The organism is Variovorax sp. RTB1 (assembly GCF_035018765.1).
Lineage (GTDB): Bacteria > Pseudomonadota > Gammaproteobacteria > Burkholderiales > Burkholderiaceae_C > Variovorax.
The window spans coordinates 1-57,671 of sequence record NZ_JASJXG010000014.1 but is presented as its reverse complement, the minus strand read 5'-3'; the positions used below and the strand labels follow the sequence as shown (position 1 = coordinate 57,671).

Below are 57,671 nucleotides of genomic sequence, written 5' to 3'. Positions count from 1 at the left end.
TGCAAGGGCCGTTCGTGCCGAGCTCGCCGCTCTTCGGCTACCAGGGAAAGATGCTGCCGCGCGAGGTCTATCGCGCCGGAATCGCCGCGACCGATGCCTGGTGCAAGGCGCAGAAGGGCGGCAAGACTTTCGCGCAACTCGATGCCGCGCAGCAGGACGAAGTGCTCAAGGGGCTCGACACCGAGACGATCAAGTTCGACAACGTCGGTGCCAAGGATTTCTTCACCTTCCTGTTGCAGAACACCAAGGAAGGCTACTTCAGCGACCCGATCCACGGCGGCAACAAGAACGCCGCTGCCTGGAAGATGATCGGCTTTCCCGGAGCCCGCGCCGACTATCTCGACTGGGTCGACAAGCCCGGCGTTCATTACACGCTGCCGCCCGTCAGCATCAGCGGCCCGCAAGGCTGAGGGGCGCGACATGGCAAACATCAAGAAGCCGAGCGTCGATGCGGTGCTCGTCGGCTTCGGCTGGACCGGCGCCATCATGGGCATGGAACTCACCGCCGCCGGCCTCAAGGTGCTGGCGCTCGAACGCGGTGAAGGCCGCGACACGGTGCCCGACTTCGCGTACCCGCGCATCACCGACGAGCTGAGCTACGGCATCCGCGGCAAGCTGTTCCAGAACCTGTCAAAAGAGACGGTGACGATCCGTCATATGCCCGCGGATACGGCGGTTCCGTATCGCCAGCACGGCTCGTTCTTGCTGGGCGATGGCGTCGGTGGCGCCGGCGTTCACTGGAACGGCCATCACTGGCGCGCACTGCCGGCGGACCTTCGTTTGCGCAGCACCTACGAAGAGCGCTACGGCAAGAAGTTCATCCCCGAAGGCATGAACCTGCAGGACTTCGGCGTGACCTACGAAGAGCTGGAGCCGCACTTCGACCAGTTCGAAAAGATCTGCGGCACCTCGGGCAAGGCCGGCAACATCCGCGGCCAGATCCAGGCGGGCGGCAACATCTTCGAAGGTGCGCGCGCCAACGAATATCCGCTGCCGCCATTGGCCTCGCCGAACAGCGCGGTGCTGTTCGAGAAGGCGGCGCGCGAGCTGGGCTTCCATCCATTCCCACAGGCTGCGGCCAATGCATCGCGGGCGTATACGAACCCACACGGCGCACAGCTCGGCCCGTGCAACTTCTGCGGCTTCTGCGAACGCTATGGCTGCTACATGTACGCCAAGGCCGCGCCGCAAACGACCTTGCTGCCGACCTTGATGAAGCGGCCCAACTTCGAACTGCGCACGCGCTCGCATGTGCTGCGCGTCAACATGTCGCCCGACGGCAAACGCGCCACCGGCGTGACCTACGTCGACGCGCAAGGCAACGAGGTCGAGCAGCCCGCCGACATGGTCGTGCTGTGCGCCTACCAGATGCACAACGTGCGTTTGTTGCTGCTGTCGAACATCGGCAAGAAGTACGACCCGGCCACCGGCGAAGGCGTGGTCGGCCGCAACTATGCGTACCAGTTGAACGGCGGCGCTGCGCTGCACTTCGACAAGGAGCAGCCGATGAATCCTTTCGTCGGCTCGGGCGCCAGCGGCCACGCGATGGACGACTTCGACGGCGACAACTTCGACCATGGGCCACTCGGCTTCATCGGTGGTTCCAGCATCAACTGCATCAACACGGGCGGACGGCCGATCCAGCAGCTGAGCCTGCCCGCCGGCACGCCGACGTGGGGCGCAGGATGGAAGAAGGCCGCCAAGGAAAACTACATCTACCAGACCAGCCTCGGCGCACAGGGCTCGGTGATGTCTTACCGCGACAACTTCCTCGACCTCGATCCGACCTACAAGGACCAGTTCGGCCAGCCGCTGTTGCGAATGACCTTCGACTGGAAAGACAACGACATGGCGATGACCGAGTTCATCGGCGGTAAGGTCGAGCAGATCGCCAGGGCGATGAACCCCAAGCACATCAGCATGGGCTTCAAGAAGAAGGGCCAGCACTACGACGTGCGGCCGTACCAGTCGACGCACAACACGGGCGGCGCGGTGATGGGCACCGACCCTGCGACCAGCGCGATCAATCGCTACCTGCAGGTGTGGGACGTGCCCAATGTGTTCGTGATGGGCGCCAGCGCGTTCCCGCAGAACTTCGGCTACAACCCGACCGGCGTCGTCGCCGCGCTGGCCTACTGGTCGGCCAAGGCGATCCGCGAGCGCTACCTTAAGAACCCGGGAGCCCTGGCATGAGCGGCGCGCCCAGTGACGAGTCGAAGCCGATGTCGACTACCACGCGGCTGCGCATCACGGGCGTCGGCATGGTCATCGCTGCGGCGTTGACGACATGGGCCTTCGGGCAGAAGGCGGAGCCGTCGACCGGCACGCGGCCGGCTGCGGAGTCAAAGGCGGCGGCTGCCGTGACTGCACCCGCTGTAATGTCGCCCGCTGCTTCGCCGACACCCTCGGCCGATCCATCCGTCGAGCGCGGCCGTTATCTCGCCAAGGCCGGCGACTGCATCAGCTGCCACACCGGCCCCGGCGCTGCGCCCTTCGCCGGGGGCCTGCCGATGAAGACGCCTTTCGGCACCATCGTGTCGAGCAACATCACGCCCGACAAGAGCGCCGGCATCGGCGACTACACCGAAGCCGACTTCGCCCGCGCCTTGCGCGAAGGCGTGCGGCGCGACGGCAAGCACCTATACCCGGCCATGCCGTACCCGTCGTTCGCCAAGCTGAACGATGCCGACATGCACGACCTGTATGCGTACTTTCAGCAGGGCGTGGCACCTTCCGCCGTCAAGCCGCCGCCGACCGATCTGCCATGGCCTTTCAGCATGCGCTTCCTGATGATCGGCTGGAACCTGTTGTACCTTGACAAGGGCGTGTACCAGGCCGACTCGTCGCGCAGCGCCGAATGGAACCGCGGTGCCTACCTGGCGCAAGGGCTCGGCCATTGCGGCGACTGCCACACGCCGCGCTCGATGCTCGGCGGCGTCAAGGCCAACAGCGAGCGCAAGGGCGACAGTTATCTTGCAGGCGCATTGATCGATGGTTGGCTCGCGCAGCCGCTGCGCCACATGGACCAGCCGACTGCCGCGCAATGGTCGACCGACGACATGGTGGCCTACCTGAAGACCGGCCGCACGGCGCACACCGCGGCCTTCGGCCCGATGACGCAAGTGGTCGAGAACAGCACGCAGTACATGACGAAAGAGGATCTGGCGTCGATCGCGGCATATTTGCAATCGATCGGTGCGCCGGCCGGCACGCTGGCCGTCGCCGTGACGCCGCAAGTCGCGGTGGTCGCTGCGGCCGAGAAGCAGCCCGCGACGCAACAGCTTCGGTCCGGCACCGTCGCCGGAGCAGGAGCGATGGTCTATCTGAACAACTGCAATGCCTGCCATCGGTCGAACGCGACCGGTGCAGACAACACCTTCCCGGCGCTGGCCGGCAACACCGTCGTGAACGCGAAAGATCCGACCTCGCTGATCCGCATCGTGCTCGAAGGGTCGGCCCGTCCGGGCACCGTCGAATCGCCGTCGGCGCTGGCGATGCCCGGCTTCGGCTGGCGCCTGACCGATGCCAACGTAGCCGACATGCTGAGCTTCGTCCGGGCCAGTTGGGGCAACAAGGCGGATGCGGTGACGCCAGCGCAGGTGGCGACCGTGCGCAAGACGGTGACACCGATAGTCGGTCAGCGGTAGCCGTACTCAACAACCAGCCCGTCACGGCTAAGAAACATATAGATACATTTCGGTTACGATCCTGAAGTCAGGCTTCGGTCAGTTTTTGACTCGACGACGCCTGCATAACAACAGGAAGATCGCAATGAAATGGTTCGGGTTTGTGCTGGCGGCCAGTGCCGTGGCGGTGGCGGGTTGTTTGGTCGGTTGCGGCGGAGGCGGTGGAAGTAGCGGTGGCGGCGGATTCTTGCCCATTGCGCCAGCTGCGCCCGTTGCAGCATTGACGGTCAACGTCTCGATCAATGGCACGGCTGCGACGAGTGGCGGCAATGGCCAGTTCAGCGTCAAGCCCGGCGACACGGTCGAGATCACGCCCAGCCAGTCGGCCGACTGGACAACGAGCGATGCGGCGGCAAGCACCGCCGGGCTGCGCAATCCGAATGTGACTGCCACCAAATGGTCGGCTCAGATCGTCAACTCGACGACGGTCGCGACGACCTACACGATCACCGCCAAGGCGAGTGCCAATGCGGCGCTGACCAAAGACACAGTGCTCAACGTTGCCGCCGGCGACACGCGCAACGGTACGTACAAGGTCTTTGCAACCAACAGCGCCAAGCCGACGCTCGCACTCGACTTCGACGCCATGTCGTATGCCTTCACCGATGCCGACGGCGTCGTGTCGACGGATGTCTTCAGCGTCGATACCACGACGGCGGGTACCTACATGTTCAAGAGCGCCCGCAATACGGTAGCCACGAACAACGCGCGCTTTCGTCTGGCGACCGACACCATCGTCGGCGCGTTCCCGTTCGAGGTTGCCCAAGTCGCCGGGTCGTATGCCGTGCAGCCGTTCGTGGCGTCGCGCGCATTGGTCACCGCGCAAAACCAGCTCGACGGCATCTACACACGATTCGGCCTGACCATGACGGCCGCGACGCGCAACTCGGACATTCGCAAGACCAAGATTTCCGGCGGCGGCACGTTGCTCTTCAACTGCAATGAAGTGGCGATCACCGCAGTGGATGCATGTCCGGCCGCTTCGCTGGTGACCTACAACATCACGCCGGGCGCAACGCCCGATGCGTGGCGCGTCGTCAACGCAGCGGACCCTGCCGATGTGGGTGCTTTCTCGGTAGCCAAGGTGGCGGGTCAGAACGTGTACCTGTCAGCCGGCGTCATTGCCAGCACGCCAACCTCGTCGGCCATTTCGGTGTTTCGCATCGGCTTGTCATCCACAGCGGTCTGGCCGAGTACGGCTGCGATCGCTGCCGACACCAATGGCACATGGGGCTCTTTGAATTTCGATGCGACGACTTATGGTTCGACGGTGAAAAAGGGTGACGGCACTTCAGCGAGTGTCGGCTACGCACTGAGCTTTTCCGGGATCCCGGAAGGACTGGCCATCGCCAATCCGACAGGCCCCAACATCTACTTCGGCATGCAGAACGGCGCGCTGTCCGCGGTCGTCGGCGCGCGGGGCGGTCCGGTGGCGGGCTATCTGCAGATCGGGTTGATGAATTGAACGCAAGCTTCAACGCGTTGCAACGTTGCGCGCTGGCAACCGGGCTGCTTGTTTGCGCGTTCCTCTGTGGCTGCGCGTCGGTGACGCAGGGCCTCGAACAGTCGGTGAAGATCGAAACGCTGACGCCAGCCGGAGCTGTTCTTGACGGTGCCGAATGCAGGTTGTCCAACGACAAGGGCTCGTTCGTCGCGATGTCGGGGGCGAGCACCTTGGTGCGCCGTTCTGGCTCGAACCTGCTTGTGAATTGCCTGCTGGTCGGCCAACCCTCAGCGCAAGGCCAGGCGGTTTCCCGGGCCAATGCCGGAATGATGGGGAACGTACTGATTGGCGGTGCTATCGGTGCAGTGATCGATGCGGGCACGGGTGCCGGCTACACCTATCCAGCCTGGATGCAACTCGTGTTCGGCGAGGAGCGTCGCTTCGATCGCGGTGACAACCGTACGGATGCGGTCACGGTCGGTAGCGTCGTGGGACCCGCGCCAAATGCTGTGTCTGTCGCCGTGTCTGCGGAAACTGTGCCCTCAGCATTGCCATCAGTACCTTCAATAGCGCCAGCCGCGCAGCCCATCGCGGCTGTGGTTGCAGCCTCCGCGCCAACGACGGCGCTGCGACGCGGAGATGCGCTGGAATACGTGCTCGTGGATGAATTGACCGGACGGCGAAGCACCGTGATGTACCAGGTCGATCGCATCGATGGCGGTCGGGTCCTTTTCAATCAGGGTTCACGGATAGAGAAGATCGATGGCGAGGTGATCTCCATTTTTTCGGCCACAGGTGGGCTGTTCGACACCGCTTCGCCGCCGGGTGGTTGGGGCCGTCGCGATCTGAAGTCGGGGATGCGCTGGCAAGCCGACTTCGTCTCTGCGGTCGGTGAAAAAGGGCGCCACGACTTGACTGCGGTGGCAGTCGGTACGGGTACGGCGCGCATCGACGGCCGGGATCTGGTTGTCAGTCGTGTCGAGTACGAAGGCTGGATCTACCCGGGCTCTGCCGTCGTGTCGTTGACGACGATGCAGCCGGCGGCATTCAAGAGCACGGTGCTGTACTCGGCAGAACTCGGTCGCGTCGTGCGTTTCGACGCGGTTTTCAATCAAAGAGGCGCCCCTGTCAAAGAATCGCTTCAGCTGATCCGTGTCCTTCAGTGAACGAACCTCGGCCGCGCCACACGTTCTGATTGCGGCCCCGTCTAGCTTCGCAGTGCCTTGGGCGTTTCGCCCGACTCCAGCACCGCAAGATCGCTCTCGTCCTTCAACTCGACGCCCGTCAGGCCACGGCGCAAGGACTCGCGCATCAGCCATGCAAGCTTGAAGGCGGCGACGTCGTAGGCCAGGCCTTCGGGTCGTACGTTCGAGATGCAGTTGCGCTCCGCGTCGTGCCGGCCACGCCTTGGCGAATGCGTCAAGTAGATGCCGAGGCTGTCGGGCGAACTCAGACCCGGTCGCTCGCCGATGAGCATGACCGACAGCGCTGCGCCGAACACGTCGCCGGCCTCGTCGGCCAATGCGACGCGGGCTTGCGATGCGATGACCACCGGCGCGAATCGCGTGTCGGATGGCAAGTGTTTGCGCAACGCGGCGAGCAGCGGCACGGCATGGCGTTCGATCGCCAGTGACGACAGGCCATCGCCGATGACGATACACACCTCTGCACGTTGCGCCTCCGCGATCTGTGCGGCATCGGCACGCAACCTGGCCGCGTCTTCGGCATCGAGCTGACGGCCCAGGTCGGGGCGGCGCAGGTATTCGGTGCGGTCGGTCGCGCGACTGCGCACGCGCTCGACGGTCCAGCCATCGGCCTGCAACTCGGCCTCGAGCTTGTCGAGATCGAGCGCCGCATGAATGGCGTCGCGCGCCATCGCGTGGGCCCAGCCGAAGCGCAAGGTTTCGTCGGTCGGCATGCCGGAGCCGGCGCGGCCCAGCGCGAGGCGAGCCGGCGTGCGGGCACGCCATTCGTGCCAGGGGTTGGGCGTGACCGGCGAGGCTTGCGGCCCTGCAGCGGCGGCGTCGGCGGCGTCAGCAGAGGCGACAGCGGGAATGGCAACGGGCATGGCACCAGGCATTTTCGCGTCGGTCATGTGCCCAGCGCCTTCAGTCCGCCCATGCCCTCGAGCAGGCGATTGGATCGGTTGGAAGAGGGCGCAGCAAGACGCCCGCCGTCGTCCGTGATCTGCATCTTCTGCAACCACGCCTCGAACTCCGGCGCACGCTTCAAGCCCAGTGTTTCGCGCAGGAACAGCGCGTCGTGGAACGAGGTGCTCTGGTAGTTGAGCATCACGTCGTCGGCCCCCGGCACACCCATGATGAAGTTGATGCCCGCCGTGCCCAGCAGCACAAGCAGCGTGTCCATGTCGTCCTGGTCGGCTTCGGCATGGTTGGTGTAGCAGATGTCGCAACCGATGGGCAGGCCGAGCAGCTTGCCGCAGAAGTGGTCTTCGAGCCCTGCGCGAATGATCTGCTTGCCGTCGAACAGATACTCCGGTCCGATGAAGCCGACCACCGTGTTGATGAGAAACGGTTTGTACCGTCGCGCCAGCGCATAGGCGCGCACCTCGCAGGTCTGCTGGTCGACGCCGAAGTTGGCATTGGCCGACAGCGCGCTGCCTTGCCCGGTCTCGAAGTACATGACGTTGTCGCCGACCGTGCCGCGCTTGAGCGACAACGCCGCCGCATACGCTTCGTCGAGCAGTTCGGGCGTGACGCCGAAAGACAGGTTGGCTTTTTCGGTGCCGGCGATCGACTGGAACACCAGGTCGACCGGGGCCCCGGCTTCCACCAGCTTCAACGTGTTGGTCACGTGGGTCAGCACGCAGCTCTGCGTTGGAATTTCGAAGCGCTGGATCACCTCGTCGAGCATGTGCAGCAAGTTGCCGAGCACCGGCATGCTGTCCGATGCGGGGTTGAGTCCGATGACCGCATCGCCAGCACCGTAGAGCAGGCCGTCGAGCGTCGATGCCGCTACACCGCGCAGATCGTCGGTCGGATGGTTGGGTTGGAGTCGCACCGACAGATGGCCGGGCAGGCCGACGGTGTCTCTGAACCGCGTGACGACGCTGCATTTCTTGGCGACCGAAACCAGGTCCTGGTTGCGCATGAGCTTGGAAACCGCGGCGACCATTTCGGGTGTGAGGCCGGGTGCCAACGCTGTGAGCGTGACAGTGGTCGCCTGTTCCGACAGCAGCCAGTTGCGGAAGTCGCCGACCGTCAGATGCGAGACAGGCGCGAAGGCAGCGACGTCGTGGCTGTCGAAGATGAGGCGCGTGATGTTGTCGGTTTCGTAAGGCACCAACGCTTCGTTTAAAAATTGCTTGAGTGGTGTGTCGGCCAGGACATATCGGGCAGCCATGCGTTGTTGCGAAGTGGCCGCGCCGATGCCGGCCAGATAGTCGCCTGAACGCGCCGGACTCGCGAACGCCATGACCTGTTTGAGGTCATCGAACGTGAAGACTTGGCCTTCTATGGTGGTGCTGTATCGCATGTTCCTGGCGTGTCGATCTGGTAGCGGGTACTTCCCGTTCAGGTGGAAAGCATCGCATCCGGTGCAGCAGCCAGGCGCTGTTTGGCCGTCGCCAAAAAGTAACCGTAGCCCAACGCCATCAGCACGACGAAGAACAGCGTCAGCATCGCATTGAACCAGACCATGGCCCCCAGGCATACCAGCCCCAGGCCGAACGCGATGGCGGGAAACACGGGGTAGAAGGGCGCGCGATAGGTGCGCAACAAATCCGGCTCGGACTTGCGCAGCTTGAACAGTGCCGCCATCGAAATCAGGTACATCACGATCGCGCCGAGCACGGCCATCGTCACGATGTTGGCGGTCAGGGTCTGGCCGCCGAACTGGACCAGCTCGTCGCTGAAGATGGCGACGACACCGATCACGCCACCGGCCAACAGCGCGCGGTGCGGCGTGTTGAATCGGGGGCTCAGAGCGGCGAAGTACTTGGGCAAATAGCCGGCGCGGGCCAGCGCGAAGATCTGACGCGAGTAGCCCATGATGATTCCGTGGAAGGAGGCGATGAGGCCGAACAGGCCGATCCACACCAGCATGTGCAGCCAGCCGCTGTTCTCGCCGACCACCACCTTCATCGCCTGCGGCAACGGGTCGTTGATGTTGGCCAGCTTGCGCCAGTCGCCCACGCCGCCCGCGAAGATCATCACGCCGAAGGCGAGGATCACCAGCGTGACGATGCCGGTCGTGTAGGCGATGGGAATAGTCCGGTGCGGATCGCGCGCTTCTTCAGCCGCCATGGCCGCGCCTTCGATGGCGAGGAAGAACCAGATCGCAAACGGGATCGACGCGAAGATGCCGGAGACTGCCGCGCCGTTGAGCACGTCGCCGCCCGCCCATCCATTGGCGACGAAGTTGGCCAGCGACCAGCCCGGCGTGACCACGCCCATGAACATCAGCAGCTCGAAGATGGCGAGCAGCGTCACGAAGAGTTCGAAGGCCGCCGCGATGCCGACGCCGGCCCAATTGAGCGCGATGAAGATGACGTACGCGCCGAGCGCGAACCACTTCGGGTTGACGCCTGGAAACTGCACGTTGAGGTAAGCACCGATCGCCAGCGCGATGGCCGGCGGCGCGAAGACGAACTCGATCAGCGTGGCGAAGCCGGCCACGAAGCCGCCCGTCGGTCCGAAGGCGCGCCGCGCATAGGCGAAGGGTCCTCCGGCGTGCGGAATGGCGGTCGACAACTCGGTGAAGCTGAAGATGAAGGTCGTGTACATCGTCGCGACCAGCACGGTGGCGACCAGGAAGCCGAGCGTCCCGGCGGTGTTCCAGCCGTAGCTCCAGCCGAAGTATTCGCCCGAGATGACGAGGCCGACCGCGATGCCCCACAGCTGGAACGGACCAAGCACTTTTCGAAGACCCGAAGACATGGGGTTTTTCCTTCCAGGTTGCAGATGGCCATTGCACAGCAAGACCAATGCCACCGCGTGTCGGCCGTGGCGCTGCGGCTTCGCAATAATGGACCTTTTCCATGGGCGGCTTCATGGACCGCTCTCAACCTGCAAGGACTTCCCGTGCGATCTCTTCTTCTCTCTGTTTCCTTCGGTATCTCTGCCCTGTGCCTGTCCACTGCGAGCTTCGCGCAAAGCGCAGCCGTCACCACGCCGAGCGGGCTGGTTTACCAATCGCTGAAAGACGGCACCGGCGCCTCGCCGGCCGCGACCGACGTCGTCAAGGTCCACTACAAGGGCACCTTCCCCGACAGCGGCAAGGAATTCGATAGCTCGTACTCGCGCGGCGAGCCGACCGAATTTCCGCTGAACGGCGTGATCCCGTGCTGGACCGAAGGCGTGCAGAAAATGAAGGTCGGCGGCAAGGCCAAGCTGACCTGCCCACCGGCGATTGCCTACGGTTCACGCGGTGCCGGCGGTGTGATCCCGCCGAATGCGACGCTCAACTTCGAAGTCGAGCTGGTCGCGGTCAAAGGCAAGTAGCCGTCCAGTGTTTCGCCGGTTGGGACGCGCTGGCTCACTTTGGCGCGAAATCGAGAAAAGCGAAGTCGGCCTTGTAACCGGCCGCTTTCGGACTGCAGGCGTAGAGCCCGCACTGCACGAACGGCACTGCTGCGCGTTCACTCAGATGTGCGATTCGAAGTTGCGACCACGCGACCCCGTCTGTCGACGAGTCCACGATGCAGTCCGAGGACTCGGTGCGGATGCGAAACCAGAGCGCGGTCACCTCGTCTCCCACGGGTTGGGTCGACCAGTCCGAATACTGCCCATTGGTGACGACGGCGCCGAGCCGGTTCGGTCCGTCCGGCTCGAACTCGACCGACGTTTTGAGCCAGCAGGATGGCGACAGTCGCACCATCAACCCGGCCTGGTCGTACTGGTGGCGCGGTGAAAAATGCACCTTCGTGGTCAGCGTGAAATCGCCGGTTGCGTTCAGGTACAGGAAGTGCCCGTTGTCGACTTCGAAGCCATAGTGGGTGCGTTGCCAGAAATCGGTGCCGGCGTCCGGTTCGATCGACAGGCCGCCGCCTCCGGTGCCGATGCGCCAGTGAGCCGGTTCGGACTGCCAGCGCAACGCGGGATGCAGCGCCAGGCCGGAAAAATTGTCGTGCATGGCAAGGTCTGTCATTCCGACGCTCCGTCGAGATAGATGCGCTGGGCGTTGCCGCCGAAGATCGCGTCGCGCGCCGTGCCGGCCAGGTGCGCCAGCAATGCTTGTGCACTGGTCATCCATTCGTCGTAGCCGCCCGCAAGGTTCACCACCGGCCAGTCGCTGCCCCACATAAGCCGTTCGGTGCCGAAGCAGTCCAGCAAATGGTCCACCACCGGGCGCAGCCGCTCGATGGAACGGTCGGCGCCGCACTCCGTGACCAGGCCCGACAGCTTGCAGGCTGTGCTCTCGAATCTTGCGACGGCGGCGATGTCGCGCCGCCATTCGTCGAGCAGGCCGCAGCGGAGCGCGGGCTTGGCACCGTGGTCGACCACCACGCGCAGCGCGGGATACCGCCGTGTCAGTTCGGCCAGTGGTGTCAGATGGCGCGGCAGCACCAGTGCGTCGAACACCAGGTCATGTTCCATCATGGTCTCGAACGCTGGCCGCAATGGCTCGCGCAGCAGCCAGCCGTCGTCGGCGATGTCTTGGACCATCGGTCGCAAACCGACGAGCCACGGCGATCGGGCCAGGGTCGCAATGGCGGCGGGCGCCGCAACGGCGTCGAACTCGCACCAGCCGACGACGCCTTTCACGAACGGTGTTGTTTCGGCCAGCCGCAACAGCACGTCCGTCTCCGCAAATGTCGGCGATGCTTGGACAAGAATAGTGCCTTCGATGTCGTGCCGCGCGAGTATGGGTTTCAGCGCATCTGGCTGATAGTCGCGATAAAGCACCGGCTCGTCCGCCGACATCCAAGGAAAGTCGGCGGCCTGCGCCACGTGCCAGAAGTGCTGGTGCGCGTCCACTTTCATGCAGGTCCCTCGGGCGTCGGTGCGGCGGCTGGCAGTAAGCCTTCAGTGCGGAGGTCCCGCCATAGCTGCGGCGGTATCGGCGCTGCAAGCGAGGCGATGTTGCGTCGCACTTCGTTCGGCGTCACGGCGCCGAGCACCAGCGTGGTGACGGCCGGATGTCCGAGCGCGAATTGCAACGCCGCGTCGGCCAACCGCACGGAGTGCAGCGCGCACACGGCGTCGATCGCAGCCACGCGTGCCATCACTGCGGCCGGCGCTGGCTGGTAGTCATAGCGCGCGCCTGCAACCGCACCGGTGGCCAGAATGCCGGAGTTGAAAACGCCGCCAAGCATGACGGCGATGTTTTTTTGCAGCGCCAGTGGCAGGAACGAGCCCAGTGCAGGTTGCTCCAGCAGCGAGTAGCGTCCGGCCAGCAGCATGGTGTCGAAGTCGCCGGCATGGGCGAAGCGCTCGCACATTTCGCTTTCGTTGAGGCCGACGCCGATGGCGCGCACCACGCCTTCATCGCGCAATCGGCTGAGCGCGCGGTAGGCCCCGTTCATGGCTTCCGAGAAACGGGCTTCGATCGCGTCGGGGCCGTGCGTCCAGACATCAACGTCGTGAATCAACACGATGTCCAGACGGTTGAGCCCGGTGCGCAGCAGCGACTGCTCGATCGAGCGCAGGGTACCGTCGTACGAATAGTCGAGCACTGCCCGATGCGGCAATGCGCCGACGAAACCTGGGCTCGCGACCTCGGCATGACCGACGTCGGGGGCCAGTGCGGCTGCGCGTCCGGTCGGCATCGGATCGAACCAGCGTCCGACCTTGGTCGACACAACGATGCTGTCGCGCGACCGGTGCTGCAGCACTTGCCGAAGCGCTTCACCGGCGCGCAGCTCGGCCAGTCCGTTGCCGTAGTGCGGCGCCATGTCGAGCAGATTGATGCCGCCGTCGAAAGCCGCGACCACAGCCGCGACGCTGGTGGCTTCGTCGAGATGGCTGAACAGGTTGCCGAGCGGTGCCGCGCCGAAGCCCAGCACCGTCACGTCGAGGCCGGTGCGGCCGAGCGGGCGGCGTGGCAACACGACCGGCAACGGCGCACTCACAGGACTCCCTTGCGCAGCAGGAAATTGCCGTACGGCATGGTTTCTCCGGTGAGGACCACGACACAGGCGCCGCGGGCCTGCGCGTAGTAGGCGAAGCGCTCGAGGCCCGCCACGTGCGGCACCGGATCCAGTCGGGCGAACACCGTGTCGGCGGCTTCGCGCTGGATGTCCGCAAGCACTTCTGGATGACCGACCTGTTCCATCCGGTGCACCGGGCTGCCGTCGAAAGTGTCGAGCGGCAACACCGAGAGAATAGCGCGCAGCACGGCGATCGTCCCACAACCCGGCAGATGAATTAACGGCTTGTCGGCAGCCACCGAATAGGCGGGAAAGTTGGCGTCGCAAATGGCGATGAAGTCACCGTGCCCCATGGCGGCCAGTTCCCGCAGCAGCGCTGGTGTGAGGAGTGGATCGATGTTCTTAAGCATGCGGGCCTCAGAGTGATTTGCGTGTCAGGCCCAAGCGTGACAACGGAGTTTGCTGGAGAAAAACGGCAACGATGATGATGATTCCCTTCAGCAGCAATTGCGTGTTGCTGTCGATGTTGTTGAGCAGCAAGATATTGCCCAGAAACCCGAAGATCAGCACGCCTGCAATGGTTCCCGAGATGCGGCCGGCGCCTCCCATCAAGGTGGTCCCGCCGATCACAACGGCGGCGATCGCATCGAGCTCCCAACCCAGTCCGGCATCTGACTTGCCTTGTCGAAACTGCGCAGCGAACAGTACACCGACCAGGGCCGACAACAGGCCCGAGATGGCATAGGTCGCGATCTTGTGGCGGTCGACCCGCAGTCCCGACAGGCGTGCGCATTTTTCGTTGCCGCCGATGGCGTAGAGGTACTTGCCGAAGACGGTGCGGCTCAATACGAAGCCGAAGATCAGCGCGGTGCCCAGGAAAAACAGGGCGGGCACCGGCACGATGCCGAACAACAGGGCGCGCAGGGCCTCGATGTCCGTGGTGGCGTTGGTGCCGCTGTAGATCGCATGCACCGCCGTGTCCTGACCGGAGATCAGGCGCGTTGCTCCGGTGATGGCGACCATGCTGGCCAGCGTGACGATAAACGGTTGCATCCTGCCTCGCGTGATGATCCATCCGTTCAGCATGCCCATCGCGCAACCGGCGAGTGGCACCACCAGCAGCACCAGCCCCAACGGCAGCTTGCCGGGCAACTTGACGGCGATGGCGATGCCCAGGCCAAGCCCGGCGGACAGAGCGGCGATGACGGCCACCACGACCTTCGGGTTGGAAGCGCCCCGGCTTTCATTTGACGCTGCGGTCGTTGTTGTGTTCGAGCGAAGATAACGCGCTGTGACCCAGGCCAGAAGGCCGACCACGGGCACGCTCGCTGCGAGGCTGAAGCTAGACGCGCCGGTCCAGCCGGCTTGCGTCAGCAGCATCGCCGTCAGGACACTGCCCAGGCTCATGATCGAGCCGACCGAGAGGTCGATGCCACCCGCGATGATCACCAGTGTCATGCCGATCGAGATGATCCCGATGTTCGACACCTGACGAAACACATCCGAAAGATTGGAGCCACTCATGAAAATGTTGCCGCCGTCGGCGTCATGGGGCGACGCCAGCACGCCGATCGCCAGCAGCACGATCAGGCCGAGGTAGTACTTGGCGCTGGCGAGCAGGCCTTTGATCACGCTGGATTGCATCAACATCAAGAAGTCCCGGTATGGCCGGCGGCGAGCCGGACCAGTGCATTGGCTGAAAATTCGGAGCGTTGCAACGTGCCCGTGGCGCGGCCGGCGCACAACACCACAATGCGGTCGCACAGCAGCATGAGTTCGTCGATTTCTGCACTTGCAATAAGCACGGCGAGCCCGGCGTGCGTGGCGGCGCGGATGAGCGCATAGATCTCGGCTTTGGCCGCGGTGTCGACACCTCGGGTCGGCTCGTCGAGCAGCAGCAGACGTGGTTGGCGCAGCAGCCATTTGCCGATGATGAGCTTCTGCTGGTTGCCGCCGCTGAGCGTGCCGCTGGGCTGTTCGATGAACTTGTAGCGCACGTTGAAGGTCGTGGCATTGGCGATGGTTCGGGCGCGTGCCAGGCGCCTGCGATAGAGCGGATAGCCCGGCAATTGCCCGAGGTTGGGCAGGAGGAAGTTGGCCTCGAGGTCTTGCTCCAGCAACAGACCGTCGCGCTTTCGATCTTCGGTCACCATGCCGATGCCGGACTCGACGGCATCGCAGGGCTGCACGAATCGGACGTCCTTGCCTTGGTAATGAATGCGGCCTTCGACGCGGTGCGGCGAAATGCCAAACAGCGCCTCAAGGATCTCGGTCTTGCCCGCACCGAGCAGGCCCGACAGACCGACGACTTCGCCCGCGCCGACGGTGAAGGAAATATCGTCGACCACGCTGCGCGCCGTATTGGCCAAGGTCAGATGCTCGACCGTCAGCAAGGGCGGGACGGTCGGCCCCGGCAACGCGCACTCCTTCTCGCCGAGTGCCGAAAATTTCTTCCCGATCATCAGTGACACCAGGGCTGAGGGGGATTCGATCTCCGAGGTCGCCCAGGTCCCGATCTTCCGGCCGTCGCGCAATACGCTGATGCGATCCGCCAGCAGAAACATCTCCTCCAGCCGGTGCGTGATCAGCACGATGCCAATACCTTGCGCGCGCAGTCGCCGGCACAGCACATAGAGCGCCTGGGTCTCGGTGTCCGACAAGGCCGACGTCGGCTCGTCCATGATCAACACTGTCGCGTCGGCGATCAGTGCCTTGGCAATCTCCACCAGTTGTCTCTCGCCCATGCGCAGACCACCCACCGGTGCTTGCGGGTCGGCGGGGAAGCCGAGCGAGCGCAGCACGGTGGTGGCCCGGGACCGCATGCGCGGGCGGTCGGGCAGGCGCCAGCGCGTCAGCAGTTCCTTGCCGAGGAAGACGTTTTCGACAGCGCTGAGCGAGTCGATGAGATTCAACTCCTGATGGATCGTGGCAATACCTGCGGCTTGCGCGGCGGCCACCCCAAAGATCTGGCTCGGCTCGCCGCGCAGGACCAGTTGACCCCGGTCGGGCTGATAAATGCCGGCCAGGATTTTCATCAACGTCGACTTGCCCGCACCGTTTTCACCGGCGATGGCATGGATCTCGCCAGGCTCGAGATTGAAGTCGACGCTTGCCAACGCCTGGGTGCCGCCGAACGACATACTGATGCCGGTCATGCGAACGAGGCAGGCCCGGGTGGTTGTCATTGTCAGCGCGGGTTCGGCCATGCGCGAATCAGTGCGAGGCGATGAAGGCTTTGGCGTTCTCCTTGAAAACGCCTTCGGTCTCGAGGGTCACGCTGGGAGGAATCTTCTCGCCCTTCAGCATCTTGAGTGCCTGCCGGATTCCCTCTGCGCCTGGCGTGGGATAGAGAAAGGTCGCGGCCAACTCGCCGTTGAGGACCCAGGTCGCACCCTCTTGCGGCAGCGCGTCGGCGCCGATGAACTTGATCTGCTTTTCGCGGCCCAGATCCTTGGCAGCAAGGTAGGCGCCGTAAGCCATCGGATCGTTCTGCGCATAGACCACATCGATCTTAGGGAAGCGGCGCAGCATCGTCTTCATGTACTCATAGGCCTTGTCTTGCTTCCAGTCGATGTCGACCCGCTCGTTGAGCAACGTGATGCCTTTTTCCTTGCCGACCGATTCGAAGACGCCGTTGTGCCGGTCGTGCGCAGCCTGAACGCCTTGATTGCCCCAGATTTCAATCAGGTTGCCTTGCGCCTTGCCCGGACCGCCAAGGAGCTCGACGACGTACTTGCCGGCTGCGCGACCGATGGCGACGTTGTCGCCACCGATGTACTGTGTGAAGGCCTTGCCGTCTACGTTGCGGTCCAGCACGAACACGGGGATGCCGGCTTTGGTGGCCTTTTCGACCACACCGGTCAGTCCGGCAGATTCTTTTGGGGAGATAAAGATCACGTCCATCTTCTGCGTGATGAAGTTATCCATGTCGGCAACCTGCTTGTCGGTGCGGTCGCCCGCGTCCGCGATGATCAGTTCGACCTCAGGATGTTTGGCGGCCTCGGCCCGCATGTCCTTGTTGAACTGGACGCGCCAGGGTTCGAGCGTGGTCACCTGGGAAAAGCCGAAGCGGTATTTTTTACCCGGTGTCTGCGCGTTGCTGGACGGCACGCCCAGCGCCAGTGCCGCGAAGGCCAGTGCGCCGTTCACAAGAAGTCTTCTGGAATATTTCATGGGTTGTCTCCGGTCTGTTGGTCAGATCTGTCTATAAATATTAAACGTTTCAATTTCTATTTCTATTTCGTCATATTTAGTGTTCCTTGTGTGCAGGGATCAAGAGGTGCGTTTCTTCCGGACCGGGCGGGCTGCTGTGGTCTCGCGTGGCAACAGCTCCGCCTTGAAGCGCAAGTGCGAGAACGGCTGGGTTTGATGGCCCCGAAGTCCGGCGAGCATGAGTTGCCAAATGGCGTGACCGATGGCTTCGACGGGTTGCCGAATGGAACTGATGCGGGGCTTCAGCACCGACATCCAGGGTGCGTCGTCGAAGCTCAACAGAGACAGGTCGGAGGGCAATTGCAGGTTGGCGTCGCCAATGGCCCGCAGGGCTGCGAGCGTCAGCACATTGCCGGCGGTGAAGAGGGCGGTCGGCCGCTCGGGCTTCATCAGCATGTCGAGCATCACCGGATGGGCCTGGGCTGCATTCATGCCGCACATGACGATCTGGATGTGGTCGGCCAGATCGGCCTCCTGCATCGCCTTGATATAGCCATCGGCCCGGTCCCGGCTGTTCACGAGGTCGAGCGTGTTCACCGCGAAAGCAATGCGCCGGTGGCCGAGTGACAGCAGGTATTGCGTGCCCATGTGTGCCGCATGCAGGCTGTCGGTGGTGACCGTGTTGACCGGAAAGCTGTCGTTCACGCGGTCGGCCATGACCACCGGGACGTTGCACTGCTGCAGCTCCTCAAGGGCATGGTCGTAGCCCAGGCAAGGGATCAGGATCATGCCGGCGACCTGGCGTGACAAGACGAAGCGGATGCGGTCCATTTCGATTTTTGGATCTTCGTCGGCATGCGCCAGCACCAGGAAGTAGCCGTTGGTCGAAGCGAACTTTTCAAGCGCGTGCACGAGCTCGAGGAAAAACGAATTGAGCAGGTCGGGAATGACCAGTCCGATCGATGTCGAGCGGTTGCGCCGCAGATCGGCCGCAATGCCGTTCGGCCGGTAGCCCAGGGTTTTGGCTGCAGCACGGACGCTTTCGCTGCGTCGCAACGAGACACCGGCTTTTCCAGCAAGCACCTTGGATGCGGTGCCGACCGAGACGCCCGCCGCGTTGGCAACCTCGCGCAGGGTCACGCTGGGAAGGAGGGATGCGTTGTCTGTGTCCATTAAATATAACGTTTCAATAATTGTGCGTGAAGGCTTTGCTGCGTACAAGGGCCGCCGCTACTGGTTTTCCCCGAGCGCTCAGGTGGCGATGAGCTTTTGCACCAGTTCCGCCGTGGTCGACGCGCTGTACTTTCGCATCAGCCGCGCCCGATGCAACTCGACCGTTCGATGACTGATGCCGAGCGCCTTGCCGATCTGCTTGGAGGTCAGCCCCTGCATGACATGCGCTGCCACTTCACGCTCGCGCGGCGTGAGCTCGGCCGTCACGGAGCGTCGCGAGCCAAGGTCCTCGAAGGTCCAGATGCCAGACTCGTGCGGCGCTGCCCGATTGAGTGCACGCCCGGTCACGTGGCACCAGAAGGTCTCGCCGCGCAGGGCTCCATACACGCCGTCGAGCCGCTTCATCATGCGGTTGTCGGCGTAACGGCCGCTGGCGTTCAGGATCGGTTCCATGCGTTTGCCGATGCGCTCGAACTCGGCCACGCTTGGGTACAGCACCCGAAACGACTGGCCGACCAATGCCTCGCGCGGTGCGCCGAACATTTCGCAAAGCCGCGCGTTGCAGTCGACCATGGTGCGGTCGCGCGACAGCACCATGCCGATAGGCGCATGCTCGAAAGCCAGCCGGTAGTCGATGGGCGCCGGAGCGGGGTAGGGTGTCGCCATTACGAAATACTACGTATGAGGCTACGTAGTATCGTTCCGGGCAGCGCTGCACTGGACATGATTCCCAGCACCCCTTTCCCTTTCGTTTTATTCACCGAGCAAGGATCACAGGCCATGGCGAACAAAATCTATCCGTCCGCCGACGCGGCACTCAAAGGCGTCGTTGCCGATGGGCAAACGCTGGCGGTCGGCGGCTTCGGCCTCTGCGGCATACCGGAGGCGCTGATCGATGCACTGCACGATTCCGGCGTCAAGAACCTGACCTGCATTTCGAACAACGCAGGCGTCGATGGTTTCGGCCTCGGCAAACTGCTGGGCACGCGGCAGATCAAGAAAATGGTCGCGTCGTACGTCGGCGAGAACAAGGAGTTCGAACGGCAATACCTGGCCGGCGAACTCGAACTCGAATTCACGCCCCAAGGCACGCTGGCCGAAAAGCTGCGCGCCGGCGGCGCCGGCATTCCGGCCTTCTTCACCAAGACCGGTGTCGGTACGCTGGTGGCCGAAGGCAAGGAACTGCGCGAGTTCATCACCAACGGAGTAAGCGAGACCTACGTCATGGAACATTCGCTGGTGCCCGATGTGGCGTTGGTCAAGGCGCACATCGCCGATACCTCCGGCAACCTGCGCTTTCGGCTGACGGCACGCAACTTCAACCCCGCCGTGGCCATGGCCGGAAAGATCTGCATCGTCGAGGTCGAGAAGATCGTCGAACTCGGGGAACTGGCACCTGACGACATCCATCTGCCGGGCATCTACGTGCACCGCATCGTGCTGAACGCGACGCCTGAAAAGCGCATCGAAAAGCGCACCGTGACCGCCGCTGCGCCGGCCGACGTGGCGGCTGCCAAGGAAGAAGCCAAGGCTGTGATCGCACACGCTGCCGCCGTCGGCGCCGAGATGCCTGTTCCCGTCGTGCCCGCCGGCACCAGCAACAAGAAAGAAGGAGCCTGACATGCCCTGGACGCAAGACCAAATGGCCGCCCGTGCGGCGCAAGAGCTCGAAGACGGCTTCTACGTGAACCTGGGCATCGGCATTCCGACGCTGGTCGCCAACTTCGTCGGTGACAAGGAAGTCTGGCTGCAGAGCGAAAACGGCATGCTGGGCATCGGCGCGTTCCCGACCGAAGACATGGTCGACGCCGACCTCATCAACGCCGGCAAGCAGACCGTGACCACGCTGCCGGGCAGCGCCATCTTCGGCAGCCACGAAAGCTTCGCCATGATCCGCGGCGGCAAGATCAACCTCAGCATCCTGGGCGCCATGCAAGTGAGCGCCAAGGGCGACCTCGCCAACTGGATGATCCCCGGCAAGATGGTCAAGGGCATGGGCGGCGCGATGGACCTGGTGGCCGGCGTCAAGCGCGTGATCGTGCTGATGGAGCACGTCGCGAAGAAGAAGGACGGCACCGAAGACCTGAAAATTCTTGAAGAGTGCACGCTGCCATTGACCGGCGTGGGCGTGGTCGATCGCATCATCACCGACATGGCCGTGCTCGATGTGACGCCTGAAGGCCTCAAGCTCGTCGAGCTGGCCGACGGTGTGACCTTCGAGGCGCTTCAGGCCAAGACAGGCGTGAAGCTGATCAAGTAAGCAAGCGACATTGCAAGGCACCCAAGGCACCAAAGGCACCCAAGGAGCCCGTCGCCCTGCGCATGCGAATGCTCAGGGCGTTGTCTTTGGTGCTGTCGATGCTGGATCGGGCGCGGTCGGTGGCACGGCAGGCGCAGTCGGTGCGGGCGCGGCAGCCGCCACCGGTGCCGCATTCGGCGGTATCTGGTAGCTCCAGGTTTCGCTGATCGCCTTGTCGCCCTGCAGCAGCGCCGCGCGCATCTCCACCGGCTGTACGGGGTTCTTCACCTTCACCCGCAATGTGAGCCGCCAACCGTTGATCGCCGTGTTGCGCTGAAGCACGTTCTCCAGCAGCTCCGCGTTGTCACCGACACTGACCTGCGCCGTGACCACGGCATCGGCAGGCAGCTGCGACAGCCGCGGCCCTTCGAAGTCGATCAGCAACGCCGTGCTGCCATCGAGCTTCCGGATCAGGTTGGGCTGCATCAACTCGCCGGCCGTGTTGAATGTCTGCCGTACCCAGGCGTTGTCCTGGCCGTGCAGGGCAGCTTCGTCGGTGGTCCAGTGCATGCGGTAGGCGTACTGCATCGCCTGACCTTTCTTCGGTTGCACGTCGGGCGTCCAGAAGGCGACGATGTTGTCGTTGGTCTCGTCCGGCGTCGGGATCTCGACCAGCTCGACCTTGCCCTTGCCCCACTTGCCCTGCGGCTCTATCCACGCGCTCGGGCGCAGGTCGTAGCGGTCTTTCAGATCTTCGAAGCGCGAGAACTCGCGGCCACGCTGCAGCAGGCCGAAGCCCAGCGGGTTCTCGACCTGGAAGGTGCTGATCGACAGATTGCGCGGGTTGTTGAGCGGCCGCCACAGCCATTCACCGCTGCCGGTGTGTATGGCCAGCCCGTTCGAATCGTGGATGGCCGGGCGAAAATTGCGCTTCTCGCTCTGCTGGTTCGGGCCATACAGGAACATACTGGTCAACGGCGCGATGCCGAGCGTGTTGACGTCGCCACGCATGAAAAGGTTGGCCTGCACGTCGAGCACCGCGTCTTTGCCGGGCGTCAGAATGAATTGGTAGGCGCCGGTCGCACGGGGCGAATCGAGTAGCGCATAGATGACCAGTTGCTTGTCTTGTGGATTGGGCCGCTGGATCCAGAACTCGCGAAAGTTGGGGAACTCTTCAGGCGCAGGCAACGCGGTATCGATCGCCAGTCCGCGGCTCGACAACCCATAGACCTGGCCCTTGCCGATCACGCGGAAGTAACTGGCGCCGAGAAAACTCATGATTTCGTCGTCTTTGCCTTCCTGGTTGATCGGGTACATCACCCTGAAGCCGGCATAGCCGAGGTTGGCGGTGGCGTCCTTGTCGAACTTGAGGTCGCCGAAGTCGAAGCGGCTGGCGTCGTACTTGATCTCCCGCACGTCGCCATCGACGATCTCGCTGATCTTGACCGGTGCGTTGAACTGCATGCCCTGGTGATAGAAGCTCAGCTTGAAGGGCGTGCCCTTGTCGCGCCACTCGAACTTGTCGATCAGCGGCTGCATCTTCTGGTAGTCGGCGAACTGCATGTTGCTGAACACCGTTGGCAGGTTGCTGACCGGTGCGACATACGGCTTGTCCATCAGGTCGCGCGCCCTGGCCGTCACGTCGTCCAGCGAAAACGCTTGTGCTTGGCCGGCGATCAGAACGCTCGACAAAGCCATCAGGCAAGACAGCACGAAGGGAACAGAAACGAAGCGGGCAAAAGGCTTTGTTCTTCGGAGTGCGGCAGTGGGCAACATCGGATGGATCCAGAAGGCGCGATGGAGAAGACGCGATGGCGTAGGGCAGGGTCGCGTGGGGTTGCGAGCGTCTCGCAAATTCGAGGCCAGCCATCGGTGATTGCGGGTGACTGCTGGCGGTGCAAGTGTTTAGCTTAGCATCGCCAGATTGCCCCAAGAGACGCACCGGCACTGCGAGACAAGTCTTGAAGCAGCTGCCGATCACAGAAGGTTATTCGATGAAGTTGTCGTTCAAGTTGTCCCCGAGTTTTTCTTTGTCGATGGCCCTGCTGGCCGGCCTCGCCAGTGCGCCGGCTTTTACGCAGACCGCGCCCGCCGCAGCGCCTCCGGTCTCCATGTCAGACAAGAGCGCCTTCATCTCCGACCTCCTCGGCAAGATGACGCTCGATGAAAAGGTCGGGCAATTGCGCCTGATCAGCATCGGCCCGGAAATGCCGATCGCGCAGCTGGCCGACGAGATCGCTGCCGGCCGGGTCGGCGGCACCTTCAACTCGGTCAACCGCCCGCACAACCGGCAGCTGCAAGACGCAGCGATCCAGCGCAGCCGGATGAAGATCCCGATGTTCTTCGCGTTCGACGTGATCCACGGCCACCGCACCACGTTCCCCATCGGGCTCGGGCTGGCGTCGAGCTGGGACATGGACGTTGTGACGTCGATGGCGCGTACGGCAGCCAAAGAAGCGAGCGCCGATGCGGCCGACATGACCTTCGCGCCGATGGTCGACATCTCGCGCGATCCGCGCTGGGGCCGCACCTCCGAAGGCTTTGGCGAAGACCCGTACCTCGTCTCCGAGATCGCCAGGACCGTGGTCAGGGGCTTCCAGGGCAAGCTGCCGATCGGGCCCCACAACGTGATGGCCGTGGTCAAGCATTTCGCGCTGTATGGCGCGGTCGAGGGTGGGCGCGACTACAACACGGTCGACATGAGCCCGATGCGGATGTACCAGGACTATCTGCCGCCGTACCGCGCCGCCATCGATGCCGGCGCGGGCGGCGTGATGGTGGCACTCAACTCCATCAACGGCGTGCCGGCGACCTCCAATACCTGGCTCATGCAGGACCTGCTGCGCAAGGACTGGGGCTTCAAGGGCGTCGCGGTGAGCGACCACGGCGCCATCGTCGAGCTGATCCGCCATGGCGTGGCCAAGGACGAGCGCGAGGCCGCCAAGCTCGCCATCAAGACCGGCATCGACATGAGCATGGCCGACTCGGTCTATCTAAAGGAGTTGCCGGGGCTGGTGAAGTCGGGCGAAGTCAGCATGACGGAGATCGACAACGCGGTGCGCGAAGTGCTGGGCGCCAAGTACGACATGGGCCTCTTCCAGAACCCTTACGTGCGCATCGGCGTGGCTGCGGACGATCCGCCGGACCTGAAAGCGGACAGCCGCCTGAGCCGTCCTGCGGCGCGCGATGCGGCGCGTAAATCGGTGGTGCTGCTGGAGAACCGCAACCACACGTTGCCGCTGGCGAAAACCGCCAGGGTCGCCTTGGTCGGTCCGCTGGCAGATGCACCGATCGACATGCTGGGCAGCTGGTCTGCGGCCGGCGACTACAAGGCTTCCGTGACATTGCGAACCGGGCTTGTCAATGCGATCGGCAAGAACCTGATCTATGCACGCGGCGCCAACCTCACCAACGACGAAGAGATCGTCAAGTACCTCAATTACCTCAACTGGGATTCGCCCGAAGTGACGCAGGACAAGCGTGCGCCTGCAGCCATGATCGCCGAGGCCGTGAAGGCGGCGCGCCGGGCCGACGTGGTGGTGATCGCAGCAGGCGAGTCGCGCGGCATGTCGCACGAATCATCGAGCCGCACGAGCCTGGATCTCCCGCAGAGCCAGCGTGCCCTGATCACCGCGATGAAGGCGACCGGCAAGCCGATCGTGCTGGTGCTGATGAACGGCCGACCTCTCGCGCTGCAACGCGAGCAGAAAGAGGCCGATGCCATTCTGGAAACCTGGTACACCGGCATCGAAGGCGGCAATGCCATTGCCGACGTGCTGTTCGGCGACTACAACCCGGGCGGCAAGCTGCCCATCAGCTTTCCGCGCTCGGTCGGCCAGATCCCGATCTACTACAACCATCCGCGCCTCGGCCGCCCGTTCACGCCGGGCAAGCCGGGCAACTACACCTCGCAGTATTTCGAGGAACCCAACGGCGCGCTCTACCCCTTCGGCTACGGCATCAGCTACACCAACTTCAGCGTGTCCGATGTGACGTTGTCGAGCGCGACGATGGCGCGTGGCGGCAAGGTGGAGGCCAGCGTGACGGTGAAGAACACGGGCCAGCGCGACGGCGAGACGGTGGTGCAGCTCTACATCCGCGACGTTGTCGCATCGGTGGTGCGGCCGGTCAAGGAGCTCAAGGACTTCCGAAAGATCATGCTGAAGCCCGGCGAGGAGAAGGTAATCCGTTTCACGGTGGATGAAGAAAAACTCAAGTTCTTCAACGCGCAGCTGCAGCGCGTGGCAGAACCGGGTGTTTTCACGGTCCAGATCGGCCTCGATTCGGAAGCCGTGAAGGAAAAGAACTTCGATCTGCAATAGACCTACAGCAGGGAGCAGAGCAGAACGCTGGAGCAAAAGCCGGCATGGTCGGCACAGGAGACCGCACGTGAACGTTCCCGACATCCTGAGTCAACTCTGGGCCGACGCCGGGCTGCCCGCCGAAGCGCTTGGCTGCGCGCATCTCGCAGGCACCGATCCCGTATTCCCTTCGTCGTTCGCGGTTGGTGCCGCAGCACAAAGCACCATCGCTGCGGCGGCTCTCGCGGCCTGCGAACTCGGCCACTTGCGCGGCGCGCCGCGCCAGGAGGTAGTGGTCGACATGACTCACGCCGCGGTGGAATGCACCGGCTGGTTCAGCGTCGACGATGTATCGCCCGACCCATGGGACGCGTTCTCCGGCTTGTACCGTTGTGCCGACGGGCACGTGCGCGTCCACGCAAACTTCGCGCACCATCGCGACGGCGCGCTGGCGCTTCTCGGCCTCGATCCGTCGACGGCGCAGCGCGCCGATGCCGAACAGGCGCTGCGTGACTGGCGCGCACTCGATTTCGAACAAGCCGCGGCGAAACGCGGCCTGGTCGTCGCGGCGCTGCGCAGCTTCGACGAATGGGATGCCACGCCGCAAGCACAAGCGGTGGCAGGGCAGCCGCTTTTCACCATCGAGCGCATCGGTGACGGCGCCGCATCCGACGCCACACCGCCGATGGCATTGCCGCCGTTGCGCGAGGGCCAACGACCGCTCGGCGGCGTGCGCGTGCTCGACCTCACACGCGTGCTGGCCGGGCCGGTTGGCGGCAAGGCGCTGGCGGCCTACGGTGCGCAGGTGATGCTGGTCAATTCGCCGACCCTGCCCAACATCTCGGCAATCGCCGACACCAGCCGGGGCAAGCTGTCGGTGCATGCGGATCTGCGCACCGATGCGGGCCGCGCCGCCTTAGAGCGTGTCATCGGCGGGGCGCATGTCTTCGTGCAGGGCTACCGTTCGGGCGGCCTTGCCGCGCTGGGTTTCGGGGCGGCCGATCTCGCCGACCGGCGACCCGGCATCGTCTGCGTCTCCTTGTCGGGTTACGGCACGCAAGGTCCGTGGGCCGGGCGCCGTGGTTTCGATTCGCTGCTGCAGACCGCCATGGGCTTCAACCATGCCGAGGGCGAGGCGGCCGGCGACGGCATGCCACGCCCGATGCCGATGCAGATCCTCGACGAAGCCACCGGCTACCTCATCGCTTTTGGTGCGGCGGCCGCGCTTTGGCGCCAGCAGCGCGAAGGCGGCAGCTGGCATGTGCAGGTGTCGCTTGCGCAGACTGCGCAGTGGCTGCGCTCGCTCGGCCGTGTCGCCGGCGGGCTGTCGGCACCGCGGCCGGAGCTGGCGCCGTTTCTCGAGACGTCGGAATCGGGTTTCGGTTTGCTGCGGGCGGTGCGGCACAGCGCGCAGCTGTCGCGCACGCCTGCCGTGTGGCGCAAACCTTCGATGCCGCCGGGGAGCCATCCAGTACGCTGGATCTGAGCGCCAGGGCCGGCGCCCAGGGTCGGCTCGCCGCGCGCTCGATCGGCCTTGTGCGGGGCGCACTCAGCTCACTCCGGCAGCAGCACGTCTTTTTGCATCTCGGCGGTCTGCCGCAAGAAATCCCAAACGGCCCGCATCCGCGCTAGGTGCTTGGTCTCGGCCGGCATCGACATCCAGAAGCTGCGCGTGAACTGCGCTTGCGGCTGATCGGGCAGCACGCGGCGCAACGATTTGTCGCGGCCCGCAATAAAAGCGGGCAACACCGCGATGCCGGCGCCGGCTGAGGTGGCTTCGTACTGCGCGAGCACGCTGGTGCTGCGCAGCGCGAAGGCATCGGGCTTGTACAACTCGTCCAGGTACTGCAACTCCTTGCTGAACAGCAGGTCGTCGACATAGCTGATGAAGGTGTGGCCGCGCAGGTCTTCGCGGGCCTTGATGGGCTGGTGTTTCGCCAAGTACTTCTTCGACGCGTAGAGCCGCAGCGTGTAGTCGGTGAGCTTGGTCACGAGCACCGGCCCACGGGCCGGACGTTCGAGCGAGATCACGATGTCCGCCTCGCGGCGCGACAGGTGCACCAGGCGCGGCATGGCAAGCAGGTCGATCAGCAACTTGGGGTGTCGGCCCGCGAAGAGCGCGAGCTGCGGCGCCAGCACGATGGTGCCGAAGCCTTCGGTCGCGCCGATTCGTACCACGCCCGACAGGCCCTCGTGCGAAGTGGGTGCGGCGCTCTCTACGGCCCGAAACGCACCTTCCATCGCCTCGACTTGCGGCTGCAACCGGCGACCTGCCTCAGTCAGCCGATGCCCATCGGCCTCCCGCGAGAAGAGCGGCGAGCCGACCTGCTTTTCAAGCGCCTGGATGCGGCGCGCGACGGTCGTGTGATCGACCTCCAGCCGGCGCGCGGCGCTCTGCAAGGTGCCCGAGCGCGCGAGTTCCAAGAAATACCGCAGGTTGTCCCAATCCATCTCTGCAATTATGCAGAGGTCGGGTGCGAATTTGTCTATTGCTATCGCAAATCTGCAAAGCTAGGATGACGGGCTGCGCAGGCACTGCGACAACCTATCAGGAGACAAATTCATGGACGCCAAAGTCAAACCCGCCACCACGGTCGCCACCGTCAAGCTGCTCATCGGCGGCAAGTTCATCGAGTCGAAAACCACGGAGTGGCGCGACGTCGTGAACCCGGCCACGCAAGAGGTGCTGGCCAAGGTACCGTTCGCGACGCCGGCCGAAGTCGATGCCGCGGTCGCCTCCGCCAAGGACGCCTTCAAGACCTGGAAAAAGACCCCGATCGGCGCCCGCGCCCGCATCTTCCTGAAGTACCAGCAGCTCATCCGCGAGAACATGGCCGAGCTCGCATCCATCCTTACGGCCGAACAGGGCAAGACCTTGCCCGATGCCGAAGGCGACGTGTTCCGCGGCCTCGAAGTGGTCGAGCACGCATCCGCCATCGGCAACCTGCAGCTGGGAGAAATGGCCAACAACGTGGCCAATGGCGTCGACACCTACACGCTGCTGCAGCCGCTGGGCGTGTGTGCCGGCATCACGCCTTTCAACTTCCCCGCGATGATCCCTTTGTGGATGTTCCCGATGGCGATCGTCACCGGCAACACCTTCGTGCTGAAGCCGTCCGAACAAGACCCGATGGTGACCATGCGCCTGTGCGAATTGGCGCTGCAGGCCGGTATTCCGCCGGGCGTGCTGAACGTCATCCACGGCGGCGAAGCCGTGGTCAACGCGATCTGCGATCACAAGGACATCAAGGCCATCAGCTTCGTCGGCTCGACCAAGGTCGGCACGCACGTTTACAACCGCGCCATCGCCACCGGCAAGCGCGCGCAATGCATGATGGGCGCGAAGAACCACGCCATCGTGATGCCCGACGCCAACAAGGATCAGACGCTCAACGCACTGGCCGGTGCCGGCTTCGGTGCTGCGGGCCAGCGCTGCATGGCGGTGTCGGTCGCGGTGCTCGTGGGTGAAGCGCAGAAGTGGGTGCCCGACCTGATCGCAAAAGCCAACTCGCTGAAGATGGGTGGCGGCACGGAGAAGGGCGTCGACATCGGCCCGTTGATCTCCTGTGCTGCGCACGACCGCGTCAACTACCTGATCGAACGTGGCATTGCCGACGGCGCCACACTGGCGCTCGACGGCCGCAATCCGAAAGTGCCTGGCTACGAAAAGGGCAACTTCATCGGCCCGACTGTGTTCGCCGATGTGAAGCCCGGCATGGTGATCTATGAGCAGGAAGTCTTTGGCCCGGTGCTGTGTACGGTGAATGCCGCGAGCCTGGACGAGGCCATCGAACTGATCAACGCCAACCCGAACGGCAACGGCACCGCCATCTTCACCCAGTCGGGTGCGGCCGCGCGCAAGTTCCAGGAAGACATCGATGTCGGCCAGGTCGGCATCAACGTGCCGATTCCGGTGCCGGTGCCGATGTTCTCGTTCACCGGTTCCCGCGCTTCGAAGCTGGGTGACCTAGGCCCCTACGGTAAGCAGGTCATCATGTTCTACACGCAGACCAAGACGATTACTTCGCGCTGGTTCGACGACAGCACGGTGAGCCAGGGCGTCAACACCACGATCAGTCTCAAGTAACTGCTTCGGATGGACTTCGAACTCTCTGAAGAGCAGCGCGCCTTCGCGCAAACCGCGCGCGATTTCGCGCTGAGCGAATTCGCTCCGAACGCGGCGAAGTGGGACGCCGAGGCGATCTTTCCTAAAGAGGCGATCGCCAAGGCGGGCGAGCTCGGCTTCTGCGGCCTCTATGCGCCCGAAAGCATCGATGGTCTCGCGCTGCCGCGGCTCGACGCCACGCTGGTGTTCGAAGAGATGGCGGCCATCGACCCCTCGACCACCGCCTTCATCACCATCCACAACATGGCGACCTGGATGCTGGGTACCTGGGGCGGCCCCGCGGTGCGCGAGCGGTGGGGCTCTGACCTGACGAGCGGGCGCAAGCTGGCGTCCTACTGCCTCACCGAGCCGGGCGCCGGGTCGGACGCCGGCTCGCTGAAGACGCGCGCCGAGTTGCAAGGCGGCGAGTACGTCATCAACGGCGGCAAGGCGTTTATTTCGGGTGCCGGCGCGACCGACGTGCTGGTGCTGATGGCGCGCACAGGTGGCGGTGGCGCGGGCGGCATCTCGGCCTTCGCGCTGCCGGCCGATGCGCCAGGCATCAGCTACGGCAAGAAGGAACACAAGATGGGCTGGAACAGCCAGCCCACGCGCGCGATCAGTTTCGACAATGTGCGTGTGCCTGCCGACCACTTGCTCGGCAGCGAAGGCGAGGGCTTTCGCATCGCGATGAAGGGGCTCGACGGCGGGCGCATCAACATTGCGACCTGCTCGGTCGGTGCTGCGCAGGGCGCCCTCGATGCGGCACGTCGCTACTTGCAAGACCGCCAGCAGTTCGGCAAGCCGCTCGCGAGCTTCCAGGCCTTGCAGTTCAAGCTGGCCGACATGGCGACCGAACTCGTGGCGGCGCGCCAGATGGTGCGGCTCGCAGCGAGCAAGCTCGATGCAGGCCATGCCGACGCCAGCACCTATTGCGCGATGGCCAAGCGCTTTGCCACAGATGCGGGCTTCAATGTCTGCAACGACGCGCTGCAACTGCATGGCGGCTACGGTTACCTGAGCGAATTCCCACTGGAGAGATTGGTGCGCGACACGCGCGTGCATCAGATACTCGAAGGCACCAACGAAATCATGCGCGTGATCGTCGCGCGCAAATTGCTGGACAACGAGAGTGATATCCGATGAGCGATGACGTGGTTCTTTTCGACGATATCGACACTGCCGGCGGCCAACGCTTCGGCGTCGCGACGCTCAATGCGCCGGCTTCGCTCAACTCGCTCTCGGTGGCGATGGTGCGCCTGCTCACACCCAAGCTGCGCGCGTGGGCTGCAGACAAAGAGATCGTTGGCGTGCTGCTGCAGGCCACCAGCGACAAGGCCTTTTGCGCTGGCGGCGATTTGCGGCAGCTTTACCAGACGCTGCTCGAATGTGGCCCCGAGCGCAACGAGTACGCCGAGCGCTTCTTCGGCGAAGAGTACGAGCTCGACTACCTGATCCACACCTTTCCGAAGCCGTTTCTCTGCTGGGGCCAAGGCATCGTGATGGGCGGCGGCATCGGCCTCATGGCAGGTGCGTCGCATCGCGTCGTCACCGAGCACAGCCGGCTTGCGATGCCCGAGATCAACATCGGCCTGTATCCCGATGTGGGCGGCAGCTGGTTCCTGCGCCGCATGCCGGGGCGAGTGGGTCTGTTCCTGGCATTGACAGCAGCCAACCTGAACGCATCCGACGCGATTTTTTGTGGGCTTGCCGATGTACTGATTCCGCATGAGCGCAAGCAACACGTGCTCGATGCGATCGCTGCTGGCACATGGATGGGCGATGCGCAGGCGGACCGTGCCGCGCTGTCGAACATCCTGGCCGACGCGGCCAATACCGAGGGCGCCCCGGAAGCACCGCACTCCAAAGTTCGCGAGCATTTCGACACCATCAACGGGTTGATGTTCGGCGACGATCTGCATGAAATTGCGGCGCGCCTGCGTACGTTGCAAAGCGACGACTCGTGGATGCAAACGGCATCCAGGACTTTCAGCAAAGGTGCGCCGAGCTCGGCCGCATTGAGCTTCGCGTTGTGGCAGCGCGTGCACCGCATGTCGCTGGCGGAAGTGTTTCGCCTCGAATATCTTGCGTCGCTGGGCTTTTGTGCGAACAAGGACTTTGCAGAGGGTATTCGCGCCTTGCTGATCGAGAAAGACCGCAACCCGAAGTGGAACCCCGCGACCCTTGAAGAGATCACGCCCGCCTTCATAGAAGACCACTTGCGACCGCGTGGCGACATGGCACCCGAACTCGTCGGGCTGACCTGAACCGCACTGCACATTCGACGAGATCACGGAGACCAGCATCATGAAAATCGCATTCATCGGCCTCGGCAACATGGGCGGCCCCATGGCCTTGAACCTGCACAAGGCCGGCCACACGCTCAGCGCATTCGACCTCTCGGCTGACGCTTGCAAGAAGTTCGCGGCCGAAGGCCTGCCGATTGCGAAATCTGCAGCAGCGACTGTCGACGGCGCCGAAGTCGTCATCAGCATGCTGCCTGCCAGCGCGCATGTCGACGGTCTTTACTTCGGCAGCGGCGATCAGGCAGGGCTGCTCGAGAAGATTCCCGCGGGCACGCTGGTCATCGACAGCAGCACCATCGCTGCAGCCACCTCACGCAAGGTCGCTGAAGCGGCTGCGAAACGCGGCATCGCCGTCATCGATGCGCCGGTGTCGGGCGGCACCGGCGGCGCCATTGCGGGCACGTTGACCTTCATGGTCGGCGGTGCCGAAGCCGACCTCGAGCGCGCACGGCCGGTTCTCGAAAAGATGGGCGCCAACATCTTCTACGCGGGTGGCGCAGGTGCCGGCCAGACTGCCAAGATATGCAACAACATGCTGCTCGGCATCCTGATGATCGGCACCTCCGAGGCGCTGGCACTCGGTGTTGCCAACGGGCTCGATCCGAAGGTGCTGTCGGAAATCATGCGGCGCAGTTCGGGCGGCAACTGGGCACTCGAAAAGTACAACCCGATGCCCGGGGTCATGGAGACATCGCCCGCGTCGAAGAACTATGCGGGTGGCTTCGGCACCGATCTGATGTTGAAAGACCTGGGGCTTTCGCAAGAAAACGCGGCGGCAGTTCGTGCATCCACGCCGCTCGGTGGATTGGCCCGCAACCTGTATGCGGCGCACAGCCTGGCAGGTCACGGGGCGCAAGATTTTTCGAGCGTCATCAAACTGCTGCAGACGAAGGGCGCTTGATCAAAGCGCCGGTACAACTCCCCGTATGACAGGTGGCCGCGGACGGAGTCCGTCAACCCTCCATCTTCAACCGCTGATCTCTTCGAGTCGGGTGCAGCAGCGCACGTGACTCCTGTATGCACCGGGATAGCAATGCGGCGCTGCCCGCCGCAAGCGTCATTCCAAGCGCCCCATGGCCCACATTGAGGTAGACGTTCGACCTGCTGTTCATCCGCCGGATGACGGGAACCGAGGTCGGCGTAGCGGGCCGCAGGCCGGCCCATGGCTGGCCTGCGGCCTGTGCGTCGACAGCGTCGGGGTACACCGCTGAAACCGCAGATCGAATCTGCGCAAACCTGCGGGGCGCCAGTTGCACGCCGTGACCGGCAACCTCGGCCATTGCGGCGACGCGAAGCGCTGTCCCCAGCGGCGCGAAGACCGTTTTTCGTCCCAGGTCGGTCACGCTCACCTTGGGTGTTTGCGCAGTTGCAACCATCGGCAAGGTCAGGCTGTACCCTTTCACCGGATACACGGGGAGGTACTCGCCTAAAAGCTGGGCAAGGTGCGCCGATGCAGTTCCTGCGGCCAGCACCACAGCATCGCAAGCGATTTCGCCTTGAGACGTTTTCAGCGCCGTGACCCCGGACCGATCCGTCACGAAGCCAGTGACCTTCGTCCCGAAGCGCGTCGATGCGCCTTTGGCTTTCAAGTGCTCGACCAGCGTAAGACACATCAGCCTTGCATCGGCCACGCAATCGCCGGGGGTCCAGATGCCGCCGACATAGGCCCTGGGGAATCGCTTCAGTGCAGGCAGCAGTGCAGGCTCTTTCTCGATGCATTGATCGACACTCAGCGCGGTTTGCTCGCATCCGAGGGCTGCCTGGAAATGCATCTGATGCCGCTGCCCTTCCATCGTGATCTCGTCGTGGCACATCACCAGCTTGCCATTGCGCTGGAACCCGATCGGCCACTCACCGTCGCGCATCCAGTCGTCGAGTGTGTCTCGGCTGAGAAAAGAAAGTTCCAGCAACTGGCGCGTGCCCTGGTTCACTTGGGCCTCCCGGCACGCCATCAGAAACTGCATGCCCCATGCGTACTGCCGCCAATCGAGCGTGGGCCGAAATTTAATTGGCGCGTCGAACTGCAAAAGCAGTTTGGGCAGCGCACGCAGTGTGGCGGGCGAGGCCATCGGCTCGACATAGCTGTAACTCAACTGGGCGCCGTTGGCAAAGCTGCAGCCTTCGCCCGGGCCCGCCGCGGCGTCCAGCAGCATGACCTGATGCCCCTCGCGGGCCAGTTGGTAGGCACTTGCGCAACCGACGATGCCTGCGCCAATGATGCAGATCATGCTGTTCAGTCCAGGCCGGTCGGGTGCATCAAGTGCCAGCGCGTGGCCCGCTGGAACGCATGGCCGAGTTGCAAAATCGTTGCCTCACCGAAGCTCGGCCCGATCACCTGGACCGAGACCGGCATGCCCTCGACGGTGAAGCCCGCAGGGATCGCCAGCGAGCACAGGTTCAACAGGTTGACGAAGCGGCCCAGCAGCGACAGCGGCGTGGCCAATTCGTCGACTGCGGACACCGCGATGGCAGCAATGGCGTTGGTCGGAAAAATGCACACGTCCACCGTTGTCATCGACTGCCGCATGGCGGTCTGTGCGCGTGCCCTGGCGGCAAGCAAGCCTTGGTAGCTGGCCGCGGTAATGTCGCGTCCCAGCAAAATTCGACGCCGCACGTTCGGATCGAACGCCAGGTCGTCGCGCTCGAACAGCGGGCCGAGGTTCGCGTAACCCTCGGCGCTCATCAATTGCCCGGCGATCTGCATCGCCTCGTTGAGGCTGGTGGGCAGAGGCTGCTGGACGAGCGTCACGCCGAGGTCTTCGAACGACTGCAACGACCGGTCGTAGATGGCGAGCACTTCGGCATCCACCGCACCACGTTCTTCATCCGGCAGCACCCAGGCGCGCATGCCCGCGACGGGGTTGTCGAGCAGTCGATCGGCCCTGCCGCCGGGCGCCGAAAAGGAAGCGGCGTCGAGCGGATCGGCGCCTGCGATCGAATCGAGCAAGATCGCGCAGTCTTCGACGTCACGAGTGATCGGCCCGACCGTGTCGTGCGTCGGGCACAGTTCGATCAATCCGTGACGGCTCACCAGGCCTTGTGTGGTCTTGAGACCGACCACGCCGCACAGTCCAGCCGGGATGCGAATCGAGCCGCCCGTGTCCGTTCCCAGCGCTGCACATGCGAGCCCGGCAGCTACGGCGACCGAAGAACCGCTGCTTGAACCACCGGGCACGCGATGGGTTTCCAGATCCCATGGATTCCACGGCGTTCCCATCACGGCGTTGGTTCCCCAACCACCGAATGCGTACTCCACGGTCTGCGTCTTGCCAAGCACGATTGCGCCGGCTTGCCGCAGCCGCTGAACGACAGTGGCAGTTACCTGAGCGATGCGTGGTGGTTGCGCCACCGAGCCTCCGCCGGTCGGCCAACCTTCGATGTCGAAGAGATCCTTTACCGCGATCGGCACGCCATGCAGTGGCCCGAGTGTCGTGCCGCCGCGGCGCAATTGATCCAGGCCGTCGGCCACCGTCAGGGCCTGTTGCGCATGAAGATCGACGTACGAGTGCAGAAGGGGATCGTGTCGTTCGATGCGCGACAAGTGCAATTCGACCAGCTCGCGGCTGCAGATGTCGCCGCGTACCAGCAAATCCCGCAGGACGGCAATGCTCGCAAAGGCCAGCGCTGTGTTCAGTGTTTCCATGATCTACGTACCCATGACCCGGCGCCCGCGCGCCAGCCGCGCCTCGAGCCATCGCGAGAGCATCGACAATGGAAATGCGATCGCGAAGTAGAAGACGCCTGCCAGCAGGAAGATGTGCAGCGGCAGGAAGGATTCGCTGCTGATCGCGCGTGCCGTGAGCATCAGTTCATCGGTCGCGATCAGGGCGCACAGTGAGCTGTCCTTGAGCAGTGAAACATAAGCGTTGAGCAGTGGCGGCATCATCACGCGCAGAGCCTGCGGAGCCGTCACATTCAAAAAAACCTGCCAGGGCGACATGCCGACTGTCAGGCCAGCCTCGGTCTGGCCCTTGTGTACCGAGGCGATACCGCCACGCAGGATCTCCGCGACATAGGCCGAACCCTGAAGCCCCAGACCGAACACCCCCGCCCAGAAGCCTGACAACGTAAGACCCGCTTGCGGGAGCACGAAGTAGATGGCGAGCAGCAAGGCCAGTAGCGGCACGGCCCGAATGAACTGCACATACGCGCTGGCGATACGCCGCAGGCTTGCACTTGAACTGCGCAAGGCCAGCGTCAACAAGGCGCCTAGCAGCGCAGCCAGAACGAAGCCGCCCAGCGACAACCCAGCAGTCACTTGTGCTGCGGCGCGAAGTCGCGGACCCCAATCGGCCCACTGCTCGGCGTAGGCAGCGAAGAACGCGATCATCGCGCCACCTCGAGGCGACGCTCGACGCTCGAAAACGCCCAGGTCAGCGGCAGCACCATGGCGGCGTACAACAACATGGCGGCGAGGTAGATCAACGTCGTCTCGAAGGTCGACGTCACCAGCTGTCTTGCGTAGAACATGATCTCTGGTACGGCGATGGCCGAAGCGATCGATGTGTCCTTGATCAACTGGCTGCAGTAGTTTCCCAGAGAGGGCAAAGTGACACGGAGCATTTGCGGCAGCAACACGAAGCGCAGCGTGTTGGCAGGTGTCAATCCGACGGCGAGTGCGGCCTCGCGTTGACCGATGTGCAGCGAGCGCAAGCCGGCCGTGAAGACATCGCAGAGCACGGCCGCCCCAACGAGTCCGAGCCCCAGACAAGCTGCGGTCACGGGCGACAGACGCACGCCGATCGACGCCAGCCCAAAATAGAGCACGAACAAATGTGCGAGTGCCGGCACGTTGCGCATCCATTCGGTCCACGCAGCGATCGCGACCTGCGCGATGCGGCTGGCGACGAAAGTCCTCACGAGTGCGAGCGCAAGTCCCGCCAGCACCGCCAGCGCAAAGGCACCGGCCGCGACCCGCAGTGCGGTGAGAGCGCCGACGGACAAGATATCGAGAATGGACAGAAGCGTTTGCATTGCCGGCTATGCCATCGAAGGCGTGACGGAACCAGAGACCTGGCGAAGGAAGGCGCGAGTGCGTGCGGCCTGCGGGTTGTCGATCACCTCTGCGGGCGTGCCCTGCTCGACGATGTGCCCGCCATCCATGAAGATCACCCGGTCCGCGACATCGCGTGCGAAGCTGATTTCGTGCGTGACCAGGATCATCGAACGGCCTTCCTCGGCGAGTTCCTTGATGACACCGAGGACCTCTCCGACCAGTTCAGGATCCAGTGCAGAAGTGGGCTCGTCGAACAGGATGACCTTTGGCCGTTGGGCAAGAGCGCGGGCAATGGCAACACGTTGCTGCTGGCCGCCCGATAGCTTCTCGGGGTAGTCGTCGGCCTTGTGCCGCAAGTGCACCTTGTCCAGCATCGCGTCGGCGAGTTCATGAGCGGCGGCCCGCGAAAGACCCCCCGCCCGCATCGGCCCGAGCGCCACGTTGTCGCGTACGTTCAAGTGCGGCCACAAGTAGAAGCCCTGAAAAACCATGGCCAACTCCGCCCGCTGCGGCGCGAGTTCCTTGTCGGTCATCAAGCGAAACCCGCCGCGCCGATCGGGCCTCTGGCCGATCCGTTCACCCTCCAGATCGACAGAACCAGCGCTGGGCTTCTCCAGGTAATTCAGGCAGCGCAGGCAAGTCGACTTACCGGAACCACTCGGCCCCAGCAGCGCGAGGGTCTCACCTTTGTGCAGACTGAAGGAGATGCCATTGAGAACCTGAACATCGCCGAAGGACTTGACGAGGGAGTCGACGCGCAGCAGGGGCAGGGTGGCGGTGTTCATCTGTCGAGGCCGGGTTCGAACTGGATCTACTTGCAGCTGGGCAGTTGCCAGCCGACGGGGCGGTCGACGCCTGCACGCAGGTTCTTGCCTTCCGGTACGTACCAGACGTCTTGAACAAGACCGTAGCGCGCGCCGATCTTCTTGATGTCGCACTTCTCCCAAAGCTTGGCGATTTCGGTGTTCACCGACGCAGCGAGTTCGGGGTTGTCCTTGTTGAGGCCGAACACCACCTGTCCGAGGCCGGTGAGCAGCGGGAAGTCGGGGTTGGTGTCAGTGAACGCGTTGAAGCGCAGGCTCCATTGCGGGTTGCGCGAAATGGCGTACTGCACCACGGGTGGGTCGCCGATCACCGCATCGATGCGACCCGCCAGCATGTCTCGAACCGCGGCGTCGGAAGTGTCGTACTGGCTCAACTGAAGGCCGTTGATCTTTCGCAATTCCGGGATAAACGAGAAGCCGGTGATGGTGCCGACTTTCTTGCCTTCCAGGTCCTTCAACGTCGACCAGTTGGTCTTGGTCGATTGCATGATGCCGTTCTTGAAGTAGTGAATCGGATCCGACAGGGTCATGATCTTCGAGCGCTGCTCGGTCCAGCCCATGGTGCCGGCCATCACGTCGACGCGTTTGGTTTGCACCGATGCGATGGTGCCCGACCATTCCATCAATGCCGGCTTGACTTGCAACTTCAACGCGTCGGCCACGCGTTGCAGGATCTCGCCGTCGTAGCCGATCATCTTGCCGTCCTGATAGCCGGTGCCGGGCATGTCGCCGGTGAAGGCGATGGTGAGCTTGTCCTTGTCGACGGTTTCCGCGTGAACTGGAGAAAGCAGAAAGACGAGGCCCACGAGGGCGCACAGGGTGCGTGGCAGAGTCGATATCTTTATGGTGTTCTCCGGAAAGATGAAGGAGTTGCGAGTGGGTGCAGCGAGACCTGATATTCGCGATAAGTGGCTCCGCCGGCTGGCATCGACTGGAGCCACAATAGAACGTATGCGACATTCCGCGAAAACACCGGTACCGACCACCAGAGGCACAGCGGCCTGAAGACGCCCGACCCCAACGGCTGGCTCGACACCGGGAACGAATCGACGAAGGCGCCACGCCGCCAAGCCGAACTGCGCATCGGGATCGTGCTGTGGCCGGGCTTCCCGCTGCTCTCGCTTGCCGGACTGTGCGATGCCTTGCGGCACGCAGCCGATCTCGGAGACCGCAGTCGCCAGGTTCGCTGCACCTGGCGCGTGCTGGGGTTGGAGGGCGAGTCGGTACTCGCCAGCTCGGGCATCTCGGTCCCGGTTCAGGAAGCGTTTTCGTCAACGTTCGATTTCGACTATCTCGCCGTCATCGGTGGGCTCCTCCCGCAAATCAGCCGTGTGTCTCGACGCTACCCTCGCTATCTGAAAGACGCCGCACAAGCGGGCATTCCGCTCATCGGCATCTGTACCGGAAGCTTCGTGCTCGCGCTGCATGGGCTGTTAACTCAGCGCGTGGCTTGTGTCCACCCGTTCCATGTCGAGGACTGGAAAGCTGCCTACCCTGAGCAGGCCTTCGTCACGAACACCGACTACCACATCGATCACGATCGCATCACCTGCGCGGGTGGCATCTCCATCATCGAACTGGCCGCCGAGCTCACGAGAAGACACTGCGGAGCTGGCACCTCCGCCAAGGTGATCCACCAGATGACCGTGGCACCGCGAAAGTCGAGTGGACACATTGCGCGGCGACAGGCGCTCGGCTACATCTCGACCGACAAGGAAAAGCTCCGACAAGTCGTGGTGTTGATGGAAAAGAACCTCTCGCCGCCGCTGGAGATCGGCGTCATAGCGCGCCTCGTCAATTCCAGCACCCGACAGCTGGGGCGTGCGTTTATTGCCGAGACGGGACTGAGTCCCTCCGACTACTACCGCACCTTGCGACTGAAGTACGGTCGGTGGCTGCTCACGACCTCTGACACGCCCGTCAACGAGATCGCCTTCGAATGCGGTTTCGCAGACGCATCGCACTTCATCCGGCACTTCCGTACGCAGTTCGGCATGGCGCCTGGCCGTCTGCGGCAAGCTTTCGCATTGACTGCAACCCAAGAGACGGCTGCCAGTCGCAGTGCTTAGTGCGCGCTCGAAGTCGAGGTCACTGAGCGACTTCGTTCCGGGTGGTTGATGCGGCGGGTCTGGCGACGCCTGTGTTTCGGAAGCAAAGACCGGCGTTGAGTTGCCGGCATTGAGTCTGCCGCTATCGGGCTTGCACTTGAGCCGCAAAGGGGTTGCGCAGACAACCCAGACTGGGCAGCGGCATCTCGCTGCACCCGTACTAAATGGTGTCCGACGAGCTCAGAGCCGGAACCCTGGAGGCGCTTTTGCCGAGCTTTGTGCCTGAAGCGCTCGACATCACCTGCTCGAGTTTTTCAAGGAATGGTCCCGCCATCCGCCCGACTGGGCGTTGCCCAACACTGTCTCTTGAGCCGCGTGCGTTGCTTCATGCAGCGGTCATACAGAGGCCGATGATGTCGCGCACCTTCTGGACGAATACCGTGTCCGCCGAACTGCCCGGATGCGAAGAGTGCGCGGGGCATGATGGATCCTTGAGAATCGTCGATCGAAAACATTCAGAAGGCTTTCATGAAATCCATTCACCGGGCAACGATGCTTGCCGTCGGAGCGGTCGCTGTCATGACCGTGCAAGGCGCGTCACACGCAGCAGCCGCAGCGGGAGCCTGGCCCAGCAAGCCGATTCGTCTCGTGGTGCCGTTCTCGGCCGGCGGCGCGAATGACCTGATGGCGCGGGCCGCGGCCGAAGGTGCATCGAAGGCGTTGGGCCAGCCGATCATCGTCGACAACAAACCCGGCGCCGGGACGACCCTCGGTGCCGATGTCGTCGCCAAGAGTGCGCCCGACGGCTACACGTTTCTGGTGAGCGCCGCGGGCGTGATCTCCAACGGGATGATCAAGAAGACGATGCCGTACAAGGACGAGGCGCTGGTGCCGGTCGCGATGATCGGGCTCGCGCCTTCGGTGATCGTGGTGCCGGCCGACGCGCCCTACGACAACCTGAAGGACTTCATCGCCGCATCCAGGAAGACACCCAACGGCTTTCATTGGTCGACGGCCGGCACCGGCAGCACGCCGCACTTTGTCGAAGGATTGCTCGAAACCAAGTACGGCGCCAAGCTCGATGTCGTGCCGTACAAGAGCGGCTCGGAGTCGATCACCGCGGTGCTGGGCAGCCAGGTCGAGGCCACGTCGGAAGCCAGCATCGTGGTGCTGCCCTATCTGAAGAGCGGCAAGCTCAAGGCACTGGCCGATACCTGGACGCAGCGCATCTCTGCCTACCCCGACCTGAAGACAGCCACCGAGCAGGGCTTCCCGGACATCAAGATCGCGCATTGGGCGGGCGTCCACGCACCGCGAGGCACGCCTGACGCCATCCTCGACAAGATGGCCGCAGCGGTCGACACGGCGATGAAAAACGCCACCACCGTGGAGCGCCTGAAGGGCATGGGCATCGAGCCCATCGGCGGCACACGTGCCTCGTTCGTCAAGTTCGTTTCCGAGGAACGGGCGCGACTGGGCAGCGTGGTCAAGGCGACCGGCATGAAGGAAGACTGAATGTCAACGGCGCGTTTAACCCTACGGTTTAACGCGCCTATTGTTTCCATACCGCGAACACCGAGGTTCTTTTCTTGAGGGTTTTTACTTAGTCATTCAGTTCAAAATTCAGACCATCAGATCGGCACACCAGCCGGCCTGGGTGAACAGGGCACCGAGCGAGGAGGCCGCCTTCAACGAGGCGGGTACTCATTCAAGACCGGTTCGAAATCATCCAAAAACGTATTTGAAGGAAACTGAAATGACTGTCTCGAAACTCCTCTCCGCCATTGCACTCGCCGTGATCGCCGCTTCGGGCGCTGCCCACGCTGAAACGTACCAAGGCGTCACTGCCGTGAGCTCGCAGCAAAGCCGCGAAGCCGTCAACGGCCAAGCCATCGTCGCTGCTCGCAGCGGGAACATCTACGGCGACGCAGCTGGCGAAGGCGTGACCCAGTTGTCGGGCCGCTCGACCGACCGTGCTGGCGTTCGTGCCGAAGCTGTCGAAACCGCTCAATCGGCCAACCAGAATCTGGACCGCAAAGCCTTCGTGAACAGCGTCGTGCCTTCGCAGTACAAGATCCAGCGCACCAACACGCGCCAAGCTGGTCTGTAAAAGGCCAAGGCGCTACGGCGCCTGCAGCGCAACCTGAAATAGCGGCCCCATCGGGCCGCTTTTTTTTGCCTTACGCCGACTCACCCCGAGTTGCGCCGAAAGCAATCGGCCGAATGGTCATTGACCACGCCGGTCGCCTGCAGCCACGCGTAGACGATGACCGGCCCGACGAATTTGAAACCGCGCTTCTTCAGCGCCAGGGACATCTGCTCAGACAACTCACTCTTAACCAGCCGCTCTGGCCCCGCATTGCGAATCGGCTCGTCGCCAGCCATTCCCCAGACGAATTTCGAAAAGTCCTCACCCGCCGCCTGCATCGCCAGATAGGCCTTCGCGCCGCCGATGGTCGCCAGAATCTTGGCTCGCGAGCGCACGATGCCGGCGTCCTGCATCAGCCGCTCGATATCAGCTTCGTCGAAGCGCGCGACTTTCTCGGGATCGAAGTTCTTGAACGCCTTGCGGAAGGCATCGCGCTTGCGAAGAATGGTCAGCCATGAGAGCCCCGCCTGGAAGCCGTCGAGCATCAGCTTTTCCCATAGCGCGCGGCTGTCGTGCTCGGGCACGCCCCATTCGGCGTCGTGGTACGACTGCAGCAGGGGGTTGGATTCCGCCCAGCCGCAGCGATGTTGCGCGTGCGCCTTTGCGGCGTCTGCGTTTGCAGCGCTCAAGGCCGGCCTTGCGCGTGGAGCACCGCCTTGAGCCGACGCACCTCGTGCTGCAGGTCCAGGATCAACGCCGCGGCATCGAGCCCGACACCGAAATCGCGCTCCAGCCGCCGTGCTTCTAGTGCGTGCTGCAGCGCAGCGCTATGAAAGCGCCAGTCGTCGGTGCGCGCCGGCACGGGCGCTTCGACCTCGACGATGCCGACTTCCACCAGCTGGACGACCCAGTCGATCTCGGCGCCGACCGCGTGCGCCAATTCGCTCGCGGCGAGCGGCCGGGCGCCGCTGATCGCGCTTGAAGACGTGGTGACAGTGTGTGTAGTGATGGTGTAGCTGGCCATGCTCAGTCTCCCGAAATGCCGAGGTGGCGACGTGGATCGAAAGGCGCTGCTTTCGCGAGTTGCTCGTAGGCCTGGCGCGCCGCGTCGGTGTCGGCGGGCGGCAGGGCGATCTCGAGCAGCAGGTAGAGATTGCCCCGCGGCTTGCCTGGCAGGCCGCGTTCTTTGAGCCGTAGCTTGAGCCCGCTGCGCGCATTGCGCGGCACGGTCACTTCGACCACGCCGCCACCCGGCGTCGGCACCTTCACCTGCGCGCCCAGCGCCGCTTCGGTCGGCGTCACAGGCAGCGTCATGTAGAGATCGCGCTCTTCGATGCGATAGAGCTTGTGTGGCGCGATGCGCACTTCGAGGTACAGGTCGCCGGCCGGCTCGCCGCCCTGGCCGGGCATGCCATGGCCCGTCAGCCGGATGAACTGGCCGGGATGCACGCCGGCCGGAATCTTCACGCTCAGTATGCGATTGACGAAGGCCGGCTGCCCCTGCGCATCGGTGTCGAGCGCGCGCAGGGTGATCTCGCGCTCGGCACCGTTGATCGCGTCTTCGAGCGAAATCTCGATGGCCGCGTGATGGTCTTCGCCTTTGGCGCGGTGGTTGCGGCGCTCGGCACCGCGGCGCTCCGAGGCACCGAACATGGAAGAGAAGAACTCGCTGAAATCGGCATGATCGGCCGGGCCATCATGGGGCCCGCGATGGAACTCGAAGCCTTCGTCCCAGCCCGGCGGCGGCTGGAAGTCACCGCCTGCACCTGGGCCGCCAGGACTACCGGCGCGGCCGCCCATGCCTTCACCACGCGCTACACGTGCCGCCAGCGCATCGTAGGCGGCGCGCTTTTCCTTGTCGCGCAGCACGTCGTTAGCCTCGTTGATGTCGCGCATGCGCACCTCGGCGTCGGCTTCCTTGCTGACGTCGGGGTGGTACTTGCGTGCGAGCTTGCGATAGGCCTTGCGCACCTCGTCTTCCGACGCGGTCGACGCGAGGCCGAGTGCTTTGTAGTAGTCCTTGAATTCCATGAAGTGTTCTTGTGTGCCGATGAACGCCGAAAAAAAACGTCTAGGCTATGGCGGCGCCGCCGTCGACGTTTTGCGCTAGCGCATACGCCGTCCATTTACTGCCCGTCCGCTCGAACTTCAAAGGTTGCGCGTTGCCGAGCACATCGGGTCCGATCGGTACGCCGAGCAGCGCGGCAAGCACATACAACGTGCCGCCATGCGCCACCACCAGCACGGGCGCCGGCTCGGCCAGCGCGGCTGCCAGCGCGCCGCGCTTGCGCTCGACGAAGCTCGCCAGCGTTTCGCCGTTCTCGGGGGCGCAGGCCCAGTCGATGTTGGCCGACGAGGTGCCGATCAGGTCACCAAAGTGGCGCTCGCGCAGGTCTTCGTTCTCGAGCGGTACCAGCTTGAGCGTGGCGCCCACGGCTTTCGCGGTGGTCAGCGCACGGTTCGCGTCGCTCGCCACCAACGTGCGGATCGGCTCGCCCGCAAGCACTGCGGCCGCTCGTGCCGCTTGCTGCAACCCGAGTTCGCTCAAGGGTTCGTCGACCGCCTGAAAAATGCGCAGCGCGTTGCGACCTGTCTGACCGTGGCGCAGAAAGTAGAAGTGATCGCAAGCCGGCGTCAAAGGCTGCGCGGCAGCGAGGCGAACGAGTTCTTCGTAGCCTGCGGGATGCTGAACCGTGAAATGAGGAGGCGTCGAAGGTGTGGTCATTCAATACACAAGCTGCAGCGGCCGCCCCTGGCGCTGTGCCTGGACGTCCGCCGGATGGAAGGGCAATGGCTGCCATTGTTTGGCAGCGAACATCGGCAGCTGATCGTACGCGCGTGGCGATGCCGGGTCGCTGCTCTGGCCATACGTCAACAGGCCGTGCGCAACCGGGCCGCGCTCGTCGAAGGTCACGACCTGCAGGTAGCCGGTGCCGGAGTTGACGTTGTAGCCCTTCGAGTCGATCGCTGTCTGACCTTGCGTGCTGAGCTTGTTGAGCACGCCTTCGAATTCTTCGCCGCCGTGCAGGCCGATTTTCTCGCCACGCACCAAACGGGATTGCGGATTGCCCAGGGGTGTGTCGAGCGCGAAACCCGCGACTCGCAGCGTGTTCGCAGCTTCGGCCAGCGCCTTGAATACGGCTGCGCGAATGGCAGGCGTCGCCATGTCGAGTCCGGCTGGCGTTGTCACGGGCTGGGCCGGGTCGAACGCCACGCGCCAAATGCCGGGCATGTCTTTGGCGGCGCGCCAGAACTCGCGGAACAGCGGCGCACCGCGAGACGCGGCGTTGCTGGTGCGGTCCCACGCAGTGAGTACACGGCAGCCGGCAGCCTGATCCGCCGTCAATGTCGAGGCGCTTTCGGCGCACGCCGCCGCGAGGTCGTTCATCACCAGCATGCCGGCGAGGTTCTTGTCGCGAAAGATCACGCTGCGCAAGTCTGCCGCGCTCATCCGGTTGCCGGGAAGGCCATCTGTACCGGCAAGCCGACCGCGGATTTCCATGATGCCGCTGCGCGTGCGCAAGCGTTGCGGCTTGCCGATCAAGCCGACCAGAGGAGACACACCGGGCATCGGCGCGATGTCCGGGTTGCTCAGCCAGAAACTGTCGTTGCTGTTCTGCACATAGTCGGGCGTGATGACGACCGGCATGCGCGCCGGCGCGATCAGGCCGGGTGACGCCGCTGTGCTGTCGCGGTTCCAGGCACAGGCGCTGCGCGATCCGTCGAGCACCGGCAGATTGGCCGCGTTGAGCAGCGCGGCCGCGGCGGGCGAGGGCGTGCAGGTCGTCAACATGTCCGCCGACACATCGGGCACCACCGACAGATCGGCATACATCGCGTTGCCGTTACGGTCCGCCGCGATGGTGTTGATCCACGGCATGCCCTGGTTGCCCATCGCAGCACGCAACTCGCTCACATTGCGCGCCTGGCCCATGCGGATCCAGCTGTCGGCCGATCGTGTGTTCAACGTGTTGGCGTCGCGCAGTGCATAGGCGCGTTGCGCTGTCCAGCCGAGGCCGGCGCGCGGCAGCGAGATCACCGGACCCCAATCGGTCGAATAAAAGGTGTGCTGCAGCGGCGCGCCGCCGTCACCTGCTCCCCCGCTGCCGGACGGCAGGGTGACGGTGCGCACCGCCATGCGCTTGGGCTCGCCGTCCACCCAGTAGACAGTCGGGTCGGCCGGGTCGAGCTTCAGTTCGTAGAGCGTGAAGCGCTTGCCGGTCGACACGGTGTGCGTCCAGGCGACATCCTTGTTGAAGCCGATCGACACGATGGGGCTTAGCGCACCGACTGCGCCCATCACGTCCAGCTGGCCGGGAATGGTCTGGTGAACCTGCCAGAAGCGGTTGATACCAACCCACGGAAAGTGTGGATTGCCGAGCAGCAGGCCCTTACCGTCGGGCGTCGCGTTGCGGCCGAAGGCCCAACCGTTCGAGCCGAGTTCGCCGCCTTCCGGGTTGGCGTTGAAGCTATAGCGCGCGATCTCGGCGACCGGCGCTTCAGAGACGACTGCTGCAGCGGTTTTGACTACCGGAGGCGCCGCCGCCAGCACCGCACCCGCCAGTGCGCCGATACCGCCTTGCACCATCGACAACTCGGTCGATCGCGCGAGGTCGCTCGTGGTCATCGGGCGCACCCACGCCTTGCCGCGACAGGGTTCGGGCAAGCCGGCCATTCCGGTATCTTGAAGGTAGCGGTTGTAGCCGGCCACATAGCCGCGCATCAGCGCCTGCGCATCGGGACTGGCAGTGGCAGCGACCCGCGCCAGCGCGGCGTCGTCCATGTGAGAGCGCACGAAAAAATCGATGCGCGCGTTGGGCATCTTGACGAAGCCGAAGTCCCCGGCGGTCTGGGCGCCGAGGAATTGCGAGCGGTCGCCACGGAGGGTGAGCAGGTGCTCGGCCGTTTGGCACACGTTGTCTTGCGCATGCGCATAGGCGGTGCCGTAGCCGAGGCCTTCCCAGTCAGGCGCCGTGATGTGCGCGATGCCAAAGGTGGTTCGCTCGATGGTCACGCTTCGCGCGTTGGCCGACAACGCAGAGCCACTGGCAGCAAGCAGGGCGCCCGCGGCCATCGAAACGAGAGCCGGGGAGAGCCGGAAACGAGCGGACATCCCGAACGATCAGGCTAGAACTTCGGAATACGCAAGGTCTTGCTGATCATCAACGTGCCCGACAGGCCGAACAGCAGCGTGAGCGGGTGCAAGGCCCACGGGCCAACCAGCCAGACGCCGCCCCATATCGCCTCGCCGATGCGGCCTTGCCAGGCGGCGAGCGCGAGCACGCCGACCAGCGCAACGCTGGTTGGAATGGGCGTGCCTTCGAAAAACTTGACCTTGTCGGCGCCTTCGGAAAGCGCCTCGGCGGTGACGTTGTAGCGCGCCAGTCGGCTCACGCCGCAGCACACGAAATAGATCAGCAACAGGCAGTCCCAACCTCCCTTGAGCCCGGCGGCAAACGCCAGCGCAGCGGGTGCAACGCCAAAGGAAATGATGTCGGCGAGCGAGTCGAGCTCGCGGCCGAGCGCTGAGTGCGTCTGGCGCCAGCGGGCGATGCGGCCGTCGAATACGTCGAAGATAAAAGCAGCCGGTGCCAGCGCGGCGGCCCACAAAAAATGATCGATCGACTGGCTCGCCACGAAAGCCATCGCCAGGAACACAGCGCCCACGCCGCACGCCGCATTGCCTAGCGTGAACATGTCGGCCAGATGGAAGCCGCGAATCATCGAGAAGTGCTTGCGCGCTGGCGGTGCGTTGGAGGGCGTAGACATGCAGGGCTTTTCGACAGAGGAGGTGGAAAGCACCTTAGCGCAAACGCAAAGCCGTTTCTGTAGTCGCGTTCCGATCGTTTGCCATCGAATCGACAGGGCGCTCAGCTGGTGCGCGGCATGGACTTCGAAGCGGGATGGCAAGTCGCGCATGAGCGCATCGGCGCGCCCGACGACCTCGATGGCCGCTTCTTCAACTCGACAATGCGGCTTCGAGCGGGCCGGCGACGCGCGCGACCAGCGCCTCGCGGGCGGCCGGTGCAGTCCAGCGCAAGCGACGGGTGCTTTCCCATTCGGGATGGCTGCGCGCGGGACGTGCTGCGCGCACCGCCGGCGCCACATCGCGACCGGCGCTGCCGCCGACTGCGATGCGTTCGGTCGCCGCATGGCCGCGGCGCTCCAGCGCCTGTGCCAACTGCAGCTGCCAAGCTGCCATCACCACCAGCACGCTGTCTTCGATGCTCAGCTCCTGCACGTCGCGCAGCATGTTCATCAGCTTGCGGCCGAACGGTCCCCACCCTTGCGACACCGCACCGCCGATGGCGCCGCCCAGTGCAGCACCGGCACCGAGCGACAGGCCGGCCAAAGCGAGATCGGCCACCACGCCCACCGCAGCACCTGCGACCACGCCTTTGCCCATCAACAGGCCGGCCGCCTTCATGGCCTCGGGCTCGAAGAAGTCCAGCGTCCAGCGGCCCTCGATGGCTTGCAGTGGCGCTTCGTCTGCATCGCCTTGCCGAAACCCATAGAGCGCGAGCAGGTCGTCCGTACAGCGCTGTGCCTTGTCGGTGAGGGCCTGGCGCAGCGCCGCGACCAGCGCCTGGCGTTGGGCTGCGTCGGAGAATTCTGCAGCCGACGCTGTGCGACGCACGGCCGCCGCATCGACCAGCAGTTCGGCGATGCGGGCCGCCGCGGCGTGGCGTCGATGCGCGGCTTCGGCTTCGAGTTGTTCGACAGCCCGATGCAGCGGTTCGCGGTGGTCGCGCAGCAAGGTCGCGAGGTCGCGATACAGATCACGCTCGGCACCGGTAAAGGGCGCTGCCGCGTCGAAGCGCACGAGAACGTGCAGGCCGTAAGCCGACAGCAGCTCTTTCCACGCGGGCTCGCGGCTGGCCGCATCGCGCACGAAATTCAACACCGGCAACACCGGTCGCGCGCATGAATTGAGCAACTCGATCTCGGCGCGAAACTTGGGCAGCACAGGCTCGCGTGCATCGATGACGAGAAATGCCGCATCGACATCGAGCATCGTGCGAAGCACCTTGGCCTCTTGCTCGAAGGTGCCGTGTGCCTCGGGGCTCTGAAGGAATGCGCGAATGCGATCGGGCGGTGTGTGCGTGGTGTCGAAGGCCTCGAGATGCTGTCGCAGCGACACCGCGTCTTCGAGCCCCGGCGTATCGAAAAATCGCACGATGCTGCGGCCGTCGATGCGCAGGTCGACGCTCTCGACATGACGGGTTGTGCCGGGCCGCTCCGACACCTCGCCAAAATCGACGCGACGGGTCAGCGTGCGCAGCAGCGAGGTCTTGCCGGAGTTGGTATGGCCGACGACTGCGATGCGGATGGCTTGAGGGTCGCTGCTGGCAACAGACAGCTTGTCGTTCATGAACGGACGTCCGCTTCGCCACGGCCGGTGAGCGCTGCGCTGTCGTCTTTTAAAACGCCATCCTCCTGCCATGGCGCGATGCCGACCTCGACCATCCAGTCGCGCCAGCGTGCCGGCTTGGCCGACACGCCACACAGCCAAAGTCGGCATTCGCCGCACCGGCTCTGCACTTCGCGCACGAAGCGTTCCGCACCACGGTCAGGGCTCGATGCGCCGTTGCACACGAGGATCACGCGTGCGGGTCGCGCCCCAGTCAACGCGGCGAGCAGTTCGCCGCGCTGGGCTGCGCTGCCATCGACTTGAACATGGTGGGCGGCAGCCGGAACAGCAAGAGCAGGCGGCCAGGGCGCCTCGTCGGGCAGCTCGAAACCGATGATCCAGAGCGCCTTCGAGGTGTCGCTCGCGGCCAGGCCGGGCACTGCGCCTTGTCGCATGCGTCCACCGTCGGCATCGACCACGCGGGGCGCTTGCAGTGCATCGAAGCGTGCCAGCAACTTCAGGTAGTAGGCATTGCGCAGGTCAGGCTGAAGCGCACTTTTGCGCGCCTGCCAGACGGCGGCGCTCAACAGTGCGAGCAGCAGCCGAGGCAACAGGCCGTAGACCACGACGCAGCCGGTCAGCCACAACGCCCATGTGCGCTGGCCGGCAAGCGACGCGGTATCCGGGGCGGCACTCGGCGATGAAAGCACCGTCTGTGCATCCGGCACCGGAAAGCCGAGCCACGATGGCAATGCGCCGAGCCACTGCACGCTGCGCACGAAAAACCCGGGCTCGAGAATCGTCGTCTCCCAGCTCAGCGTGTAGTTGCGAAACGCCAGCGAGAAGAGCAGGGCGGCGACGATGACCGCGAACGAAAGCGTCCAGATCGTATGGCTCACGAATCCGAGTGCCCACGGCAGCAGCCGCGCACGTGTCAACAAGCCGGTCGTCGCGCGCACCAGCACCGGCGCTTGCCCGCGCTTGCCACCCGCCACATGCGCAGTGAGTGCGAGCCAGATCGAGCCGAACGATGCGCTGAATGAACCGAATGAGCCGAACGGAAGCACGAGCCCGATGAGCCACACCAATAGCGTCAGCAAGTGCAATCCGAGCAGGCTGACCAGCGCGACCATCACGTTGATCTTGCGATCGCCGCCGATCACGTTGCCGGCCACGCCGAGCCCCGCGAGCACCACCACGGCGACGATGGCCAGCAAGATCCACGGCGCCGAGGCGCGCATGCGTTCGACTTCGGCATCGAGCCCGATGCGACGCCCGAGGATGCGGGCGCGCTCGGTGATGCGAGCGGCGCCGGTGTCATGCACCGACGACATCGCGGTACGCACAGCCTCCGCGTCGTCCAACGGGCCCGTCGTTTCGACCCACCGCACCGATTCCGTGACGACCGCGTCTGCCAGTGGCGTGTTCAACAAGTTCCTTGGTCGTTCTGAGTCGTGGTGGGCGGGCGCGGAAATTATGCCCGCCACACAGGCCGCGACTACAACGGAAAACGGGGCCGCAAACGGCCCCGTTGAAAGCATCCCTCTCGGGATCGCGTTGCGCTGATGCGCTCTCGTTGCTTTCGATACGCTTTCAGCGAAGGCCGAAGAACGAAAGCACTGCAACAACGACGACGACCAGGCCGACGATATAAATGATGGAATTCACGGCAAGCACCCCTCTTTGTTTAAGACCACTGGATGCTCGTGGCAAAGCGGAGATCGGATTGTCGGCGGCGGTCGGCGCGCGCTGTAGGACTCGCGAAGCAAACGCGGTCGTTCCTCGGTCCGGCGAATCAGTCGTCTTTGCCGTCGCCCAGAAAGCCACCACTCTGGTGCGCCCACAGACGCGCATACAGGCCGTTCTTCGACAGCAGCGTCTTGTGATCGCCTTCTTCGACCACGCAGCCTTCGTCCAGCACGATGAGGCGGTCCATCGCCGCGATGGTCGACAGCCGGTGCGCGATCGCGATCACCGTCTTGCCTTCCATCAGCGTGTAGAGGCTTTGCTGGATCGCGGCTTCGACTTCGGAGTCGAGCGCGCTGGTGGCTTCGTCGAGCAACAGGATCGGCGCGTCCTTCAGCATCACGCGCGCGATGGCAACGCGTTGCCGCTGGCCGCCCGATAGCTTGACGCCGCGCTCGCCCACGTGCGCGTCGTAGCCCTGCCGGCCTTTGGCATCGCCGAGCGTCTGGATGAACTCGTGCGCCTCGGCACGCTCTGCGGCTGAACGCACGGCAGCGTCGCCCGCGTCGGGCCGGCCGTAGTCGATGTTGTCGGAGACCGATCGGTGCAGCAGCGACGTGTCTTGCGTGACCATGCCGATGTGGCGCCGCAGCGAGTCTTGCGTGACCTTGGCGATGTCTTGCCCGTCGATCAGGATGCGTCCGCTTTCCAGATCGTGGAAGCGCAGCAGCAGGTTGACCAGCGTCGATTTGCCGGCGCCCGAGCGGCCGACCAGACCGATCTTTTCACCCGGCGCCACGGTGAGCGTCATGTCGTCGATGACGCGGCGGCCGCCATCGGAATACCGAAAGCTCGCGTGATCGAAACGGACTTCACCGCGCGGCACCGCCAACTGCGTCGCGGCCGGCACGTCGAGCACCGTGCGCGGGAGCGACAGCGTCTTCATGCCGTCCTGCACGGTGCCGATGTTCTCGAACAGGCTCGTCATTTCCCACATGATCCAGTGCGACATGCCCTGCAGCCGCAACGCCATGGCGGTCGATGCGGCGACCGCGCCGATGCCGACCGCGCCGTTCGACCACAGCCACAGCGCCATGCCGCACATGCCGGCGGTGAGTCCCATGCTGAGTGCGTGATTGGTGATCTCGAACAGGCTGACCAACCGCATCTGGCCGTAGCCGGTGTGCATGAACTCGCGCATCGCGTCGCGCGCAAAGCCGGCCTCGCGCTGCGTGTGCGAGAACAGCTTGACGGTTGCGATGTTGGTGTACGCATCGGTGATGCGGCCGGTCATCAAGGCGCGCGCATCGGCCTGCGCCTTGCCGACCTTGCCGAGGCGCGGCACGAAGAAAGCGAGCTGCGCCAGATAGAGCGCGAGCCAGATCACGAAGGGCCATATCAGTTGCGTGTCGAGCACGGCGACCAGCACGATCATGGTCGCGACGTAGACGCCCATCGCCACCAGCACGTCGGCCAGCACGAAGACGGTGTCGCGCACCGCCAGCGCGGTCTGCATCACCTTGGCCGTGATGCGGCCGGCGAACTCGTCCTGGTAGAAGGCCATGCTCTGGCCCAGCATCAGCCGGTGGAAGTTCCAACGCAGGCGCATCGGCAGGTTCACCGCCAGCGTCTGGTGCTTGACGATCGTCTGCAATGCAACCACGCCGATGCTTGCCGCCAGAGCGAAGCCGAGCCACATCAACGTGGTGCCGCGCTCGTCCCACAAGCGCGCCGGCACCTGGCCACCGAGCCAGTCGACGATGCGGCCGAGCATCGCGAACAGCAGTGCCTCGAACGACGATATGGCTGCGGTGAGCAGCGCCATCGTCGCGATCTTGCCGCGCACGCCATCCGTGCAGGCCCATAAAAAGGCGAAGAAACCGTGCGGTGGCAGCGGCGGTTCAGCGGGCGGATAGGGGTGAAGAAGCTTCTCGAAAAAGCGGAACAAGGCAAGCAAAGGGGTGGGTCTCCAGCGTCGATGCGCGATGACCGAATTGTCTGCGATGCGGGATGGTCGCCGGGTGCGTGCGGCTATGTCGCGACCCCCAGTGCTTCTCATGCAACCGCTTCCCCTGTTCGCCGAAGTTACGGGCACAACCGGGGGTTCAGCCGGTCGCTCAGAAAGTCGATGAAGCTGCGCAGCTTGGGTGCCATGTACTGCCGGCTCGTGTAAACGGCGAACAGCGTCACCGCGGGCGCCGCGTAGTCCGGCACCAAGCGCGTGAGCACGCCGCTTGCCAGGTCGTCGTCGACCAGCCACGCGGGCAAGAACGCCATGCCCATGCCGGCGCGCACTGCATGCAATGTGAGCGTGGTGTCGTCCGACAACATCACCGGCCGCAGTCGCAACGGTGCCTGTCGTCCGCCCGAACCCTTGAGCGAGAGCCCTTCGATGTTGACGTAGCTCGGCACGATGGCGTCGAGCTTGGCGAGGTCGGCCGGCGCCGAGGGCTCGCCGATTCGACGCACGTAGCGGGTCGCCGCCACCAGATGGAACTGCACCTTGCACAGCGACCGCGCGATCAGCGCGGCAGAAGGCTCCTGCGTCGCCCGCAGCGCCAGGTCGTAGCCATCGGCGGCCAGATCGATCTTGCGGTTTTCCAGATGGATGTCGATCAACACTTCCGGGTACTGCTCGCGATAGTCGGCGAGCACGCGGGCGAAGCGGGGCGTCGCACACCAGACCGGCGCACTCACTTTGAGCCGGCCGCGTGGTGCTTCATTGCGCTGGCTGATCGTGGCTTCGGCTGCGTCGAGCATGTCGAGCGCCTGGCCGCTTTGCTCGTACCAGGCGGTGCCCGCTTCGGTCAGGCTCAGGTGACGGCTGGAGCGGTTCAGCAAGCGCGCGCCGAGCGACTTTTCGAGCTGTGCGATGTGCTTGCTGACCATCGGCGGCGACATCGAAAGCCGCTCGGCTGCTGCCGTAAAACTGCCCGACTCGACGACGTCACGAAACACGCGGAGGCTGGTCATTCGGTCCATCGATGCTTTCCTCAGAAGAAACCGATCATTGAATGCACGGCTCTCGAATTCTGCAAGGGAAATCACTACATTCGATGTGAAGGAGCTTTGCCATGACCACGAATGCCACCACGAACCCAGCGACCCCGCGCTTGCCGACCTACTTCATATCCCATGGCGGCGGCCCCTGGCCCTGGATGAAAAAAGAGATGGGCAACGCCTATGCGCAACTCGAGGCCTCGCTGTCCGACATGCCGCGGCAAATCGGCCGCAAGCCGCGCGCCATCCTGATGGTGTCTGCCCACTGGGAAGAGTCCGCCTTCACGGTGATGGGCAACCCCAGGCCGCAGATGATCTACGACTACGGCGGCTTTCCCGCGCACACATACAAGGTGCAATACAACGCGCCCGGCTCGCCGACGCTGGCGCGCCGCGTGATGGAACTGATCGAAGGCGCGGGCCTGCCGGTGGCGCTCGATGTCGAACGCGGCTTCGATCACGGCACCTACTCGCCGATGGTCGCGATCTATCCCGAAGCGGATGTACCGGTCGTTCAGTTGTCACTGATGCGCGGGCTCGACCCGGCCGCACATCTGGCGCTGGGCCGCGCGCTGGCGCCGCTGCGCGACGAAGACGTGCTCATCGTCGGCAGCGGACTGAGCTATCACAACCTGCGCAACTTCGGCCCGCAGGCGCACGACGTGTCGAAGGCCTTCGACGACTGGCTGGACGATGCGGTGGTGCAGGGCGCGCCGGCCGAACGCGCGAAGCAGTTGGAGGCGTGGTCGTCAGCGCCGGCAGCACGTATCGCGCATCCGCGTGAGGAGCACCTGATTCCATTGATGGTGGCCGTGGGTGCGGCCGAAGGCGATGTCGGCGAGCGGATCTATCACGAAGACGCCTTCATGGGCGGACTCGTGGTGTCGAGCTTCAGGTTCGGCACAGCGGCGAACGCCTGAGTGCGTCCTGCGCGCCCGGCGTCGACGCGCACCGCCCCTCAGCTGCGCCGCGTCTCGCCGTCTTCGTTGACCAGCCCGACGCGCGTTTGCCGGCCCCACGTGCCGCGCCCGGTCAAAAAGGTCCACCAACCCCAGGCTGCGCCCGTGTGCCGAAGGAGTTGAAAGGTAAACGGCTCGACGATAGCGGCCAGAAAGGCCTGCACCATGTTCACCTCGCTCTGCTCGCCGATCCAGCGGCGGTACAGGTACACCGACCACAGATGGAACAGCAGGTCGAGCACGATCTTGGCCCCGATCACACCCGCCGCCGGGGCAAGCGCGCCGAGGTTGCCCTCCACGATGTACACCAGCAGCAAGGCAAAGGCGGCCAGCCCGTACAGCGGCTGCAGCGTGTCGATGGCTTTCACCGGAAGCATCAGCGTGCCGAGCCAGCCGTAACGCCGGTCGCCGACCATCGCGCGGTACCAGTACTGCGTTTGCAGGAAGCCACCGAACCAGCGGCGACGCTGGCGCAGAAAGGGCATCACACCGCTCGGCGCATCGGTGTGCGCCTGTGCATCGCCGAGCACGCGCACGGTCCACGGCAATCCGTGCGCTTGCGCATAGCGGTGCAGGCGGTGGATGAGCTCGTAGTCCTCGACCAGGCAGTCGGTGTCGAAACCGCCCACCGCACGCACTGCGTCGAGCCGGAAACCGGCGAACGCGCCGGAGATCAGCAGCAGCCCGTCGACCCGCATCCACGCGTAGCGCGACAGAAAATTACGGATGTACTCGTACGTCTGAAACCACTGAAAGCAGCGGCCCGCCAGTGTGCGGCTGCACACCGGCGTGATGACGCCCGTCGCGGCCACGAGATCGGGCTCGGCCGAAAACGCATTGCGCACGGCTGCGATGGCCTTGACGTCGAGCAGCGTGTCGCCGTCGACCGTGAGCACGGTGTCGGTGTCGATGCAGGCAATGGCAGCATTGAGCGCGACCGCTTTGCCACCGTGCGGCAACCGCAGCCAGAAAAGACCGGGGTGGCTGGTGCTGGCTGCGCTCAACTGTCCGAAGGCGGGCCGCGTGAGGCCGTAACGCGTCACGAGCAACTCGGCGGTGCCGTCGGTAGAGCCATCGTCGGCAATGACGATGCGATCGGGCACATCGGTCTGGCCGAGCAACGCGGCCAGCGTGACCGGCAACACGGCCGCTTCATTGTGCGAGGCGACGATCACGCCCAGCGTATCGCGCTGCACGTCCGTCGCGCCGACGCGCGCAGGCAAAGCGGCGGGCCGTCGCAGGATCGGCAACGTGTGCCAGCCGACGAAGAGCAGCAACACGGTGTCGTACAGCACATACGCCACCCCGACCGACCAGCCCCACACACCGCCGACCTTGAAGGCCATCGCGAAAAGGGCGATCCACAACACGAGCACGCTGCTGTGGATCAGCACGCTGACCAGCGGCGTGGGCGGCGGCGTGAGCCGCGGGGATGCGGCCACGAACGCGCTGCGAAGGGAATCGTTCAAGGAAAGGATGCTCGAAAAAGTGCCCGGGAAGATGCCCGAAAAGAGGCCGTTAACGCAGGGGACAATCGCCCCGGTTCATAAGCTGAGTCGGTTCTGCCCTGAAAATTCCCTCGATGCTCCCACACGCCCGCTACACCAAGACCGCCATGCTGTTGCACTGGCTCATCGCCGCGCTGATGGCGGTCAACATCGCGTTGATCCTGGCGGTCGATCTCTTTCCCGACGACTGGGTTCGGCCTGCGGTCGACACCCACAAGTCGATCGGCATCACGGTCCTCGGTCTGGTGATCTTGCGGCTTCTGTGGCGCTTTACGCACCGGCCGCCGGCGATGCCCCTTTCTTACGGTCGGCTCGAAAGCTTCGCCGCACACGCTGCACACGGCACGCTGTATGCATTGATGATCTTGCTGCCCCTGTCGGGCTGGATGCACGACTCGGCCTGGAAAGACGCCGCCGCCCATCCGATGCACCTTTTCGCCCTGGTGCCCTGGCCGCGCATCGGCTGGATCATGAACATCGAGCCCGCGACCAAGGAGATGCTGCACGACAAGTTCGGTGCGCTGCACATCTGGGCCGGCTACATCCTGTACGGGCTGTTCGCGCTGCACGTGGCGGGTGCCCTCAAGCACCAGTTCATCGACAAAGAACCCGAACTCCAGCGCATGCTTCCATGAACTTTCCGCCAGATTCCGACGCCGGCGCCCGCGCCTTCATCGAACGCATCGACGCGCTGTCGACGCACCACGATCCGGTGCACGAAGGCGTGCGCGTGCGCTGGCGTCGCTTCGGCAACACCGAGACCGACATCACCTACCCGCCGCTGGTGTTGTTGCACGGCGGCCATGGCAGCTGGATGCACTGGATCCGCAATGTCGAGGCGCTGTCGGCCGAACACACGCTGTGGTTGCCCGACATGCCGGGCTTTCTCGACTCCGACAAGCCTTTGCCGATGGCCGACGGCCAGGCGCCGATCGATCCGTTGCTGACGGCGCTGGGCGGCACGCTCGACATGCTGATCGGCGCCGATACGCCAGTCGACCTCGGCGGGTTCTCCTTCGGCGGACTGGTGGCGTCGACCTTCGCCACGCGGCGTCCGGTGCGTCGGCTGGCGCTGGTCGGCAGCGGCGGCCATGCGTCGCTGCGGCGCCTCACGCTGGACATGATCAACTGGCGCCGCTCGGTCGATCGCGCAGCCGAGCGTGTCGCCTTGAAGCACAACCTCGACGCGCTCATGCTGCACGACAAGGCTTCCGATCCGCTGGCTTTCGAGATCCACGACGTGTCGTGCCACGGCACGCGATTCCGCAGCAAGGACGTGTCGATGGCCGGTGGGCTGCAGGCGGCGATCGACACGCTGACCTGTCCGTTGCTGCTGATGTGGGGTGAGTACGACGTCACCGCCGACCCGCGGCCGCTGGTGGCGCGATTGACTGCCGGTCATCCGAATCGCGGGGGCGCGGTGGTCGATGGCGCCGGTCACTGGACGCAGTACGAGCGCGCCGACGAAGTCAACCGTCAGCTGCTGCGCTTCTTCGACTGATGCCGATGTAGTGCACGCGGCCCGTGTCCTTCCAGCCGCCTGGCGCTGTTGCTGGGCTTGCCCTCGGCAGTTCGCACGGATCGCAGGGTGGAGTAAGTGAATCTGGCATCGTGCCGGCAATGATCGCCTGAGAGTGTTGCAAAGAAGTGGTTGGGGTTTTCGGAATACTGTATAAAAATAAGGGGTATCCTTTTAGCTCCAGCGACCGCGGAACTACTGGATGAACATACAGATGCTAGCGATGTTCACGGGG

General features: G+C 64.1%; 51 protein-coding genes (1 of these 51 running past the window's edge). 20 read left to right on the top strand and 31 right to left on the bottom strand.

The genetic code is table 11. The features are described 5' to 3' along the window. The 5 genes from QN397_RS11430 to QN397_RS11410 all read left to right on the top strand — a co-directional run. Nucleotides 1-410 carry the 3' portion of a gluconate 2-dehydrogenase subunit 3 family protein gene (locus QN397_RS11430; RefSeq protein WP_323500909.1) on the top strand. The gene continues 334 nt to the left of window position 1, outside the view, so the window shows 410 of its 744 coding nt (coding positions 335-744); the start codon falls outside the window, past its left edge; it ends in the stop codon at nt 408-410. Between the two features lie 10 nt (nt 411-420). Next, nucleotides 421-2,193, top strand: a complete 1,773-nt coding sequence (locus tag QN397_RS11425) for a GMC family oxidoreductase (protein ID WP_323500908.1) — start codon at nt 421-423, stop codon at nt 2,191-2,193. Continuing rightward, nucleotides 2,190-3,647, top strand: coding sequence for a cytochrome c (locus QN397_RS11420; protein WP_323500907.1), 1,458 nt, complete (start codon nt 2,190-2,192; stop codon nt 3,645-3,647). The genes QN397_RS11425 and QN397_RS11420 overlap by 4 nt, the downstream gene beginning before the upstream one ends. Nucleotides 3,648-3,771: 124 nt before the next feature. After that, nucleotides 3,772-5,151: a hypothetical protein gene (locus QN397_RS11415; protein ID WP_323500906.1), complete on the top strand. Its 1,380-nt coding sequence runs from the start codon at nt 3,772-3,774 to the stop codon at nt 5,149-5,151. Continuing rightward, nucleotides 5,148-6,296 (top strand): hypothetical protein, encoded by a 1,149-nt coding sequence (locus QN397_RS11410; protein ID WP_323500905.1) that lies wholly within the window; start codon nt 5,148-5,150, stop codon nt 6,294-6,296. Before QN397_RS11415 ends, QN397_RS11410 begins: the two co-directional genes overlap by 4 nt. 41 nt (nt 6,297-6,337) lie before the next feature. Here QN397_RS11410 and eutC read toward each other — a convergent pair whose 3' ends face one another. The 3 genes from eutC to eat are packed head-to-tail and all read right to left on the bottom strand — an operon-like array spanning nt 6,338 to nt 10,028. Continuing rightward, nucleotides 6,338-7,225, bottom strand: coding sequence for an ethanolamine ammonia-lyase subunit EutC (gene eutC / locus QN397_RS11405; RefSeq protein ID WP_323500904.1), 888 nt, complete (start codon nt 7,223-7,225; stop codon nt 6,338-6,340). Next, nucleotides 7,222-8,625, bottom strand: a complete 1,404-nt coding sequence (locus tag QN397_RS11400) for an ethanolamine ammonia-lyase subunit EutB (RefSeq protein WP_323500903.1) — start codon at nt 8,623-8,625, stop codon at nt 7,222-7,224. The genes eutC and QN397_RS11400 overlap by 4 nt, the downstream gene beginning before the upstream one ends. Nucleotides 8,626-8,663: 38 nt before the next feature. Beyond that, nucleotides 8,664-10,028 (bottom strand): ethanolamine permease, encoded by a 1,365-nt coding sequence (eat, locus tag QN397_RS11395; RefSeq protein WP_187051569.1) that lies wholly within the window; start codon nt 10,026-10,028, stop codon nt 8,664-8,666. Nucleotides 10,029-10,205: 177 nt separating this feature from the next. Here eat and QN397_RS11390 point away from each other — a divergent pair, with 177 nt between their 5' ends. Further along, complete coding sequence (locus QN397_RS11390) at nt 10,206-10,592, top strand: FKBP-type peptidyl-prolyl cis-trans isomerase (protein WP_261802665.1); 387 nt, start codon at nt 10,206-10,208, stop codon at nt 10,590-10,592. A gap of 34 nt (nt 10,593-10,626) precedes the next feature. On the opposite strand, the gene QN397_RS11385 is transcribed toward QN397_RS11390, so the two are convergent. From QN397_RS11385 to QN397_RS11345, 9 genes are all read right to left on the bottom strand, one after another. Beyond that, nucleotides 10,627-11,238 carry a DUF1349 domain-containing protein gene (locus QN397_RS11385; protein WP_323500902.1) on the bottom strand — a complete coding sequence of 204 codons (612 nt, stop codon included), beginning with the start codon at nt 11,236-11,238 and terminating at the stop codon, nt 10,627-10,629. After that, nucleotides 11,235-12,074 (bottom strand): amidohydrolase family protein, encoded by an 840-nt coding sequence (locus QN397_RS11380; protein WP_323500901.1) that lies wholly within the window; start codon nt 12,072-12,074, stop codon nt 11,235-11,237. The genes QN397_RS11385 and QN397_RS11380 overlap by 4 nt, the downstream gene beginning before the upstream one ends. Continuing rightward, nucleotides 12,071-13,162: an aldo/keto reductase gene (locus QN397_RS11375; RefSeq protein ID WP_323500900.1), complete on the bottom strand. Its 1,092-nt coding sequence runs from the start codon at nt 13,160-13,162 to the stop codon at nt 12,071-12,073. Before QN397_RS11375 ends, QN397_RS11380 begins: the two co-directional genes overlap by 4 nt. Further along, nucleotides 13,159-13,590 (bottom strand): RbsD/FucU family protein, encoded by a 432-nt coding sequence (locus tag QN397_RS11370; protein ID WP_187051573.1) that lies wholly within the window; start codon nt 13,588-13,590, stop codon nt 13,159-13,161. Before QN397_RS11370 ends, QN397_RS11375 begins: the two co-directional genes overlap by 4 nt. A gap of 7 nt (nt 13,591-13,597) precedes the next feature. Beyond that, nucleotides 13,598-14,830, bottom strand: coding sequence for an ABC transporter permease (locus tag QN397_RS11365; protein WP_323500899.1), 1,233 nt, complete (start codon nt 14,828-14,830; stop codon nt 13,598-13,600). Then, a complete protein-coding gene (locus QN397_RS11360; protein WP_323500898.1) occupies nt 14,830-16,335 on the bottom strand; it encodes a sugar ABC transporter ATP-binding protein in 1,506 nt (501 codons plus the stop codon). Before QN397_RS11360 ends, QN397_RS11365 begins: the two co-directional genes overlap by 1 nt. Before the next feature lie 58 nt (nt 16,336-16,393). Beyond that, nucleotides 16,394-17,353, bottom strand: coding sequence for a substrate-binding domain-containing protein (locus QN397_RS11355; RefSeq protein ID WP_323500897.1), 960 nt, complete (start codon nt 17,351-17,353; stop codon nt 16,394-16,396). 99 nt (nt 17,354-17,452) lie between these two features. After that, a complete protein-coding gene (locus QN397_RS11350) occupies nt 17,453-18,505 on the bottom strand; it encodes a LacI family DNA-binding transcriptional regulator (protein WP_187054993.1) in 1,053 nt (350 codons plus the stop codon). 78 nt (nt 18,506-18,583) lie between these two features. Then, a complete protein-coding gene (locus QN397_RS11345) occupies nt 18,584-19,171 on the bottom strand; it encodes a LuxR C-terminal-related transcriptional regulator (protein WP_323500896.1) in 588 nt (195 codons plus the stop codon). Nucleotides 19,172-19,285: 114 nt separating this feature from the next. Between QN397_RS11345 and QN397_RS11340 the strand changes: the two genes are divergently transcribed. Together QN397_RS11340 and QN397_RS11335 are read left to right on the top strand one after the other, a co-directional pair. Continuing rightward, nucleotides 19,286-20,125: a CoA transferase subunit A gene (locus tag QN397_RS11340; RefSeq protein ID WP_187051578.1), complete on the top strand. Its 840-nt coding sequence runs from the start codon at nt 19,286-19,288 to the stop codon at nt 20,123-20,125. 1 nt (nt 20,126) lies between these two features. Beyond that, nucleotides 20,127-20,765 carry a 3-oxoacid CoA-transferase subunit B gene (locus tag QN397_RS11335; RefSeq protein ID WP_323500895.1) on the top strand — a complete coding sequence of 213 codons (639 nt, stop codon included), beginning with the start codon at nt 20,127-20,129 and terminating at the stop codon, nt 20,763-20,765. A 72-nt stretch (nt 20,766-20,837) separates the two neighbouring features. Here the strand turns inward: QN397_RS11335 and QN397_RS11330 are convergent, their stop codons facing one another. Next, a complete protein-coding gene (locus tag QN397_RS11330; RefSeq protein WP_323500894.1) occupies nt 20,838-22,442 on the bottom strand; it encodes a glucan biosynthesis protein G in 1,605 nt (534 codons plus the stop codon). Between the two features lie 296 nt (nt 22,443-22,738). Between QN397_RS11330 and bglX the strand changes: the two genes are divergently transcribed. Beyond that, nucleotides 22,739-25,066, top strand: a complete 2,328-nt coding sequence (gene bglX, locus QN397_RS11325) for a beta-glucosidase BglX (protein ID WP_323500948.1) — start codon at nt 22,739-22,741, stop codon at nt 25,064-25,066. Nucleotides 25,067-25,133: 67 nt separating this feature from the next. After that, nucleotides 25,134-26,531, top strand: coding sequence for a CoA transferase (locus QN397_RS11320; RefSeq protein ID WP_323500893.1), 1,398 nt, complete (start codon nt 25,134-25,136; stop codon nt 26,529-26,531). 68 nt (nt 26,532-26,599) lie between these two features. On the opposite strand, the gene QN397_RS11315 is transcribed toward QN397_RS11320, so the two are convergent. After that, the gene (locus tag QN397_RS11315; RefSeq protein WP_323497528.1) at nt 26,600-27,496 is read right to left on the bottom strand and encodes a LysR family transcriptional regulator; all 897 of its coding nucleotides are present in this window, start codon (nt 27,494-27,496) and stop codon (nt 26,600-26,602) included. 112 nt (nt 27,497-27,608) lie between these two features. On the opposite strand from QN397_RS11315, the gene QN397_RS11310 reads away from it, so the two are divergent. From QN397_RS11310 to mmsB, 4 genes are read left to right on the top strand one after another with little or no spacing between them, the layout of a single operon-like run. Continuing rightward, complete coding sequence (locus QN397_RS11310; RefSeq protein WP_323500892.1) at nt 27,609-29,132, top strand: CoA-acylating methylmalonate-semialdehyde dehydrogenase; 1,524 nt, start codon at nt 27,609-27,611, stop codon at nt 29,130-29,132. Nucleotides 29,133-29,141: 9 nt separating this feature from the next. Beyond that, nucleotides 29,142-30,296: an acyl-CoA dehydrogenase family protein gene (locus tag QN397_RS11305; RefSeq protein ID WP_187051585.1), complete on the top strand. Its 1,155-nt coding sequence runs from the start codon at nt 29,142-29,144 to the stop codon at nt 30,294-30,296. Beyond that, nucleotides 30,293-31,417: an enoyl-CoA hydratase/isomerase family protein gene (locus tag QN397_RS11300; protein WP_323500891.1), complete on the top strand. Its 1,125-nt coding sequence runs from the start codon at nt 30,293-30,295 to the stop codon at nt 31,415-31,417. Before QN397_RS11305 ends, QN397_RS11300 begins: the two co-directional genes overlap by 4 nt. Nucleotides 31,418-31,457: 40 nt before the next feature. Continuing rightward, nucleotides 31,458-32,357, top strand: a complete 900-nt coding sequence (gene mmsB / locus QN397_RS11295; RefSeq protein ID WP_323497531.1) for a 3-hydroxyisobutyrate dehydrogenase — start codon at nt 31,458-31,460, stop codon at nt 32,355-32,357. Nucleotides 32,358-32,409: 52 nt separating this feature from the next. On the opposite strand, the gene QN397_RS11290 is transcribed toward mmsB, so the two are convergent. From QN397_RS11290 to QN397_RS11265, 6 genes are read right to left on the bottom strand one after another with little or no spacing between them, the layout of a single operon-like run. Then, nucleotides 32,410-33,684, bottom strand: coding sequence for a D-amino acid dehydrogenase (locus tag QN397_RS11290; protein ID WP_323500890.1), 1,275 nt, complete (start codon nt 33,682-33,684; stop codon nt 32,410-32,412). 5 nt (nt 33,685-33,689) lie between these two features. Then, nucleotides 33,690-35,099, bottom strand: coding sequence for an amidase (locus tag QN397_RS11285; RefSeq protein ID WP_323497533.1), 1,410 nt, complete (start codon nt 35,097-35,099; stop codon nt 33,690-33,692). A 3-nt stretch (nt 35,100-35,102) separates the two neighbouring features. After that, nucleotides 35,103-35,786, bottom strand: coding sequence for an amino acid ABC transporter permease (locus QN397_RS11280; RefSeq protein WP_323497534.1), 684 nt, complete (start codon nt 35,784-35,786; stop codon nt 35,103-35,105). Then, nucleotides 35,783-36,430, bottom strand: a complete 648-nt coding sequence (locus QN397_RS11275; RefSeq protein ID WP_323500889.1) for an amino acid ABC transporter permease — start codon at nt 36,428-36,430, stop codon at nt 35,783-35,785. The genes QN397_RS11280 and QN397_RS11275 overlap by 4 nt, the downstream gene beginning before the upstream one ends. Before the next feature lie 6 nt (nt 36,431-36,436). Then, entirely contained in the window at nt 36,437-37,237 is an 801-nt protein-coding gene (locus QN397_RS11270) for an amino acid ABC transporter ATP-binding protein (protein ID WP_323497536.1), read from the bottom strand. A gap of 26 nt (nt 37,238-37,263) precedes the next feature. Beyond that, nucleotides 37,264-38,082, bottom strand: coding sequence for an ABC transporter substrate-binding protein (locus tag QN397_RS11265; RefSeq protein ID WP_323500888.1), 819 nt, complete (start codon nt 38,080-38,082; stop codon nt 37,264-37,266). A gap of 102 nt (nt 38,083-38,184) precedes the next feature. On the opposite strand from QN397_RS11265, the gene QN397_RS11260 reads away from it, so the two are divergent. The 3 genes from QN397_RS11260 (at nt 38,185) to QN397_RS11250 (ending at nt 41,434) form a co-directional block, all read left to right on the top strand. Further along, the gene (locus QN397_RS11260) at nt 38,185-39,345 is read left to right on the top strand and encodes a GlxA family transcriptional regulator (protein ID WP_323500887.1); all 1,161 of its coding nucleotides are present in this window, start codon (nt 38,185-38,187) and stop codon (nt 39,343-39,345) included. A 507-nt stretch (nt 39,346-39,852) separates the two neighbouring features. Further along, on the top strand, nt 39,853-40,839 hold the full coding sequence (locus tag QN397_RS11255; RefSeq protein ID WP_416352324.1) for a tripartite tricarboxylate transporter substrate binding protein: 987 nt from the start codon (nt 39,853-39,855) through the stop codon (nt 40,837-40,839). Between the two features lie 241 nt (nt 40,840-41,080). After that, nucleotides 41,081-41,434, top strand: coding sequence for an alpha/beta hydrolase (locus tag QN397_RS11250; RefSeq protein WP_323497540.1), 354 nt, complete (start codon nt 41,081-41,083; stop codon nt 41,432-41,434). Nucleotides 41,435-41,514: 80 nt separating this feature from the next. On the opposite strand, the gene QN397_RS11245 is transcribed toward QN397_RS11250, so the two are convergent. From QN397_RS11245 to QN397_RS11200, 10 genes are all read right to left on the bottom strand, one after another. After that, entirely contained in the window at nt 41,515-42,102 is a 588-nt protein-coding gene (locus QN397_RS11245) for a DNA-3-methyladenine glycosylase I (RefSeq protein ID WP_323500886.1), read from the bottom strand. After that, nucleotides 42,099-42,437: a chaperone modulator CbpM gene (locus QN397_RS11240; protein WP_187051592.1), complete on the bottom strand. Its 339-nt coding sequence runs from the start codon at nt 42,435-42,437 to the stop codon at nt 42,099-42,101. The genes QN397_RS11245 and QN397_RS11240 overlap by 4 nt, the downstream gene beginning before the upstream one ends. 2 nt (nt 42,438-42,439) lie before the next feature. After that, nucleotides 42,440-43,444 (bottom strand): DnaJ C-terminal domain-containing protein, encoded by a 1,005-nt coding sequence (locus tag QN397_RS11235; RefSeq protein WP_323500885.1) that lies wholly within the window; start codon nt 43,442-43,444, stop codon nt 42,440-42,442. A 40-nt stretch (nt 43,445-43,484) separates the two neighbouring features. Then, nucleotides 43,485-44,138 (bottom strand): histidine phosphatase family protein, encoded by a 654-nt coding sequence (locus QN397_RS11230; protein ID WP_323500884.1) that lies wholly within the window; start codon nt 44,136-44,138, stop codon nt 43,485-43,487. Next, entirely contained in the window at nt 44,139-46,487 is a 2,349-nt protein-coding gene (locus tag QN397_RS11225; protein WP_323500883.1) for a penicillin acylase family protein, read from the bottom strand. Between the two features lie 53 nt (nt 46,488-46,540). Next, complete coding sequence (locus tag QN397_RS11220) at nt 46,541-47,182, bottom strand: CDP-alcohol phosphatidyltransferase family protein (RefSeq protein ID WP_323500882.1); 642 nt, start codon at nt 47,180-47,182, stop codon at nt 46,541-46,543. 190 nt (nt 47,183-47,372) lie between these two features. Then, nucleotides 47,373-48,785, bottom strand: coding sequence for a GTPase/DUF3482 domain-containing protein (locus tag QN397_RS11215; protein WP_323500881.1), 1,413 nt, complete (start codon nt 48,783-48,785; stop codon nt 47,373-47,375). After that, nucleotides 48,782-50,194 (bottom strand): DUF2868 domain-containing protein, encoded by a 1,413-nt coding sequence (locus QN397_RS11210; protein WP_323500880.1) that lies wholly within the window; start codon nt 50,192-50,194, stop codon nt 48,782-48,784. The genes QN397_RS11215 and QN397_RS11210 overlap by 4 nt, the downstream gene beginning before the upstream one ends. A 365-nt stretch (nt 50,195-50,559) precedes the next feature. After that, the gene (locus QN397_RS11205) at nt 50,560-52,398 is read right to left on the bottom strand and encodes an ABC transporter ATP-binding protein (RefSeq protein ID WP_323500879.1); all 1,839 of its coding nucleotides are present in this window, start codon (nt 52,396-52,398) and stop codon (nt 50,560-50,562) included. A gap of 137 nt (nt 52,399-52,535) precedes the next feature. Then, a complete protein-coding gene (locus QN397_RS11200; RefSeq protein ID WP_323500878.1) occupies nt 52,536-53,432 on the bottom strand; it encodes a LysR family transcriptional regulator in 897 nt (298 codons plus the stop codon). 92 nt (nt 53,433-53,524) lie between these two features. Between QN397_RS11200 and QN397_RS11195 the strand changes: the two genes are divergently transcribed. Next, nucleotides 53,525-54,370: a class III extradiol ring-cleavage dioxygenase gene (locus QN397_RS11195; RefSeq protein WP_323497551.1), complete on the top strand. Its 846-nt coding sequence runs from the start codon at nt 53,525-53,527 to the stop codon at nt 54,368-54,370. Between the two features lie 38 nt (nt 54,371-54,408). On the opposite strand, the gene QN397_RS11190 is transcribed toward QN397_RS11195, so the two are convergent. Then, nucleotides 54,409-55,878, bottom strand: coding sequence for a glycosyltransferase family 2 protein (locus QN397_RS11190; RefSeq protein ID WP_187051602.1), 1,470 nt, complete (start codon nt 55,876-55,878; stop codon nt 54,409-54,411). Nucleotides 55,879-55,991: 113 nt separating this feature from the next. Between QN397_RS11190 and QN397_RS11185 the strand changes: the two genes are divergently transcribed. Then, the gene (locus QN397_RS11185) at nt 55,992-56,552 is read left to right on the top strand and encodes a cytochrome b (RefSeq protein ID WP_187051603.1); all 561 of its coding nucleotides are present in this window, start codon (nt 55,992-55,994) and stop codon (nt 56,550-56,552) included. Further along, the gene (locus tag QN397_RS11180) at nt 56,549-57,418 is read left to right on the top strand and encodes an alpha/beta fold hydrolase (RefSeq protein WP_323500877.1); all 870 of its coding nucleotides are present in this window, start codon (nt 56,549-56,551) and stop codon (nt 57,416-57,418) included. The genes QN397_RS11185 and QN397_RS11180 overlap by 4 nt, the downstream gene beginning before the upstream one ends. Nucleotides 57,419-57,671: the final 253 nt, after the last annotated feature.

What these genes read in the sequence shown, in the direction of transcription:
- QN397_RS11365 (WP_323500899.1), bottom strand. Translation starts at nt 14,830, where the DNA reads ATGTTGATGCAATCCAGCGTGATCAAAGGCCTGCTCGCCAGCGCCAAG.
- QN397_RS11240 (WP_187051592.1), bottom strand. Translation starts at nt 42,437, where the DNA reads ATGGCCAGCTACACCATCACTACACACACTGTCACCACGTCTTCAAGC.
- QN397_RS11340 (WP_187051578.1), top strand. Translation starts at nt 19,286, where the DNA reads ATGGCGAACAAAATCTATCCGTCCGCCGACGCGGCACTCAAAGGCGTC.
- QN397_RS11335 (WP_323500895.1), top strand. Translation starts at nt 20,127, where the DNA reads ATGCCCTGGACGCAAGACCAAATGGCCGCCCGTGCGGCGCAAGAGCTC.
- QN397_RS11185 (WP_187051603.1), top strand. Translation starts at nt 55,992, where the DNA reads ATGCTCCCACACGCCCGCTACACCAAGACCGCCATGCTGTTGCACTGG.
- QN397_RS11425 (WP_323500908.1), top strand. Translation starts at nt 421, where the DNA reads ATGGCAAACATCAAGAAGCCGAGCGTCGATGCGGTGCTCGTCGGCTTC.
- eutC (WP_323500904.1), bottom strand. Translation starts at nt 7,225, where the DNA reads ATGACCGACGCGAAAATGCCTGGTGCCATGCCCGTTGCCATTCCCGCT.
- QN397_RS11275 (WP_323500889.1), bottom strand. Translation starts at nt 36,430, where the DNA reads ATGCAAACGCTTCTGTCCATTCTCGATATCTTGTCCGTCGGCGCTCTC.
- QN397_RS11280 (WP_323497534.1), bottom strand. Translation starts at nt 35,786, where the DNA reads ATGATCGCGTTCTTCGCTGCCTACGCCGAGCAGTGGGCCGATTGGGGT.
- QN397_RS11400 (WP_323500903.1), bottom strand. Translation starts at nt 8,625, where the DNA reads ATGCGATACAGCACCACCATAGAAGGCCAAGTCTTCACGTTCGATGAC.
- QN397_RS11300 (WP_323500891.1), top strand. Translation starts at nt 30,293, where the DNA reads ATGAGCGATGACGTGGTTCTTTTCGACGATATCGACACTGCCGGCGGC.
- QN397_RS11215 (WP_323500881.1), bottom strand. Translation starts at nt 48,785, where the DNA reads ATGAACGACAAGCTGTCTGTTGCCAGCAGCGACCCTCAAGCCATCCGC.
- QN397_RS11350 (WP_187054993.1), bottom strand. Translation starts at nt 18,505, where the DNA reads ATGGACACAGACAACGCATCCCTCCTTCCCAGCGTGACCCTGCGCGAG.
- QN397_RS11270 (WP_323497536.1), bottom strand. Translation starts at nt 37,237, where the DNA reads ATGAACACCGCCACCCTGCCCCTGCTGCGCGTCGACTCCCTCGTCAAG.
- QN397_RS11200 (WP_323500878.1), bottom strand. Translation starts at nt 53,432, where the DNA reads ATGGACCGAATGACCAGCCTCCGCGTGTTTCGTGACGTCGTCGAGTCG.
- QN397_RS11250 (WP_323497540.1), top strand. Translation starts at nt 41,081, where the DNA reads ATGACTGTCTCGAAACTCCTCTCCGCCATTGCACTCGCCGTGATCGCC.
- QN397_RS11420 (WP_323500907.1), top strand. Translation starts at nt 2,190, where the DNA reads ATGAGCGGCGCGCCCAGTGACGAGTCGAAGCCGATGTCGACTACCACG.
- eat (WP_187051569.1), bottom strand. Translation starts at nt 10,028, where the DNA reads ATGTCTTCGGGTCTTCGAAAAGTGCTTGGTCCGTTCCAGCTGTGGGGC.
- QN397_RS11360 (WP_323500898.1), bottom strand. Translation starts at nt 16,335, where the DNA reads ATGACCGGCATCAGTATGTCGTTCGGCGGCACCCAGGCGTTGGCAAGC.
- QN397_RS11305 (WP_187051585.1), top strand. Translation starts at nt 29,142, where the DNA reads ATGGACTTCGAACTCTCTGAAGAGCAGCGCGCCTTCGCGCAAACCGCG.
- QN397_RS11310 (WP_323500892.1), top strand. Translation starts at nt 27,609, where the DNA reads ATGGACGCCAAAGTCAAACCCGCCACCACGGTCGCCACCGTCAAGCTG.
- QN397_RS11355 (WP_323500897.1), bottom strand. Translation starts at nt 17,353, where the DNA reads ATGAAATATTCCAGAAGACTTCTTGTGAACGGCGCACTGGCCTTCGCG.
- QN397_RS11180 (WP_323500877.1), top strand. Translation starts at nt 56,549, where the DNA reads ATGAACTTTCCGCCAGATTCCGACGCCGGCGCCCGCGCCTTCATCGAA.
- QN397_RS11285 (WP_323497533.1), bottom strand. Translation starts at nt 35,099, where the DNA reads ATGGAAACACTGAACACAGCGCTGGCCTTTGCGAGCATTGCCGTCCTG.
- QN397_RS11290 (WP_323500890.1), bottom strand. Translation starts at nt 33,684, where the DNA reads ATGATCTGCATCATTGGCGCAGGCATCGTCGGTTGCGCAAGTGCCTAC.
- QN397_RS11235 (WP_323500885.1), bottom strand. Translation starts at nt 43,444, where the DNA reads ATGGAATTCAAGGACTACTACAAAGCACTCGGCCTCGCGTCGACCGCG.
- QN397_RS11255 (WP_416352324.1), top strand. Translation starts at nt 39,853, where the DNA reads ATGAAATCCATTCACCGGGCAACGATGCTTGCCGTCGGAGCGGTCGCT.
- QN397_RS11230 (WP_323500884.1), bottom strand. Translation starts at nt 44,138, where the DNA reads ATGACCACACCTTCGACGCCTCCTCATTTCACGGTTCAGCATCCCGCA.
- QN397_RS11380 (WP_323500901.1), bottom strand. Translation starts at nt 12,074, where the DNA reads ATGAAAGTGGACGCGCACCAGCACTTCTGGCACGTGGCGCAGGCCGCC.
- bglX (WP_323500948.1), top strand. Translation starts at nt 22,739, where the DNA reads ATGAAGTTGTCGTTCAAGTTGTCCCCGAGTTTTTCTTTGTCGATGGCC.
- QN397_RS11195 (WP_323497551.1), top strand. Translation starts at nt 53,525, where the DNA reads ATGACCACGAATGCCACCACGAACCCAGCGACCCCGCGCTTGCCGACC.
- QN397_RS11415 (WP_323500906.1), top strand. Translation starts at nt 3,772, where the DNA reads ATGAAATGGTTCGGGTTTGTGCTGGCGGCCAGTGCCGTGGCGGTGGCG.
- QN397_RS11220 (WP_323500882.1), bottom strand. Translation starts at nt 47,182, where the DNA reads ATGTCTACGCCCTCCAACGCACCGCCAGCGCGCAAGCACTTCTCGATG.
- QN397_RS11345 (WP_323500896.1), bottom strand. Translation starts at nt 19,171, where the DNA reads ATGGCGACACCCTACCCCGCTCCGGCGCCCATCGACTACCGGCTGGCT.
- QN397_RS11385 (WP_323500902.1), bottom strand. Translation starts at nt 11,238, where the DNA reads ATGACAGACCTTGCCATGCACGACAATTTTTCCGGCCTGGCGCTGCAT.
- QN397_RS11370 (WP_187051573.1), bottom strand. Translation starts at nt 13,590, where the DNA reads ATGCTTAAGAACATCGATCCACTCCTCACACCAGCGCTGCTGCGGGAA.
- QN397_RS11315 (WP_323497528.1), bottom strand. Translation starts at nt 27,496, where the DNA reads ATGGATTGGGACAACCTGCGGTATTTCTTGGAACTCGCGCGCTCGGGC.
- mmsB (WP_323497531.1), top strand. Translation starts at nt 31,458, where the DNA reads ATGAAAATCGCATTCATCGGCCTCGGCAACATGGGCGGCCCCATGGCC.
- QN397_RS11225 (WP_323500883.1), bottom strand. Translation starts at nt 46,487, where the DNA reads ATGGCCGCGGGCGCCCTGCTTGCTGCCAGTGGCTCTGCGTTGTCGGCC.
- QN397_RS11330 (WP_323500894.1), bottom strand. Translation starts at nt 22,442, where the DNA reads ATGGCTTTGTCGAGCGTTCTGATCGCCGGCCAAGCACAAGCGTTTTCG.